The sequence below is a fragment of the Polaromonas sp. genome (assembly GCF_012927455.1).
Taxonomy (GTDB): Bacteria; Pseudomonadota; Gammaproteobacteria; order Burkholderiales; family Burkholderiaceae_C; genus Polaromonas.
Window position 1 is genome coordinate 1 of sequence record NZ_JABBPE010000020.1, and the last position, 49,235, is coordinate 49,235.

At 62.3% G+C, this 49,235-nt stretch carries 44 protein-coding genes and 2 pseudogenes; 16 read left to right on the forward strand and 30 right to left on the reverse strand.

Annotation, left to right across the window (positions count from 1 at the left end):
* From HHJ18_RS19320 to HHJ18_RS19360, 9 genes are all read right to left on the reverse strand, one after another.
* Window positions 1-154, reverse strand: a 154-nt coding sequence (locus HHJ18_RS19320; RefSeq protein WP_296912645.1) for a GTP-binding protein, incomplete at its 3' end; no start/stop codon positions are given.
* A 149-nt stretch (window positions 155-303) separates the two neighbouring features.
* Window positions 304-2,406, reverse strand: coding sequence for an elongation factor G (gene fusA / locus HHJ18_RS19325; protein WP_296917903.1), 2,103 nt, complete (start codon window positions 2,404-2,406; stop codon window positions 304-306).
* Window positions 2,407-2,623: 217 nt separating this feature from the next.
* Window positions 2,624-3,097, reverse strand: coding sequence for a 30S ribosomal protein S7 (gene rpsG / locus HHJ18_RS19330; protein ID WP_011481226.1), 474 nt, complete (start codon window positions 3,095-3,097; stop codon window positions 2,624-2,626).
* Window positions 3,098-3,327: 230 nt separating this feature from the next.
* Window positions 3,328-3,705, reverse strand: a complete 378-nt coding sequence (gene rpsL / locus HHJ18_RS19335; RefSeq protein ID WP_026778315.1) for a 30S ribosomal protein S12 — start codon at window positions 3,703-3,705, stop codon at window positions 3,328-3,330.
* Between the two features lie 146 nt (window positions 3,706-3,851).
* The gene (locus tag HHJ18_RS19340; RefSeq protein WP_296917979.1) at window positions 3,852-5,063 is read right to left on the reverse strand and encodes a D-alanyl-D-alanine carboxypeptidase family protein; all 1,212 of its coding nucleotides are present in this window, start codon (window positions 5,061-5,063) and stop codon (window positions 3,852-3,854) included.
* An 85-nt stretch (window positions 5,064-5,148) separates the two neighbouring features.
* On the reverse strand, window positions 5,149-5,805 hold the full coding sequence (locus HHJ18_RS19345; RefSeq protein ID WP_296917906.1) for an alpha/beta fold hydrolase: 657 nt from the start codon (window positions 5,803-5,805) through the stop codon (window positions 5,149-5,151).
* Between the two features lie 99 nt (window positions 5,806-5,904).
* Window positions 5,905-6,318, reverse strand: a complete 414-nt coding sequence (locus HHJ18_RS19350; RefSeq protein ID WP_296917908.1) for a (2Fe-2S) ferredoxin domain-containing protein — start codon at window positions 6,316-6,318, stop codon at window positions 5,905-5,907.
* A gap of 9 nt (window positions 6,319-6,327) precedes the next feature.
* Complete coding sequence (locus HHJ18_RS19355; RefSeq protein ID WP_296917981.1) at window positions 6,328-7,401, reverse strand: VanZ family protein; 1,074 nt, start codon at window positions 7,399-7,401, stop codon at window positions 6,328-6,330.
* A gap of 251 nt (window positions 7,402-7,652) precedes the next feature.
* Window positions 7,653-8,081, reverse strand: a complete 429-nt coding sequence (locus tag HHJ18_RS19360; RefSeq protein WP_296917910.1) for a CopD family protein — start codon at window positions 8,079-8,081, stop codon at window positions 7,653-7,655.
* Window positions 8,082-8,437: 356 nt separating this feature from the next.
* Here HHJ18_RS19360 and hemB point away from each other — a divergent pair, with 356 nt between their 5' ends.
* Window positions 8,438-9,454: a porphobilinogen synthase gene (gene hemB / locus HHJ18_RS19365; RefSeq protein WP_296917912.1), complete on the forward strand. Its 1,017-nt coding sequence runs from the start codon at window positions 8,438-8,440 to the stop codon at window positions 9,452-9,454.
* A gap of 113 nt (window positions 9,455-9,567) precedes the next feature.
* Window positions 9,568-10,692 carry a magnesium transporter CorA family protein gene (locus HHJ18_RS19370; RefSeq protein ID WP_296917915.1) on the forward strand — a complete coding sequence of 375 codons (1,125 nt, stop codon included), beginning with the start codon at window positions 9,568-9,570 and terminating at the stop codon, window positions 10,690-10,692.
* A 172-nt stretch (window positions 10,693-10,864) separates the two neighbouring features.
* Here the strand turns inward: HHJ18_RS19370 and HHJ18_RS19375 are convergent.
* The 7 genes and pseudogenes from HHJ18_RS19375 to HHJ18_RS19405 form a co-directional block, all read right to left on the reverse strand.
* Window positions 10,865-12,822: pseudogene (locus tag HHJ18_RS19375) on the reverse strand (Tn3 family transposase); the annotation flags it as partial.
* A 378-nt stretch (window positions 12,823-13,200) separates the two neighbouring features.
* Window positions 13,201-14,736: a carboxylesterase/lipase family protein gene (locus HHJ18_RS19380; protein WP_296917917.1), complete on the reverse strand. Its 1,536-nt coding sequence runs from the start codon at window positions 14,734-14,736 to the stop codon at window positions 13,201-13,203.
* A complete protein-coding gene (locus HHJ18_RS19385) occupies window positions 14,733-15,470 on the reverse strand; it encodes a YbaY family lipoprotein (protein WP_296917919.1) in 738 nt (245 codons plus the stop codon). The genes HHJ18_RS19380 and HHJ18_RS19385 overlap by 4 nt, the downstream gene beginning before the upstream one ends.
* Window positions 15,470-16,222 carry an aquaporin Z gene (aqpZ, locus tag HHJ18_RS19390; protein ID WP_296917983.1) on the reverse strand — a complete coding sequence of 251 codons (753 nt, stop codon included), beginning with the start codon at window positions 16,220-16,222 and terminating at the stop codon, window positions 15,470-15,472. The genes HHJ18_RS19385 and aqpZ overlap by 1 nt, the downstream gene beginning before the upstream one ends.
* A 422-nt stretch (window positions 16,223-16,644) precedes the next feature.
* Complete coding sequence (locus HHJ18_RS19395; protein ID WP_296917921.1) at window positions 16,645-17,181, reverse strand: hypothetical protein; 537 nt, start codon at window positions 17,179-17,181, stop codon at window positions 16,645-16,647.
* Between the two features lie 176 nt (window positions 17,182-17,357).
* Complete coding sequence (locus tag HHJ18_RS19400) at window positions 17,358-18,005, reverse strand: glutathione S-transferase family protein (protein ID WP_296917923.1); 648 nt, start codon at window positions 18,003-18,005, stop codon at window positions 17,358-17,360.
* Between the two features lie 104 nt (window positions 18,006-18,109).
* Window positions 18,110-21,136, reverse strand: coding sequence for an AAA family ATPase (locus HHJ18_RS19405; RefSeq protein ID WP_296917925.1), 3,027 nt, complete (start codon window positions 21,134-21,136; stop codon window positions 18,110-18,112).
* A 208-nt stretch (window positions 21,137-21,344) separates the two neighbouring features.
* Here HHJ18_RS19405 and HHJ18_RS19410 point away from each other — a divergent pair, with 208 nt between their 5' ends.
* The 3 genes from HHJ18_RS19410 to HHJ18_RS19420 all read left to right on the forward strand — a co-directional run bounded on the left by HHJ18_RS19410 (window position 21,345) and on the right by HHJ18_RS19420 (window position 23,146).
* Entirely contained in the window at window positions 21,345-21,707 is a 363-nt protein-coding gene (locus tag HHJ18_RS19410) for a group 1 truncated hemoglobin (protein WP_296917927.1), read from the forward strand.
* A gap of 115 nt (window positions 21,708-21,822) precedes the next feature.
* Complete coding sequence (locus HHJ18_RS19415; RefSeq protein WP_296917929.1) at window positions 21,823-22,296, forward strand: cupin domain-containing protein; 474 nt, start codon at window positions 21,823-21,825, stop codon at window positions 22,294-22,296.
* Complete coding sequence (locus HHJ18_RS19420) at window positions 22,274-23,146, forward strand: class I SAM-dependent methyltransferase (protein WP_296917985.1); 873 nt, start codon at window positions 22,274-22,276, stop codon at window positions 23,144-23,146. Before HHJ18_RS19415 ends, HHJ18_RS19420 begins: the two co-directional genes overlap by 23 nt.
* A gap of 178 nt (window positions 23,147-23,324) precedes the next feature.
* Here HHJ18_RS19420 and HHJ18_RS19425 read toward each other — a convergent pair whose 3' ends face one another.
* Both HHJ18_RS19425 and HHJ18_RS19430 read right to left on the reverse strand, forming a co-directional pair.
* The gene (locus tag HHJ18_RS19425; protein ID WP_296917931.1) at window positions 23,325-24,014 is read right to left on the reverse strand and encodes a dienelactone hydrolase family protein; all 690 of its coding nucleotides are present in this window, start codon (window positions 24,012-24,014) and stop codon (window positions 23,325-23,327) included.
* An 80-nt stretch (window positions 24,015-24,094) separates the two neighbouring features.
* The gene (locus HHJ18_RS19430) at window positions 24,095-24,703 is read right to left on the reverse strand and encodes a 2-hydroxychromene-2-carboxylate isomerase (RefSeq protein WP_296917933.1); all 609 of its coding nucleotides are present in this window, start codon (window positions 24,701-24,703) and stop codon (window positions 24,095-24,097) included.
* Window positions 24,704-24,843: 140 nt separating this feature from the next.
* Here HHJ18_RS19430 and HHJ18_RS19435 point away from each other — a divergent pair, with 140 nt between their 5' ends.
* Together HHJ18_RS19435 and HHJ18_RS19440 are read left to right on the forward strand one after the other, a co-directional pair.
* On the forward strand, window positions 24,844-25,590 hold the full coding sequence (locus HHJ18_RS19435; protein WP_296917935.1) for an SDR family oxidoreductase: 747 nt from the start codon (window positions 24,844-24,846) through the stop codon (window positions 25,588-25,590).
* 115 nt (window positions 25,591-25,705) lie between these two features.
* Window positions 25,706-26,338 (forward strand): MarC family protein, encoded by a 633-nt coding sequence (locus tag HHJ18_RS19440; RefSeq protein ID WP_296917937.1) that lies wholly within the window; start codon window positions 25,706-25,708, stop codon window positions 26,336-26,338.
* A 64-nt stretch (window positions 26,339-26,402) separates the two neighbouring features.
* Here the strand turns inward: HHJ18_RS19440 and HHJ18_RS19445 are convergent, their stop codons facing one another.
* From HHJ18_RS19445 to HHJ18_RS19465, 5 genes are all read right to left on the reverse strand, one after another.
* The gene (locus HHJ18_RS19445; RefSeq protein ID WP_296917939.1) at window positions 26,403-27,056 is read right to left on the reverse strand and encodes a Crp/Fnr family transcriptional regulator; all 654 of its coding nucleotides are present in this window, start codon (window positions 27,054-27,056) and stop codon (window positions 26,403-26,405) included.
* Window positions 27,057-27,084: 28 nt separating this feature from the next.
* The gene (locus HHJ18_RS19450; protein ID WP_366558865.1) at window positions 27,085-27,828 is read right to left on the reverse strand and encodes an ABC-type transport auxiliary lipoprotein family protein; all 744 of its coding nucleotides are present in this window, start codon (window positions 27,826-27,828) and stop codon (window positions 27,085-27,087) included.
* On the reverse strand, window positions 27,825-28,757 hold the full coding sequence (locus tag HHJ18_RS19455; protein ID WP_296917941.1) for an MlaD family protein: 933 nt from the start codon (window positions 28,755-28,757) through the stop codon (window positions 27,825-27,827). The genes HHJ18_RS19450 and HHJ18_RS19455 overlap by 4 nt, the downstream gene beginning before the upstream one ends.
* A gap of 38 nt (window positions 28,758-28,795) precedes the next feature.
* Window positions 28,796-29,584, reverse strand: a complete 789-nt coding sequence (locus tag HHJ18_RS19460) for an ATP-binding cassette domain-containing protein (RefSeq protein ID WP_296917943.1) — start codon at window positions 29,582-29,584, stop codon at window positions 28,796-28,798.
* A 286-nt stretch (window positions 29,585-29,870) separates the two neighbouring features.
* Window positions 29,871-31,013, reverse strand: a complete 1,143-nt coding sequence (locus tag HHJ18_RS19465) for an ABC transporter permease (protein ID WP_296917945.1) — start codon at window positions 31,011-31,013, stop codon at window positions 29,871-29,873.
* 211 nt (window positions 31,014-31,224) lie between these two features.
* On the opposite strand from HHJ18_RS19465, the gene HHJ18_RS19470 reads away from it, so the two are divergent.
* A complete protein-coding gene (locus HHJ18_RS19470) occupies window positions 31,225-32,976 on the forward strand; it encodes a GMC family oxidoreductase N-terminal domain-containing protein (RefSeq protein ID WP_296917947.1) in 1,752 nt (583 codons plus the stop codon).
* Window positions 32,977-33,399: 423 nt separating this feature from the next.
* Complete coding sequence (locus HHJ18_RS19475) at window positions 33,400-34,158, forward strand: TSUP family transporter (protein ID WP_296917949.1); 759 nt, start codon at window positions 33,400-33,402, stop codon at window positions 34,156-34,158.
* 44 nt (window positions 34,159-34,202) lie between these two features.
* On the opposite strand, the gene mrdA is transcribed toward HHJ18_RS19475, so the two are convergent.
* From mrdA to HHJ18_RS19495, 4 genes are read right to left on the reverse strand one after another with little or no spacing between them, the layout of a single operon-like run.
* Window positions 34,203-36,344 (reverse strand): penicillin-binding protein 2, encoded by a 2,142-nt coding sequence (gene mrdA, locus HHJ18_RS19480; protein ID WP_296917951.1) that lies wholly within the window; start codon window positions 36,342-36,344, stop codon window positions 34,203-34,205.
* Window positions 36,345-36,356: 12 nt separating this feature from the next.
* A complete protein-coding gene (gene mreD, locus HHJ18_RS19485; RefSeq protein WP_296917953.1) occupies window positions 36,357-36,875 on the reverse strand; it encodes a rod shape-determining protein MreD in 519 nt (172 codons plus the stop codon).
* The gene (gene mreC / locus HHJ18_RS19490; protein WP_296917955.1) at window positions 36,872-37,792 is read right to left on the reverse strand and encodes a rod shape-determining protein MreC; all 921 of its coding nucleotides are present in this window, start codon (window positions 37,790-37,792) and stop codon (window positions 36,872-36,874) included. The genes mreD and mreC overlap by 4 nt, the downstream gene beginning before the upstream one ends.
* Before the next feature lie 53 nt (window positions 37,793-37,845).
* Entirely contained in the window at window positions 37,846-38,889 is a 1,044-nt protein-coding gene (locus HHJ18_RS19495) for a rod shape-determining protein (protein WP_296917957.1), read from the reverse strand.
* Between the two features lie 320 nt (window positions 38,890-39,209).
* Here HHJ18_RS19495 and gatC point away from each other — a divergent pair, with 320 nt between their 5' ends.
* The 3 genes from gatC to gatB are packed head-to-tail and all read left to right on the forward strand — an operon-like array spanning window position 39,210 to window position 42,504.
* Window positions 39,210-39,509: an Asp-tRNA(Asn)/Glu-tRNA(Gln) amidotransferase subunit GatC gene (gene gatC, locus HHJ18_RS19500; protein ID WP_296917959.1), complete on the forward strand. Its 300-nt coding sequence runs from the start codon at window positions 39,210-39,212 to the stop codon at window positions 39,507-39,509.
* Window positions 39,506-41,038: an Asp-tRNA(Asn)/Glu-tRNA(Gln) amidotransferase subunit GatA gene (gene gatA, locus HHJ18_RS19505; protein WP_296917961.1), complete on the forward strand. Its 1,533-nt coding sequence runs from the start codon at window positions 39,506-39,508 to the stop codon at window positions 41,036-41,038. Before gatC ends, gatA begins: the two co-directional genes overlap by 4 nt.
* Window positions 41,035-42,504, forward strand: coding sequence for an Asp-tRNA(Asn)/Glu-tRNA(Gln) amidotransferase subunit GatB (gatB, locus tag HHJ18_RS19510; RefSeq protein WP_296917964.1), 1,470 nt, complete (start codon window positions 41,035-41,037; stop codon window positions 42,502-42,504). The genes gatA and gatB overlap by 4 nt, the downstream gene beginning before the upstream one ends.
* A 130-nt stretch (window positions 42,505-42,634) precedes the next feature.
* Here gatB and HHJ18_RS19515 read toward each other — a convergent pair whose 3' ends face one another.
* Entirely contained in the window at window positions 42,635-43,327 is a 693-nt protein-coding gene (locus tag HHJ18_RS19515; protein ID WP_296917966.1) for a DUF4124 domain-containing protein, read from the reverse strand.
* A 9-nt stretch (window positions 43,328-43,336) separates the two neighbouring features.
* Window positions 43,337-44,086: an orotate phosphoribosyltransferase gene (gene pyrE, locus HHJ18_RS19520; RefSeq protein ID WP_296917968.1), complete on the reverse strand. Its 750-nt coding sequence runs from the start codon at window positions 44,084-44,086 to the stop codon at window positions 43,337-43,339.
* Window positions 44,087-44,096: 10 nt separating this feature from the next.
* Here pyrE and HHJ18_RS19525 point away from each other — a divergent pair, with 10 nt between their 5' ends.
* Window positions 44,097-44,960 (forward strand): exodeoxyribonuclease III, encoded by an 864-nt coding sequence (locus tag HHJ18_RS19525; protein WP_296917970.1) that lies wholly within the window; start codon window positions 44,097-44,099, stop codon window positions 44,958-44,960.
* A 25-nt stretch (window positions 44,961-44,985) separates the two neighbouring features.
* Here the strand turns inward: HHJ18_RS19525 and HHJ18_RS19530 are convergent.
* A pseudogene (locus HHJ18_RS19530) lies at window positions 44,986-45,201 on the reverse strand (hypothetical protein); the annotation flags it as partial.
* 56 nt (window positions 45,202-45,257) lie between these two features.
* Between HHJ18_RS19530 and HHJ18_RS19535 the strand changes: the two are divergent.
* The 3 genes from HHJ18_RS19535 (at window position 45,258) to HHJ18_RS19545 (ending at window position 48,816) form a co-directional block, all read left to right on the forward strand.
* Entirely contained in the window at window positions 45,258-45,863 is a 606-nt protein-coding gene (locus tag HHJ18_RS19535) for a TetR/AcrR family transcriptional regulator (RefSeq protein ID WP_296917972.1), read from the forward strand.
* Window positions 45,864-46,080: 217 nt separating this feature from the next.
* Window positions 46,081-47,190 carry an alkene reductase gene (locus HHJ18_RS19540; RefSeq protein ID WP_296917975.1) on the forward strand — a complete coding sequence of 370 codons (1,110 nt, stop codon included), beginning with the start codon at window positions 46,081-46,083 and terminating at the stop codon, window positions 47,188-47,190.
* Window positions 47,191-47,445: 255 nt separating this feature from the next.
* The gene (locus tag HHJ18_RS19545) at window positions 47,446-48,816 is read left to right on the forward strand and encodes an NAD-dependent succinate-semialdehyde dehydrogenase (protein ID WP_296917977.1); all 1,371 of its coding nucleotides are present in this window, start codon (window positions 47,446-47,448) and stop codon (window positions 48,814-48,816) included.
* The last annotated feature ends 419 nt before the right edge of the window (window positions 48,817-49,235 follow it).

Genomic DNA, 49,235 nt, shown 5'->3' on the forward strand with positions numbered 1-49,235 from the left:
CATCGATCTGGTCGTAGCCTTTGGCTTCACCGCCGAATTTGGCGGCGAGCACGGTGGTGATGGCTGCTGTCAGGGTCGTCTTGCCGTGGTCGACGTGACCGATGGTGCCGACGTTGACGTGAGGCTTGGTCCGCGAAAATTTCTCTTTTCCCATTTTCAATCTCCAGATAAAGAACAAACCCGTGTGTGGTTTAACGTTTGCACTGTGTTGCTTGTTCACACCGCACGGGGACAGCGTGGCACACAATCGCAGACAGGAAAATGATGACGCCGGCCTCTTGCGAAACCGGCATCTGGCGTGGCTTATTTCGCGCGTGCCGCCATGATGGCTTCGGACACATTGCGCGGGGCTTCCGCGTAGTGCTTGAACTCCATGGAGTAGGTCGCACGACCCTGCGACATGGAACGCAGCGTGGTCGAGTAGCCGAACATCTCGGACAGCGGCACTTCGGCCTTGATGGCCTTGCCGCCACCGACCATGTCTTCCATGCCCTGCACCATGCCGCGGCGTGAGGCCAGATCGCCCATCACGTTGCCGGCGTAGTCTTCAGGCGTTTCAACTTCAACAGCCATCATCGGCTCAAGAATCACCGGATTGGCCTTGCGGCAGCCTTCCTTGAAGCCAAAGATGGCAGCCATCTTGAAGGCCATCTCGTTCGAGTCCACATCATGGTAGGAGCCGAAGTGCAGCGTCACCTTGACGTCGACAACCGGGTAGCCGGCCAGCACGCCCGAGGTCACGGCTTCGTGAATGCCTTTTTCAACCGCGGGGATGTACTCGCGGGGCACCGTGCCGCCCTTGATGGCGTCGACGAACTCAATACCCTTGCCCGGCTCATTCGGCTCGATCTTGAGCACCACGTGGCCGTACTGGCCCTTGCCGCCCGACTGACGCACGAACTTGCCTTCGGCATCCTCGATGGTCTTGCGGATGGTCTCGCGGTAAGCCACTTGCGGCTTGCCGACGTTGGCTTCCACACCGAACTCGCGCTTCATGCGGTCAACGATGATCTCCAGATGGAGCTCGCCCATGCCGGCGATGATGGTCTGACCCGATTCTTCGTCGGTCTTGACACGGAACGACGGATCTTCCTGAGCCAGGCGTTGCAACGCAATGCCCATTTTTTCCTGGTCAACCTTGGTCTTGGGTTCCACGGCCTGCGCAATCACGGGCTCGGGGAACACCATGCGCTCAAGCATGATGACGGCGTCCGGATCGCACAGGGTTTCGCCCGTGGTCACGTCTTTCAGACCAACGCAGGCGGCGATGTCACCGGCGCGAATTTCGCTAACTTCCTGACGGTTGTTGGCGTGCATCTGCACGATACGGCCGATACGCTCTTTCTTGCCCTTGATCGGGTTGAACACGCTGTCGCCTTTTTTCAGCACGCCGGAGTAGACGCGCACGAAGGTCAACTGGCCGACGAACGGGTCGGTCATCAGCTTGAACGCCAGCGCAGAGAATTTCTCTGAATCGTCGGCCTTGCGGGTGACGGGCGCTTCGTCTTCGTCCGTTCCCTTGACAGGTGGAATATCGACCGGCGAAGGCATGAATTCGATCACGGCGTCGAGCATGCGCTGCACGCCCTTGTTCTTGAAGGCAGAGCCGCAGTACATCGGCTGGATTTCACTGGCGATGGTGCGCGTGCGAATGCCGAACTTGATCTCTTCTTCGCTCAGGTCACCCTCTTCGAGGTATTTGGTCATGAGCTCTTCATTGGCTTCAGCAGCAGCCTCGACCATCTTCTCGCGCCATTCCTTGGCCAGAGCCAGCAGCTCGACCGGGATTTCGCGGTAGTCGAACTTCATGCCCTGCGAAGCTTCGTCCCAGATGATGGCTTTCATCTTGATCAGGTCAACCACGCCGGTGAAATGCTCTTCGGCGCCGATGGGGACCACCATCGGCACGGGGTTGGCCTTCAGGCGCAGTTTCATCTGCTCGACGACCTTGAAGAAGTTCGCGCCGGTGCGGTCCATCTTGTTGACGAAAGCCAGACGCGGCACCTTGTACTTGTTGGCCTGGCGCCAGACCGTCTCGGACTGGGGCTGCACGCCGCCGACCGCGCAGTAAACCATACAGGCGCCGTCGAGCACGCGCATGGAACGCTCGACTTCAATGGTGAAGTCGACGTGGCCCGGCGTGTCGATGATGTTGATGCGGTGCTCGCCCAGGGAGGCGTCCATGCCTTTCCAGAAGCAGGTGGTGGCGGCCGAGGTGATCGTGATGCCACGTTCCTGCTCCTGCTCCATCCAGTCCATGGTGGCCGCGCCGTCGTGCACTTCACCAATTTTGTGGTTCACGCCGGTGTAAAAAAGGATCCGCTCGGTGGTGGTGGTTTTGCCGGCGTCAATGTGCGCGGAAATACCAATGTTGCGGTAGTTTTGAATGGGGGTAGCGCGGGACATAAATTACTTTCAGTTCGGTGTTACGAACAAAGACTCGTTGCCAAGATACTTATCTTGTTTTTCTACGCGTCTGCCGGCTGGGCGCTTTTGGCACCGAGCCGGCAGAAGTTGGGGTTGAACCGCCAGCAATCAAGGTGCTTGACACCTGGAAAGGCCGGTCGGCAACCCGTCAAATCAGCGCAGAAAACTTTTCAGTCGAAATTGCAATCGAAAAAAATCAGAAGCGGAAATGGCTGAAGGCTTTGTTGGCTTCTGCCATGCGGTGAACTTCGTCACGTTTTTTCATGGCACCGCCACGGCCTTCGGTGGCTTCCATCAATTCGTTGGCCAGGCGCAGGGACATGGATTTTTCACCACGCTTTTTGGCGGCTTCCTTGAGCCAACGCATGGCCAGAGCCATGCGACGGACCGGACGCACTTCAACCGGCACCTGGTAGTTGGCACCGCCCACGCGGCGGGACTTCACCTCAACCATGGGCTTGATGTTGCCAATGGCCATGTGAAAAGCTTCCAGCGGGTCTTTGCCCGGGTTCTTTTTCTCGATAAAGTCGAGCGCGCCGTAAATGATGCGCTCTGCAACGGCTTTCTTGCCGCCTTGCATGATGACGTTCATGAATTTGGCAAGATCAACGTCGCCAAATTTTGGATCAGGGAGAATTTCACGTTTAGGGACTTCGCGACGACGTGGCATTTTTTCACCTCTTTGCTTCAGTTGGCACCGCTAAAAGAACATTGCTTTTTTGCAGCACCGCGAGAGTTATCACAACCCTCACTTACTCGACCGGCGCAAACAACTTGCACTTGGGTCACTTCGCTCAAAACACCTGCCAGGGTGAGTCAAGCACCTGTTTTTCGAAAATAGCCATGACAAGTCATGACAACATCTTCTGGCGCGAACAGCAAAGTCCGAGCCAATGCGGCTTATTTGGCCTTTGGACGCTTGGCGCCGTACTTGGAACGCGACTGCTTGCGGTCTTTCACGCCTTGCAGGTCGAGCGCGCCACGAACGATGTGGTAACGCACACCGGGCAAGTCCTTGACACGACCGCCACGAACCAGCACCACGCTGTGCTCCTGTAGGTTGTGGCCTTCGCCGCCGATGTAGGAAATGATTTCAAATCCGTTGGTCAGGCGCACTTTGGCGACTTTACGCAGAGCGGAATTGGGCTTTTTAGGCGTGGTGGTGTAGACACGGGTGCAAACACCGCGGCGCTGTGGAGAATTTTCCATCGCAGGGCTCTTGGACTTGATCTTTTCGACCTCGCGCCCCTGACGGACTAACTGATTGATGGTTGGCATTGGAAAAACGTCCCTAAACGTTCGAAAAACAATAAAACAGTCCCGCCGTGAAAGCGGAAAAGCCTTCTAGTATAAGCCGGAACCCGAAAACGCTCAAGTCCAGCTGGTAACACACATTGCACCCTTTGGTGCGTCGTCCTTGCTGCTTACTTGATCCAGAGGCGGATCGAATCCCAGGCGCGGCCAAGTATGCCGGCCTCTTCCACGGCTTCCAGCGCCACCAGCGGCACTTCGGCGAGGGGCATCGGGTTGTCGCCCAGCATGACCTTGAGTGTTCCAAGCGCCTGCCCCTTCACAAAGGGTGCCACCAGCGGATCTGGCCGCGCCACCTGGGTCTTGACCTTGGGCGCGCTGCCGGCGGCTACGGCCACCACGATGGCCTCGGTCCGGCCCAGCTTCACGGTGGCGGTTTTTCCTTTCCAGACCGAAGGCGCGACCACCGCCTGGCCGGCGTCAAACAACTTGACGGCCTCAAAGGCGGTGTAGCCCCAATTCAGAAGTTTTTGCGATTCATTGGCGCGCGCGCTGTCGCTGCTCGCCCCTAGCACGATGGCCAGCAAACGCCGGCCGCCGGGCGCGCCAGCGGCCCCCAGATTGGGAAAGTCGCGTTTGGCGGTGGCAATCATGCAGTAGCCGGCGGCGGCGGTATGACCGGTTTTCAGGCCGTCAACCGTCGGGTCGCGAAAAAGCAAGGTGTTGCGGTTGGTGTCGTTGGCGGCGGGCGTACCGGGCAGGCGGTATTTCTTGATGGCCGAATAGCCGATGTAGTCGGGAAAATCTTGCATCAGCCGCGTCGACAAAATGCTCAGGTCGCGCGCCGTGGTGGTGTGGCCCGACTCGGTCAGCCCCTCGGGATTCTTGTAGCTGGTGGATTTCATGCCAAGCGCTTTGGCCTGATCGTTCATTAGCTGGACAAAGTGTTCCACCGTGCCACCCACCCCCTCAGCCAGCGCCATAGTGGCGTCGTTGCCCGACTGCACCACCATGCCCTTGATCAGGTCTTCCACCGGCACCTTCATTTTGGGGTCTATGAACATGCGCGAGCCCGGCATTTTCCAGGCGCGCTCGCTGACGCCGAAAGTCTGCTTGAGGTCGATTTTTTTGGCCTTGAGCGCGTCAAACACCAGGTATTCGGTCATCAGTTTGGTCAGCGAGGCCGGCTCCACCGGCGCGTCGATGTCCTTGGCCGCCAATATCTGGTTGGCCGTGACATCGAGCAGCAAATAAGAGCGTGCGGCAATCTCGGGCGCCTGCGGGGCCTGGGCCTGGGCGGTGGGTGCCAGAACGGCCGAGAAAACCAGGAGGGTTGCGGCGGCGAAGCCGCGCAGGCCAATGCTGGCCTTGAGTGAACAGTGCATGTCGGGGGAGTCGGTGACTAAAGTGGAAGACAGAAAGAGCAGACGGAACAAGCGAAAAACTGGAAGGATTGGCAGCGTCGCGCCTTCAGACATAAGGCGAAGACAGGTGGCGGACCACCAGACTTTTCAGCAGGGGTAATTGTCCATGAAAGAAATGACCGACCCCCGGGATAACCGTAACAGGAAGTGCTTGCGAACGCGCCCAGTCAAGCACAGCACTGAGCGCCACCGTGTCGTCCTGCTCGCCATGCAGCACCAGCGTATTGAGGTGCGCGGCCGCGTCAATCGGCGCTGCGGCAGCGCGACTGACACTGGTGCCGACCAGCACGAGTTTTTCAATCCTGCGGCTCGCCTGCAGGCGCGCGAAGGCATGCGTGGTGACAAAGGCGCCAAACGAAAAGCCGGCCAGCGCCAAAGACATCGCGCCCGCACTTTCGCCCGCTTCGGGCGGCGCCGCATGCTGCACCACCGCCAGCAAGTCATCGAGCTCGCCGCGGCCCTCGTCGTGGTTGCCGGCGCTGCCGCCCACACCGCGAAAGTTAAAACGCACGGCGGTCCAGCCGCACTGCACGAAGGCGCGCGCCAGCGTCTGCACCACCTTGTTGTCCATGGTGCCGCCAAATAGCGGGTGCGGATGGGCAATCACCGCGACGCCGCGCGAAACACCAACCGGCCGGTCCGTAGCAATTTCCAGCGCACCGACCGGCCCTTGAAAGCTTGATTTGCGGGTTTGCGCGTTCACTTGCAGGCGCTCCAGGCCAACGTTTTGCTATAAAAGCAAGAGCTGCTTGCGCCCGTATCGATTGAGCTACAGCTATAAATCATGCCTATTTTCAAGGAATCAGCGGCCCAGATGCGGCGGGATCCGCAAGCGCTCTACCACCTGGCCGTTTTTCAGGTGCGACTCGACAATCTCATCGATGTCGCTGGCATCCAGATAGCTGTACCAGACCGCTTCCGGGTAGACCACGGCGACCGGGCCGGCGGCGCAGCGGTCCAGGCAACCGGCCTTGTTGACGCGCACCTGGCCGGGGCCGGACAGGCCGGCGGCCTTGACCTGCGATTTGCAGCGGTCATAACCCTCTTGCGCGCGGTGATCGGCGCAGCAGGCTTCGCCGTTGCTGCGCTGGTTCAGACAAAAGAAAATATGGCGTTCGTAATAAGAGTTCGAGGCATCCGAGGCGTTGGCGCAATTCGGGTCCGGGGCCAGCAGCGCGGTGACTTCGGAAGTATCTTGGGAAATGGAAGAGGTCATGGCTTGATTTTACGTTTTGATCATCGCCGCGCGCTCCCGCCCGGAAAGCCGCACCACCAGATAGGCCAATGCCGCGTAAGGCCAAAGCCAGCCCAGCCACTGCACCACGCCATGAAACCGGATAAAGCGGCCCTGCTCCCAGGTTTGCAGCGTCTGCGCAAAGTAGGGGTCGCTGGGGGCCTGGTTAAGCAGCGTCAGCTGAACGGCCAGCGCCAGCAGCGCCAAAGTGGCGGCGCCGCGGCGCGGCAGCAGCAGCAGCGGCACGGCCAGCAGCGCCGCCAGTTCCAGGCCGACCTGCACCGGCTCATCAAGCCAGGCCCAGGCATGCTCGGGCCCGTAGCTGAGGGCGGCAGACAAGGCCGATGCGGCAATGCCGGCGCTCAGCATGGCCGCGGCAAAAGCCGCACGTTGCCAGCGCAGGCGGATCACGCAATAGCCCAGCAGGCAGGGAATCAGCGCGCCCAACGCAACGCAAAGCAGCTGGGCCACCGGCACCAGCGGCTGCAGTTCCAGATCGCGCACCGGCAACCATTCCAGAAACGGGGTGTTGTCCAGCGCCTCGGCCAGCGCCGACTCCAGGCGCTCAAACACCTGGCCCAGGCCCAGCGGCACCGAGGCCGGAAACAGCAGCGCCAGCGGCCACAGCATCAGCAACACCAGCGCGCCGCGTGCATCCTGGGCAAACCAGCGCGCCCGAAAACGGCTCCAGCGATCAACCAGGCCGCTTTTTTCCAGCGCCCAGGCGCAACAGGCGCCCAGCCAGGCACCCAGCGTGTTGAGCGCCAGATCGACGTTGGAAGGAACGCGCGAGGGCAGGTAGCTTTGCAGTGTTTCCATGCCCAGCGACAGCAGCGCGCCAGCCACCACCGCCGCCGTGATGGCCCAGGACACACGCCGGCTGCGCAGCGCTGACAGCGCCAGCAAGAAACCCAGCGGCGCGTAGCCCAGCACATTGATGGCCACGTCAAAACCGGTCCAATACTGCGGCAGCGGCGCGCTCAGAAAGCGCAGCGGCGAAATGCCCTGGTCGCGCCATTCGTTAAACGGGTACAGGCTGGCGTACACCACCAGGCAGACCAGCATCAGCGCCAGCGGCCAGGAGGTAGTTTTCACAGAGTTTGGCGCACCCCCATCGTTCTCACTGCGCTGCGCTGCGTGTAGTGCCTTTCCCTCTTGAGAATTGGGCACACCCCTGACATCCTCACTACGCTCCGCTTCGTGTAGTTCTGCCTCTCCTTGCAGGGGACGACGCGAGGCATCCGGCAAAGCCGGCCTGCCCGCGTCTGCTGGCTTGTCGGATTTGTTCACGATGCCGATGGCTTTATGAACGCCCTCTAAAAGGGCTTGACGACCACCAGGATCACGGCCGCCAGCAGCAGCAGCACCGGTACTTCGTTGAACCAGCGGAACCAGACGTGGCTGCGCGTGTTGCGGTTGCCCACAAACTTGTCCAGCACACGGCCGCAGGCGTGGTGGTAGCCGATGGAAAGCAGCACGATGGCCAGCTTGGCGTGCATCCAGCCATTGCCCGGGCCGCGCCCAATGCCATAGCCCAGCCACAGCCAGAAGCCAAACACCAGCGCGGGAACGGCAATCAGCGTGGTGAATCGCAGCAGCTTGCGCGCCATCAGCAGCAAGCGCGCGCGCTCCGCCACGCTTTCGGGCGGCACCATCGCCAGGTTGACAAAAATCCGGGGAAGGTAAAAAAGCCCAGCGAACCAGCTGGCAATGAAAACGATGTGAAGTGATTTGATCCAGAGCATGGCTGGAGTGTAGCCGCCACACTTTTCACTTTAAGACATATGCGTGGCGCGACCCGCCGGTGTCATTCAGACAAAATCCACTTCCCGCCTGGAATAAAAAAAAGCCCGACGGCACCAATGCCTGCCGGGCTGTGAAGCCTTTTTGCTGTCACACGCAAAGGCCCCGCTCAGGGAGGAAAGCGGGATGCAGCCGCCCGGGAAAGGCGACAGCACGACTTATTCTACTCACCTCCCACACACGCTGGGGATGCGGCTCGTAGCCGGCAATTTCCAACCAGTTCGCATTTAACCAGCAGGAGCCGGCGCGCAGATTCAAATAATTCGAGACCCGCCCGCGGCTTTGGCACAATGGACCGATGACATTGCACGCCTCCAACTTCGCTCCCTTTCCGATGGGCCGCCCCCGTCGGCTGCGCCGTGACAGCTTCACGCGCAACCTGGTGCGTGAGCACGCCTTGACCGCCCACGACCTGATCTACCCGGTGTTTGTCACCGACGGCAGCCAGCAGCGTTTTGCCATCGCCTCCATGCCCGGCGTCGAGCGGCTCAGCCTGGACCTGCTGCTGCCGGTGGCCGAGGAGTGCGTGGCGCTGGGCATCCCGGTGATGGCGCTGTTTCCGGTGATCGACGCGTCCCTGAAAACGCCGGACGGCGAGGAAGCGCTGAATCCCGAGGGCCTGGTGCCGCGCGTCGTGCGCGAACTCAAAAAACGCTTTCCAGAGCTCGGCGTGATGACCGACGTGGCGCTCGACCCCTACACCAGCCACGGCCAGGACGGCCTGCCTGACGCCAGCGGCTACATCATGAATGACGAGACACTCGAAGTGCTGGTGCAGCAGGCACTGACACAGGCCGAGGCCGGCGTCGACATCGTCGCGCCCAGCGACATGATGGACGGCCGCATAGGCGCGATCCGCCAGGCGCTGGAAAGCCAGAGCTTCATCCACACCCGCATCATGGCCTACAGCGCCAAATACGCCAGCGCGTTTTACGGGCCGTTTCGCGATGCCGTGGGCTCGTCCGGCAACCTCGGCAAATCCGACAAAAAGGTCTACCAGATGGACCCGGGCAACACCGACGAGGCGCTGCGCGAAGTTGCCATGGACCTGGCCGAAGGCGCGGACATGGTGATGGTCAAGCCCGGCATGCCCTATCTGGACGTGGTGCGCCGCGTGAAAGACGAGTTTCAGGTGCCAACCTTTGCCTACCAGGTCAGCGGCGAGTACGCCATGCTCAAGGCCGCCGCGCAAAACGGCTGGCTTGACCACGATGCGGTGATGATGGAAAGCCTGCTGGCCTTCAAGCGCGCCGGCGCCGACGGCGTGCTGAGCTACTTCGCCATCGAAGCCGCCAAAAAGCTGCGCCAGGCCTGAGCCGGCAGCCCCCACTTAGACGGCCCTGATTGCTATTAATATAATAGCTACTCGCGCTCGTCCTGCCTTGGCTAGAAGCCTGTTTTGCACTTTAAAACGGAGCGAAAGCGTCCATGCGTGTTTTCAACATTACCTCCGGTGGCCCGGGCATCACCGAGACCGACAGCCTGCCGACGCAACTGCCGGCGCAAGGCTTTATCTGGCTCGCCTGTTCGCGCAGCGAGTTTGAGCAGTTGCAGGCGCAGATCCAGGCCATGCTGCTGGCCCTGTGCGGCACCCAGCTGGTGGACCTTCACGTCTCCGACCTGCTGAACAACCAGCTGCCCTCGCACTACGACTACACCTCGCAATACGACATGCTGGTGTTCCGCCGCCTGGCCACCGGCCCCAGGCAAGCCGACCCAGGCGCGCCCGCCGAGCCGGCGCCAGCGCAGCAGGCGCCCATGAAACGCGGCGGACCGCCGGTGCTCAGACGCATTGACACCAGCCCGGTGGGCTTTGCGATTTTTGACCACCTGCTGCTGACGGTGCACCCGAACGACTGCGCCGTGCGCGATGCCTATGCGCTCAAGCTGCTGAGCGCCACCTCGCCCGAGGCGCGCGCCAGCGGCGTCAAGCTGCCCGCCAGCCCGGCCGACCTGATGCTGCGTCTGGTCAACCAGATGGTTGATGGCTATTTGGCGCTGCGGCGCGAGCTGACGCGCCAACTCGACCACTGGCAGGTAGAACTGATCAATCCGCGTACCCGATTTAACAACTGGAATTCGGTACTCGAAGCCCGGCTTGCGCTGCACCAGCTTGACGAAATCTGCGAAGACCAGCGCTCGGCGGTGCAGGACTGGATCGATTCGATTGAAACCTGGCCCGACGGCGAGACGCCGGTCGCCAAGCGCGAACGCGAGCTGCTGAAAATCCGCTCGCGTGACGTGCTCGAGCACATCGAGCGCGTGGTCCACCATGTGCGGCGCATGGAGCAAAGCGCCGAGGCCGCCGTGCAAATGCATTTTTCGGCGCAAAGCCACCGCACCAACGACATCATGCGCACCCTGACCGCGCTCACCGCCATCTTCCTGCCGCTGAACCTGATCACCGGATTTTTCGGCATGAACTTCGAGTTCCTGCCGATCATTCACAGCGCCACCGGTTTCTGGTGGACGCTGGGCTTCATGATCGTGCTGGTGGCGGTGATCGTGCTGGTGTTCTGGCGCAAACGCTATCTGGCCAGAACCGGGCGCTAGGGGACGCGGCAGCCCGGCGGTTCTTGGCGGACTTGGTTGGCCCTGATTTTGCTATAAATTTAATAGCAGCTTGCGCCCGTATCTATTGGGCTGCAGCCTTATTTAATAGTAAAAACCGGGCCTGCGTTGCGCTCTGACGCTGCCCCCCGGTGTCAGAATAGTCGTCGCCTCCGATTTTCCGCAGCCAGTTGAAGAACTCGGCGCGGGCCAGCGCGTTGCGGACTTCGCCCTTGCTCAGCCCAGCATGCACACGGCGGCGCAGTTCTACGCTTTATAGCCAGTCCAGGATGAACAGCGCGCGCTCGATGGGGCCCAGCTCACGCAGGGCCACAGCGAGACCGTTTTGGCGTGGGTAGCTGCCGAGCTTCCTGAGCATCAGTGAGGCCGTCGCCGTGCCCTGCTTGATGGACGTGGCCAACCGCAGGATTTCATTCCAATGGGCGCGGATGTGCTTGATGTTGAGCGTGCCGCCGGTCATCGGCTTGAGCGAGTCATAGGTCGCATCGCCCTTCGGCGGTGATGATGGCGTCCGGCAGCTCGTTGGCTGCTGCCAGGCGGTTGACCGTGGCAAGCTGCGCCTCCAGCAGTGTTAGCCGGTCGTGCAGGTACTGGTCGCAGTCGGTCATCATGGCCAGCGGCAATTCGCTGGACTGCCTTGAGGCTGGCGAACTTTTCGGGCGGCACCAAGTAGTCCTCGAAGTCCTTGAACTGGCTCGAGCCCTGCACCCAGATGTCGCCCGAGCGCAGCGAGTTCTTCAGCTCCGACAGTGCGCACAGTTCATAGTAGCGCCGGTCGATTCCGGCATCGGTCATGACCAGCTTCTGCCAGCGCGGCTTGATGAAGCCGGTCGGCGCATCGGCGGACACCTTGCGGGCGTTTTTCATGCCGCGCAGCACCTCGACGGCCTCGAGCACATTCTTGGCGGCGGGCGCGGCGCGCAATTTGAGCACGTCGAGGAATGCCGGGGCGTAGCAACGCAAAGTGGCGTAGCTCTCGCCAATGCGGTGCAGAAAATCGAAGTCCTCGGGCTGGGCGAGCTTCTGCGCATCGGTGACGCTCTCGGCCAAAGCGTCTTAGGACATGACGGCCTCAATGGCGGCGAACGGGTCGCGTCCCGACTGCTTGGCGTCGATCAGCGCTTGGCCGATGCGCCCGTACAGGCGTACCTTGACGTTGATGGTTTTGCCGGATGCCTGGAACTGCTGGTGATACTTGTTCTTGGCAGCGTTGAACAGCTTGCCCAGAATGCGGTCGTGCAGGTCGATGATTTCGTCGATGACGGTGGCCAAACCCTCGATGGCCAGCGCCACGAGGGTGGCGTAGCGCCGTTGCGGCTCGAACTTGGCCAAGTCGGCGGGCGTCATCTGGCCGCCCTCGCGGGCAATCTTGAGCAGCCGAATCTGGTGAACCAGCCGCTCAATGCCGGTAGGCAAATCGAGTGCCTGCCAAGCTTTGAGACGCTCAATGTGTTCGCGCATGTGGCGGGCGTTCGGTTTGACAGGCGACTGGCGCAGCCAGGCGAGCCAAGTCGTCTTGCCGGTGTCGCGGCGTTTCAGCAGATCGTCGAGGCGATGCCGGTGCCCGTTCGACAGCGGCTCGGGCAAGGCTTCGAAGATGCGCCGGTTGGCGCGGGTGATGGCCTCGGCGCAGACGCGCTCGATGACATCCAGCGTCGGCAATATGGTGTGCCGTTGGCGCAGCGTGTCGAGGACGCTAACAGCCAGCACGATGCCCTTGGCCGTCTGCAAAGCCAATTCGGTGGTGGCATGGACGGCCTGCCGGTAATGCGACAGGCCGAATGGTTCCACGCCCATATATGCACGCAGCTCAAGGAGATGCTCACGCGGGATTTCCTCCCGCTCTGCATACTGCGGCCAGCACGATGAATCGATGCGCAGTTGTCGTCCGATCCATTGCAGCAGTGACATTAACATGGAGGCATTGGGCAACAAACCTTGACCGGGGAAGCGCAGCAAGAACAACTGCACTGCGACGCCCAGGCGATTGGCATCGCCGCGCCGCTGGCGAACCAGCGACAGGTCGTTCTCGCTGAAGGCGTAGTGCCGGATGAGTTCATCTTCGGTATCGGGTGGCAACAGCAGGTTTGCCCGCTCGGCGGCGGACAGGATCGAACGGCGTGGCTTGCAGTCTCCTTCTTTTTGAAATCAAAAGTTTTGAGTAGCTTTTGTGAGAATGAAGGCGTCTACAGGGCGAAATGTCCGCCTAATCTTCTCGAAAAGCATTCTTGAAACGGAGACTCAAGAAGCATGACTTTTAAGAATGCCGAACGGCTATAGAGGACCGACTTTATAGGCGGGGCACTTCGCTTACGTGCTTTGAATTCCGAATTCTGAAGCGACTTCAACTATGACGCTTCTAAGCGAGCTTGAACCGAGCTTCGCCGATAGCACCGATGCAGGTCACAAACATGTTCACCATCTGCTAGGCCGGATTGGGCGGCCATGAACCAATCCGCACTCGTTCAAATCCTTCTGGCGCCCAGACTCCTAGTAGTCCTTCTTGCTTCTGCGCCCTGCAAAATTGAGCGCAGCGATGAAGGCGTTTAGTCGGGGCGCCATAAAGCCGGGCCGCGCTGTTTCTTCGCCTCCAATTTTAAGGACCTGACCCCGTTGACGGTCATCAATGGGCCACTCGACCTCCCCGGCCGGCCTGTGATTGCGCACAAACGCGGCCCAACGATCGGCGGTCCTCCGCTCGACCGTTCGATCAAGCGGCGTGACAGCCCTGCCAATACACTGGCATCCATCCAAGGTTCCAAGAACAAACGGAACCTCGCCACCGTGAACCACGCCGGTACTTGCATTAGGGCCGACGTGATTAAAGTAGTAGCGCCAAGTCGGCGCCTTGGCGCTGTGCAGATAAGCAATGCGCCGCCCAAATGCCGTGAAAAGTGCATCGCGTGCCACTTCGCGGCCGAGCTGACTTTGGTCGGAGACGCCAGGGTACAACGATCGGACAAAAATGCGCGCCTTACCCATTTTCTGTACCAGAACGGCAGGATCGACGCCGAACGACTCCACCACGCTGGCGTCGTCACTGTTGTTGCCGATGATGAGCGGAACAGCATGCTCTCGCCCTTTTTGAAAGGCCTCGAGGAAGGGCATAGGGATGGCCTCGTCGCCAACAATGAAGCTGGGGGCGAGCGATATCTTTTTCCCACGCTCGGCCAGGCGATCTGCGGGAATGCTCCTCAACGATGCCGCGCTTGCCTGGGCACCCGGAAGCCCCATGGCAATAACAAGCGCTACGCCTGTTTCTTGGGCCTTGGCGCGTGAATGGCTCGGGATCCCGTAAGGGCTTTGGGCGATGGCGCCGCTGAACAGCCCTGCGGTTAAAGGCGAGGCCATCAGCGCAAGAACGCTCTGGGCCCCGGCGGACTGGCCTGCTATGGTTACCCTCGCGGGGTCGCCGCCGAAGGCATCGATATTCGATTGAACCCAGCGCAAGGCAGCAATCTGATCGAGTAGTCCGAAGTTGACCGGGCCACCCGGGGTCTCCTGGTCAAGTCCCTTGTGCGCGAAAAAACCAAACGCACCAAGGCGGTAGTTGATCGTCACCACCACGACATCGCGGCGAGCCAGCGCGCTTCCATCGTAGATGGGAAGTCCACCGCTGCCAAAAATGAGGGCGCCGCCGTGAATCCACACCATGACAGGGAGCCCGGCTGTCTGTTCGGCACGCGGGCTGAAGACGTTCAGATACAGACAGTCCTCGTCCAATCTGCCGGGATCACCGCCGTTTTCCAGTGACATGCCACGCGTCTGCATGCAGGACGGGCCGGCAGTGGTGGCCTGCCTGACCGCAGTCCATTTCTCGGTGGACTGCGGCGCGCGCCAACGCAGGGCGCCAACCGGCGGCGCCGCGAAGGGAATACCGCGAAAGATGTTGATGCCGTTGGCCTCCAGCCCTTGAACGGGTCCGGACGCTGTCACGGCCATGGGTGCTTGGGCCAAGCAAGCCATTGGCACAGCAATCAGGAGCGCCAGCACGAGGTTGGCGCTCGACCAAAGTCGTCGAATCATGGTGCCCTTTTCAGTCGCGGAACCGGACAGGCAATGTCACCTTCGGGGCACGCAGTCAGACGGAACAACTCTGCAGTGCGCTGCCTTGTCATCCTGTCGGAGCACTGCCACTGGACCATGGATCGGGCACTTCCGTTTCCCACGGCGCTCGCCTCGAATTGGCAAGTTTCGGTCCTGTAGGCCAGCCAAGATTTTTGCACCCGCCGCCACTGCGATCGCTGCGCCGATGTCAGCGCTGTTTCGATGAGGCGCAACTGCCGGCTCATCCCTGCCGACGCTTCGAGAAACCCTTCGTACGCACAGTCATTCATGCCCACTTGTGTGTCGGCGCCTGCGCATCGAGGCGCATTCGTTTTAACCATGCGCAGTTGCAAAACAGGGGCCGGTGTCGACGCAGGCACCACCGTGTCCGTCGACATCCACATCCCCTGAGGCGTATCTATTCGGGCTCGCAGCACAGTGCGACTCGTGGAAGTGACCAGGCGCTCGTCATAGTCGAGCCGCCAGCGATACGGCGGCCCGGCTACCAGTCGCATGCTGGACGACGCCAGTTCGGTCGCCGGCGCATCGGCTCGGGCGGTGTCCTCGAGGCTAACGACGAGGACGGCACCTGCAGGTGGCAGGATGCGTTCTAGATAGAGCGCTTCGCCTTCCACAGATGCGGCCCAAACAGGTACTGCCTGCAGGAGGCAAATCAGAGCTGCCCAGCGCCACCGAAGCTGAAGAATCGGCATCACTTGGCCTTGGCCAGTTGGCTTAAGTCTGCGGGTCCTTCGATCCCCGCGGCTTGACTGCATTCACCGCTGACAAAACGGTACGCGACGCCCGCCACGGCGGCGCCGAGCAATGGCGCGATCCAGAACAGCCACAGTTGCGACAGCGCCCAGCCGCCCACGATGAATGCCGGCCCGGTGCTGTGCGCTGGGTTTACCGAGGTGTTGGTGACCGGGATGCTGATCAGGTGAATCAGCGTCAGTGCTAAGCCGATAGCGATCGGCGCAAAGCCGGACGGCGCCCGCTCGTCGGTCGCACCTGGGATGATCATTAGCAAGAAAAACGTCATCACGAACCCGCAAACCAAGGCAGCCGTGAGCGAGTAGCCGCCCGGCGAATGCTCGCCGTAGCCGTTTGAGGAAAGGCCGCCTTGGAGGTCGAAACCGGCCTTGCCCGAGGCGATCAAATACGGCACCCTGGCTGCAACGACTGCGCCGGCAACTTGCGCCGCCACGTAGTGCAGCAGATCCTTGGCCTTGAAGCGGCCGCCGACCACCAGACCCAAGGAAACGGCAGGGTTCAGATGACAGCCGGATACGTGGCCGACAGCGTAGGCCATCGTGAGAACGGTCAGGCCGAAAGCGAGCGAAAAGCCAGCAAAACCTATCCCCGGTCCCGGAAAGGCAGCGGCAAGTACGGCACTGACGCAACCTCCTAGCACTAGCCACATGGTGCTAAAGATTTCAGCGGCTAGACGATTGCTTAAGGGCATTTTCCACTCCACTTCATGTTTATGTTTATGTTTATGAAAGTGGTTTTTGGTGGCGCATTCACACCTCAAAATTATGCTACCGCCCTCAGCAAAGAGAGTCCACGCTTCAAACGTAATAAAGCGTGCGCAAACTACTTTTTCCCGTGGATGACCATTGGACTTCCCGGAATCGGGTATTCGTAGCAGTCGGCTTCCGCTGCTCATGAGTCATTTGCGCTACCTCCAGACTGGCCTTTTCAAATTTCGCCTGTAGCGCCGGCGGGCCTGGCTTTTCAAGATAACAACCATTGATAAAAACCGTTGAACTAAACCGCTATGCGGTGGCAGGTGTGCGAAGGTCGACAGTGCGTTTTCGTCCTGCGCGGTGCTTGCCTTAAACGGCATTGAGGTGAACCCTCGGAGGTGGGGAACGGTCCTCGCTTTCAAAGAGATTTGTCATGACACCTCTTCGCCAACGCATGATCGATGCGATGGTGCTGCGCGGCTTTGCCCGGCGCACCTAATGGACCTATGTGACGGCCGTCAAGCAGCTGGCGCGCTACCACGGCTGCAGCCCGGCGTTGCTGAACGATCAGTAGATACAGGCGTACCTGCTGCATCTGCTCCAGGAGCGCCACCGCTGACGCTCGACCGTCAACACATCCTCTTGCGCCATCCGGTTTCTGGTCCGCGACATGCTGGGCCAAACCAAGCGCCGCGTCAAGATCCCGCTGGGGCGAATCCCGCAGCGCCTGCCCGAGTTGCTCTCGCGCGCCGAAGTGGCCGCCTTGCTGGACGCGCCAATGCCCATCAAGGCGCGCACCTTCCTGATGACCGCCTATGCCAGCGGCCTGCGCCTCAATGAGTTGTGTCACCTGCGCGGCTGCGCCATCGGCTTCGTGACAACGGCACAGCGTCATGCCGGCCTGGACAGGACATTGCTTGAGGAGCGCGCACTCGTCTATGAACGGGCACGCCAAGAAAAATCCTCAGCGCTGGTCAGGGCAGCCTCGCCAGTGGGCGCGTGTCGACGTCGTTCACCGCAACCCCGACACACCGCAAATCAAGGAGCCTTAGCACATTCAAAAAGCAGCCTGACTCACTTCACTTCAGGCGACAACTTCCTTGACAGCCACCGCTGCCGCCAGCCGCCGTTTCAAACCCAGGGCTGCGCCAGTCCTTCGGCGTTGAACGCCCGGACGACCGCCGGGCGCGCCAGCACGCGTTGCAAATACGGTCCAAGCTGCGCGCGGTTGCGCGCGGGCCTGCCGAAGCTACGGGTCCAGCGGCACAGCATCATGGCGTAGGCGTCGAGTGCCGTGTACTGGTTCCCCAGCAGCCACGGGCCTTTGTTAAACGCCAGCTCGCTGTCCAGTTGGTCAAGCAGCACGTTCACCCTGGCTTCGGCATGGCTTCGCAGCTCGGCGGCGCCCGCCGGGTTGCTGGCATTCATCCAGCGCTCCGGGTAAAAGCAGATGCTCAGCGTGGCCTGCAGCGTGTTGGTGAGCCACATCAGCCACTTGTAGAAATGCGCGCGTTCAGGGCTGCCGAGGGCTGGCGCCAGCGCGGCCTCGGGGTGGCTGTCGCACAGGTACAGGCAGATCGCAGCCGACTCGTAGAGCACCAGATCGCCCTCGGTCAGCACCGGAATCAGCCCGTTCGGGTTGAGTTGAAGGTATTGCTGCGTCTTGTGCACGCCTTGCGTGCGGTCCACCAGCACCAGTTGGAAGGGCGCGCCTATCTCTTCAAGCAGGACATGCGGCGCCATGCTGGCGGTGCTGGGGAAGTAGTGGAGCTGGATCATGGAACTTTTTCGCTTTTCAAGGAAGGCCGCTTGGGCGTTGCCAGTGTTTCTAATCAGTGTGGTGGGAAAGGCGCGCCGTAAGTAGCCAGGCAGGAGAGGTTACATCATGGACCCGCCGCCCAATTGGCAGTCAACCCCGATCCACTCAGGCTCACCACGATTTGAGCCGCAAGCTCGCTTGCGCGCGCCTGGTTGCTGCGTTCACTACTTGCATCACCGAACGCAGCGGCGGACCGGGCGAGCGCACGGTGGCACTCGCACGCGAGCCGGACGTGCCCGATCTGTTCGGCCAGCGTCACTGCCAGTGTCAACTCCTCGCGCGCAGATTCATACGCATTGACGGCCAGCCACGCCAGACCGCGCAAGCGATGAGCTTGTCCGATCATCTCCCGCATGTCGCCGCGCGCTGCCAGCGCCAGCAACTGGTCCGCACGCGTGATGCAACCATCGGCTTCGCCAGCCAGCAGCGCCACCTCGGCGAGCGCCTCCAGGCAGCGCAGCGTCAGCCAGGCTTCGCTGTGATCTTGCGAATACTGTAAAGCCGCTTGCATTGCGGCCTGATCAATCGGACGACCAAGACGCAGTTGTGCAATCACCCCGTTGGCTTGCAAGCGGGGCCGCCAGTACATGATCCCGGCGTCGCGCGCGAGGCCCAGGCCGCGTTCAAAGTGCTGCAACGCCGGCTCGGGCCGGTTCAGATCGAGCAACAGACAGCCTAGCGCGTCATGCGCCATGATCTGGTAGCGATGCAGCCTCAGGGTCTCCAGGCGGGGCAGCGCTTCGTTCAAATCCGCCCAGGCCGAGCCAAACTTGCCGAGCGCCAACTGCACATGGGCGCGTCCTATCAGTGTCGGACCCAGATGCCACTGCAGGTCGGCGGCGCGCGCGATGACCAGCGCGCCATCGAAGTGCGTCAAGGCGCGCCGATAGTCAGCCAGCCCCATATGACCGGTGCAAGCCCAGCCTATCATCATCAGGTTCTCCGATTCATAGCTCTTGTCCCCGATGCCGCGCGCCAGGTCAAGGGAACGCGAGAAAGAGACGATCGCCGCGGCCGGTTCAGCGTTGGCGAAATACGCTTCCCCCCGACCATGAAACGCCTGCACGGCGACCAGATCCGTCAGGCGCAAACTCTCGCAAATATCCACCGCCTGCTGGTGATACGTGATCGCCAGGTCGTTACGGCCATTGCTCCAGGCCACCGTCCCCAGGTGATACAAGGTATCGGCCGCATGGCGTTCATCACCCATGGCACGCGACGCCTTGAGCGCCTCGTCCAGACAGACAACAGCCTGCTCGTAGGCGTCGGCGCGTCGATAGGCCATGCCGAGTTGAATCAACACGTCGCGTGCATGTTCGTGCTCGCCCAGCGCGCGCGCCGCCTTAATTACGTGCTGAAAGTCGGTCACCGCACCCTCGATCTGGCCGGCCTGCACGCGCGCCACGCCACGCCGCTCGTACAGGGCGAGTTGCTGCGCTGGCGTTGCCGCGTCCGGGTGGGATTGCAGCAGCGCCACGGCGCGATCAAACCACTGCAGCGATTCGCGCATCGCAAACAGCTGCTGTGTGTGCTCGGCGGCCAAACCCAGGTAAAGCAGCGCCTTGGGCCACACGTTGCCGCGCTCATAGTGCTCGGCCAGGCGGGCGTCGTGCTCATGCGCTGCGCTTTCAGGGTGTTGCTCCAGCCGTTCTGCCAGCGCCCGGTGCAGCAGCACGCGCCGGGCCATGCCGATATCCCGGTACACCACCTCTCGCACCTTGTCGTGACTGAAATCATAAAAGCCGCTTTCCTGATCCTCACGCAAAAGCCGACGCTTGACCAGCGACTCCATGGCGTGCAGAAAGCGCTCCTCGGGTATCCGGGTCAGCGCCAGCAAAGTCTCGAAGTCGAAGCGCCGCCCGAGCACCGCCGCCACGTCGAGCAGCGGCCGATCTTCATGCGGCACACGGGCCAGGCGTCCGCGCACCGAGTCACGCAGGGCGTCCGGCAGCGGCAGGCTGCCCGCATCCCTGACCGCGCATTCGCCTTCGCTCAGCGAGTGCAGGATAGACCAGAGGAAGAACGGATTGCCGTCGGTTTCACGGTGCAGTCGGGCGGCGAGATCGGGCGCACTTAGTTTTGGGTCGTTCAGCCGTTCGAGCAGCATGTCGGTATCGCCTGGCCCGAGGCGCGCCAGCGCCATGTGCCGCGTATGCGGTTCACGGCGCAGGCTCTCCACCAGGCTGGCGAGACGTTCGTTGTTGCCCAGCTCGTCGTCCCGATAGGCACAGGCGAGGAGCACCGGCCGGTTCGCAATCTGGCGCGCCAGAAAATGCAGGAAGCGCAGGCTGGCGTCGTCGGCCCATTGAATGTCGTCGATCATGACAATCAACTGCCGGTCTTGTCCCAGCGCTTCGAAGAGCTGCACCAGCGCATGGAACAGGCGCGCCTGGCGCGCCTCGGGAAAGTCCGCCGCCAGCGGCAGCAAGTCAAGGAGGCGGGCGGCCACGGCTGGCACCAGCGTGGCGATCTCGGCCAGCAGGATCGGTGTGATCTTGCGCAGCCGGGCCTCGGCAGCGGCCGCGCACGCCTGCGTGGCGAGATCGATGACCGGCTGGTACGCTATCGCGCGCTCGATCTCGTAGCAGTTCGAGACCAGCACCGGCAAGGCTCGCTGGCGCGCATAACAGGCCACCTCAAACATCAGCCGGCTCTTGCCGATGCCGGCCTCGCCTTCGATCAGTACCACCTGACCGCGGCCCCCCGTGAGCCTGGCGATCAGGCCGAGAAACTGTCCGTATTCGTTGTTGCGCCCGACGAAGGGGGACTTCAGATCACATGCAGGCGCGACTCCATCGCTGGCGCCTGCGATGCTCATGACCTCGACCGGCAACGAATCAAGCGGCAGGCGGTTGGCAGTTTGCAGGGAGCGGGCGGCTTGCAAAAACGCCGCCCGCTCATGCGCGGGTATAGCGAGCTGCTCAGCTAGGCGTTGCGCCAGGCCCCGGGACGGCCGGCGTTCCTCGGCTTCGATCTTTTTGATGGCGGCCTGCGAACAACTGACTTTCTGCGCCAACGCGTCCTGCGTCAGATCGAGCGCTTTGCGCCGGCGCCGCAACCAGTAGCCGAAAGAGTTGCCCTGCTCAATCATGTTCGGTGCCTGTCCTTGTAGCCCGTATCGCCATATCTTATGCCTGCGGCCTGCAACTGTCCCCCTTTTTGTCTCCCTGTCTGTCTATTTTGGGGTGACCTTGCGGCGATGCCGATGGGGTGCAATGCATGTACGTGTTCCAGAACCGCGAATGCGTTCGATGACAGTGAAATCAACGAAAGACCGAAAACATCAAAAGGAGTTTTCTATGACAACGACACTTTATCAACGACTCGGCGGAGCTGAAGGAATGACACAGCTTGTCAATGATGTGATTGGCGCACATTTGGCCAACCCCCTCGTCAAGACCCGCTTCGAGAACGTCAAGGACCTGAACCATCTCAAGCTGATGGCATGCCAGTTTTTCAGCGCCGGCTCAGGCTGCACCGACCCCTACACCGGCAAGGACATGCTTGCAGCACACAAGGGCATGAACATCAGCGAGCAGGAGTACCTGGCAGCAACAGATGACATCGTGGGGGCGATGAACAAGAACGGCATAGACGAGGATTCGAAGAAGGATGTCATCGCCATCCTTTACTCGCTCAAGAACCAGATCATCCGCGTATGAACAAGCGAGAGGTGGTGGCAGGATTCAATTAGTGGCAAATAGGCCTGATCCCACGCCGTCCACCGACGCGGCAGCATTCAATCACAACCCTTTTTCCATCGACAGGAGAAGCAACATGACACCCCAATTCGAATTACGTCATTACGCAGCCGCTGCGGTATTGGCATTTTCTGCGCCCTTGAGCTGGGCGCAAGCCAGCCATCACATGATGGGCGATCCCGACAAGCTCAACTGGGGGGCGGTACCGTCCTTGCCCAAGGGAGCGCAGCTTGTGGTGATCGAGGGGCCCATGAACGAAGCCGTGCCATTTACAGTGCGGCTGAAGTTCCCTGCCAACTACCGGATTCCACCGCACTGGCACCCGGCGGTGGAGCGCGTGACGGTGCTCTCGGGAACCTTCAACATGGGTACCGGCGACAGCTTCGACAGCAGCAAGACGCAGGCGCTCAATCCCGGCGGCATTGCGATCATGCCCGCCCAGAGCCGCCACTTCGCGTGGACCGCAAGTGAAACCGTGGTGCAGTTGCACGGTACCGGTCCTTGGGGCGTCACCTACGTCAACCCCGCTGACGACCCCAGAACAAAGTAAAGCCCTAACCAGGAGAGCCTTCATGGAAACCGTATTCCCCCAACCCGTGGCCGATTTGGCTGCGCTCAAGCTCAAGCAGCAGGCCGCCTGGTCTGCAGGCGACTATGCCGTTATTGGAACAACGCTGCAGATCGTCGGCGAGACGCTGTGCGAAGCGCTCGATTTGCGGGCTGGCGAACGTGTGCTGGATGTCGCCGCCGGCAATGGCAACGCCACGCTGGCGGCGGCGCGGCGCTGGTGCGACGTTGTCTCGACCGACTATGTCGGCGCTTTGCTCGAACGTGGCAAGGCGCGGGCGAGCGCCGAAGGGCTGGCTGTGCAGTTCGAAGAAGCCGACGCCGAAAACCTCCCTTACGCGGACGCCTCGTTTGACGTCGTGCTGTCCACTTTCGGCGTGATGTTTACGCCCAACCAGCAGCGGGCGGCGAGTGAACTCGCGCGTGTGTGCAAATCAGGCGGCTCGATCGGCCTGGCGAACTGGACACCGCCCGGCTTCATCGGCGAGTTGTTCAAGCTGATCGGCCGCTACATTCCCCCGCCCACCGGCGTCAAGTCACCGTCGCTGTGGGGTACTGAAGAACGTCTGCGCGAGTTGTTCGGCGAGCGCATCGCCACGCTCAAAACCGAGCGAAAAAACTTCGTCTTTCGCTACCGCGCACCGCAGCATTGGCTTGACACCTTTCGCACCTACTACGGTCCGGTGCAAAAAGCGTTCCTTGCGGTGGGGGCCGCTCGGGAGGAGGCGCTGGCTGCCGATTTGATCCGACTCGTGCAACAGTTCAATCACGCAACCGACGGAGCCATGGTCGTGCCGAGCGAGTACCTTGAAGTCGTGATCAGGAAACGATGACTGCGCGCAAGATCTGCGGCGCGGGGCCGCCGATCCCGCCATCCGCCAGGCCACTTACAGGAGGCGTGCGCCACGCGGCTGGGGATGCGCGCCATCCGCTATTTAATTAATAGCGCTTTGCGCCCGTCCTGTATGGGCTACAGGCCAAAATGACCTTGGAAACGAGGCAAAACGCAGTTCAGGCGAGCTGGTTGGCAAAGAAGGCCAGCGAGCGCGTCCGCGCCAGATTGGCCGCCGCTTCGTTGTAGGAGCCGCGCTGGTCGCAGTTAAAGCCGTGGTTGGCCGGGTACACATGTACCTCGACTTCCGGGTGCGCCTTGGTAAACGCCTGAATGCCTTCCATGGGAATCCAGTGGTCCTGGTCGCCGAAGTGCGCCAGCACCGGGCACTGCGGCTGGCGCGCGATTTCGTCTTCGGCCGTGATGCCGCCGCCGTAGTAAACCACGGCAGCGGACAGCCCCTTGAGCAGACAGGCGGCTTTCCAGGTGAGCAGGCCGCCCCAGCAAAAGCCAACAATCCCGACCTTGCCGCCGCCGGCCTGGCCCGCATGGTCGATGGCGGCCTGAATGTCCTGCAGCACGCCGGCGCCGGGCAAGGCATCAACGGCGGTTTTCAATTCAAAGCCGGCGCCCATGTCGGCCTCGGAATAGCTCAGGTCCACGCCCGGTTTAACGCGCTCGAACGTCGCCGGCGCAATCGCCAGATAGCCTTCTGCGGCAAAGCGGTCGGCCACCGAGCGGATGTGCGAATTGACGCCAAAGATTTCCTGCACGACGACAATGGCGCCGCGCGGCTTGCCCTGGGGCTCGGCCACGTAAGCGGGCAGGCTGAAGCCGTCGGCGGCCTTGAGGGTGATGAATTGACCCATGATGAAATACTCCTTTGAATGTTTGCGTTGAGATTGGTGAATGTTTTATTGCCGCAGAATTGACTGATTCGCGGCCCGTTTCACGCCGCCGCCTGCAGCTTGCGCTCGACAAAATCAAGCCGATCCTGGCCCCAGAACAGCTCGCCGCCCGCCACATAGCTGGGCGCGCCAAACACGCCGGCATCTATCGCGCGCTGGGTATTGGCTTCGTAGCGCTGCTGCACCGCCGGCTCGCGCGATTGCGCCAGCCGCTGAGCGCTCAGGCCGCATTCGGCCAGCAGCTCGGCCAGCACCTGCGCATCGGCAATGTTGCGCTCGCGCACCCACACGGCACTGAAAATGGCGCCGCCGATCTGCAGGGCCGCGTCGGCGCCGTCGTGCAATTCCACGGCGACGATCAGGCGCGATGCGTCGTCGCCGGCCACCGGGAAATATTTGGGATGAAGATTGAGCGGCGCATGCAGCTGGTCGGAATAGCGCTGCAGCTCAAGCAGCCGGTAGGCCTGGCGCTGCGGTGCGCGCTGGCCCAGCGGCAGGCCGCCGGAAATTGGGAAGATTTTGCCGCCCAGATCAATCGGCAGCACCCGCACGCTGGCGCCGGCGGCGCGCGCGATCTGCGCAAAGCGCTCGTGGCCGAGGTAAGTCCAGGGGCTTTGCGGCGTGAAGTAATAGTCCACAGTAGTGCTCAAAATCGTCTCCGCAATGGGGGAATTGGGTGAATCGGGTTTGCGGAATAATTTCCGGTCCGGCGCGCTGCCGGTTTTACAGTACATTGATTTGCCTTGATCCCGTTTTTAACCGGGATTGGCATTGTCTGCAGGAGTCTGATTTGTCCAAACTTGTCTTGATCACGGGCGCATCGCGCGGTATTGGCGCTGCCACGGCGTTGCTGGCGGCGCGCCAGGGCTACACGGTCGCCGTCAACTACAGCAGCAACGCGCAGGCGGCCGATGCCGTGGTGCGCCAGATCGGGCAGGCGGGCGGTCAGGCCATCGCGCTGCAGGCCGATGTGGCCGAAGAGGCGCAGGTGCTGGCGATGTTTGAACAGCTCGACGCGCGCTTCGGCCGCTTGAGTGCACTCGTCAACAACGCCGGCGTGGTAGACCAGACCAGCCGCGTCGATGGCATGTCGCTGGCGCGGCTGCAGCGCATGTTTGCGGTCAATGTGTTCGGCTCGTTTGTCTGCGCGCGTGAGGCCGTCAAGCGCATGAGCAGGCGCTACGGCGGCAGCGGCGGCGCGATTGTCAATGTGTCGAGCGCCGCGTCGCGGCTGGGCTCGCCCGGCCAGTATGTGGACTACGCGGCGGCCAAGGGCGCGATTGACACCTTCACCATCGGCCTGGCCAAGGAAGTGGCGCTAGAGGGCATTCGCGTCAACGCGGTGCGCCCCGGCATCATAGACACCGAGATCCACGCTTCGGGCGGCCTGCCCACGCGCGCGCGCGACGTTGCGCCGCAAGTGCCGATGCAGCGCGCCGGCAGCGCCGAAGAGGTGGCCGAGGCGATTGTCTGGCTGCTTGGCGACCAAGCGAGCTACAGCACCGGCTCTTTTATAGACGTGGCGGGCGGACGCTAATGGATATGGCCCCCACGCTTTTCACTTCGTGTAATGCGCTGCCCCCCCGAGGGGGCTGGCCTTGCTTGGGGCGGCCCGGCGCGGCGGCCGTTACGCCACAGAAGACCAAGGATTTATGGACTTTAAACCGCTGATCACACTGCTGGCCATCGTCAATCCGCTGGCCATCGTGCCGTTTTTCATTCACTACACGCAGGGCTTTTCCAAAGAGCAGCGCCAGCGCACCATTGCCACCGCGTCGTTCAGCGCCTTTGTCGTGATTGCCGTCAGCGCCTTGCTGGGTTTGCAGATTCTTGACTTCTTCAACATCTCGCTGGCGAGCTTTCAGGTGGGCGGCGGCATGCTGCTGCTGATCAGCTCGATGAACATGCTGAACGCGCAGCCGGCCGAGGCCAAATCCAATACCAATGAACTCGAAGACGGCGCACAAAAGGCAGCCATGGGCGCCAGCATTGCCGTGGTGCCGCTGACGATTCCGCTGCTGACCGGGCCGGCCACCATGTCCACGGTGGTGATTTATGCGGAAAAGGCCAAGACCTTCTCCCAGCTGGCCACGCTGGTCGGCTACGGCGTGGTGATAGGCCTGGCGACGGCGCTGTGCTTTTCGCTGGCGCAACCGATTGCCCGCGTGCTCGGCAAAACCGGCATCAACGTGATGACGCGCTTGATGGGTTTGATCCTGGCGGCGCTTGCGGTGGAAGTCATGGCCGATGGTCTGGGCAAGCTGTTTCCGCTCCTGCGAGGCTGACGGTTTTACCTACCCGCACCTGAGGACAAAAGGATTGCAGCCTATGTGCACCTGTCGTTTCTTGCTATTTTTTATGTAGTAATTTAATTAGCTGGTTGCTGGTATTGCGCAGGCGCTGCGCCATCAGCTGGGTGATGTTGACCAGCAGCTTGGCGGCCACGGCGGGGTGGTCGCGAATCAGCAGGCCAATCTCGTGGCGCCCCAGCACGGCCGCCTCAACCTCTTCAATCGCGGTGCAGCTGGCAAAGCGCGGCTCGCCGTCGAGCAGCGACATTTCACCGAGCGCCGTGCCGCGCCTGACCACGCCGACACGCGTGACTTCCGGGGAGGCAGGCGGCGAAGCAGCGTCAGAAGCGCCGATAGCGCCGTTAGCGTCGTTAGCTGCATTGAAACCGGCGGGTATACCGATGGCGGCCGCCTCTGGCGCTATGCCGCCAGGCGGCGCTTCACCGTCGCGCCAGACGCGCTTGGTCACGTCGACAGTGCCTTTGAGTACCAGCATCATCCACTCGCCGGCCTCACCTTCGCGCATCATGAGTTGACCGGGCTCGGCCCGCACCAGCCGCAGCGAGGCGCCCAGCACGTCGGCCTCGGTCGGGCTGAAGTCTTGCAGCAGCGGCGCGTGTTGCAGCAGGTCGGGACCGTAGGCGCTGATCTTTTCGCAGCAGCCGAAGACGCGCAGACCGGCGGCGTCGAGTTGTTGTTCCAGCGTTTTCATGGCGGGTTCAGGGTGCGCGGCCGGGGCGTTAGCGCGCCGGCGTTTGTTGCAGCCATTGGTCGAGCTCTTCAATGGCGGCGTCGGTGGCCGCAGTGAGCGCGCGCACGCCGCCGGGCGCATCGGCCGACGCGGCGGGCCGCTGCACTACGACGAGGCGCTGGCCCAGCAGTTTTTCTCCGGCAGGCGTGAGCTCCAGCAAGGTGGCGCGCAGCCGGATCAGCCCAACGCTGGCCTCGGGGGCGCTGAACAGCTGGCTGAACTCCTGCAGCTCCAGCCGCAGCTGCAGCGGCAGCACGGCGTTCTGGCTGCGGTTCAGGGCGGCGCCCTCGCCGATGCGAAATACCGTGCGGCGCTGGCCCAGCTGCTCGCGCAGGCGCTGCTGCACCAGTTGCGCCGCCGGCTTGCTCCAGCGCGCCTGCGCGTAAGGCCGCAGCTGCTGCACGTCGGTGTAGCCCAGGCGGTACAACACCGCCAGGTTATCGATCGCGCCGCCGGTCGTGCTGATGTCGTCGATCGCCAGCGGTAATAGTGGCAATGGCGACGGCAGCGGCGCCTGACGCGTGGCCGATGGCGTGAAGGCTTGTGCCGTCAGCGCACCGGGGCCAAAGTCGTACATGCTGGGACGCGTTGGCTTGTCGGGCAGCGCCGAGCAGCCGGCCAGCGCCACAGCCCCAAAAAAAGTGACAAATTGGCCTCTAGCCCAATGAACACGGGCGCAAGCAGATATTAATTTAATAGCATGTCGAGGCAGGATGAAAAATCGGATGTTCATTTTTTGCCTCCGTTGGCGGAAAAGCCGGGCTCGCCCGGACCGGGCAGCGGCGGGCCGTTGCCGAAAATCAGCGCCTGCGGGTTGTCATCGACGGCGTTCACGGTGCGGCGCAACTGGCGCATGGTGCGCGCGGTTTCATCGGCCACTTCGCCAAGCTTGGGCAGTGTGGCGGCGCTGAAGGTTTCGACGCCGTTGGCCAGCGCGGTGCCGCCATCGCTGAGCTTGTCGAGCGCGCCGCCTTTGGCGTTGAGGCGCCGCGAGGTGGCGCCGACATCGTCGCTGGCGGCTTTCAGTGACTGCATGGTGGAGCGCGCGTCGCGCGACAGCGCCGGCAGCGTCGCCACGGTGGGCTCCAGCCCCTGGGCGATGCGGTTAATGCTGCCGGCCGCTTCGCTCAGCTGCTTGACGGCAGTGGTAATGGCCTGCCGGTTTTCATCGGACAGCAGTTTGTTCAGTCGGACACTGGCCTGCTCGACCTGGTCGAAAATCACGTCGCCCTGTTTGAGCAGTTTGTCGATGCCGCCCGGCTTGAGCGGAATGCGCGGCGGGTCGCTGTCGTTGGGCTGCAGGCGCTCGGTCGAGCCGCCGTCGTCATCGAGCTGGATGTAACCCAACCCAGTCACGCCCTGCGACGCCACGGTGGCAAAGGTTGACCGGGTGACTGGCGCGGCGCGGTCTACCGAGATGCCAACCAGCACGTTGCCCTTGACCTTGGCATCGAAACCGATGGACTCGACCTTGCCGACCGGCACGCCGCGAAAGCGCACGGCCGACTGCGTCTGCAAGCCCGAAATGGTTTCGCCGGTGCTCATTTCATACAGGTCGCGCTTGGTGTTGTCGCGCGTCAGCCAGACGGCCAGCAGCGCCAGCAGTGCGCTGACCACCAGCACAAAGACGCCGGCGGCCAGGGCATGGGCTTTGTTTTCCATTTCAACCACCTTCCAATAGGTTAAACAGGCTCACTAAACTAAACCGTGAACGGGTATTCGCGCAGTAGCGCCATCGCGCGCTGGCCCCGCTCACCGAGGAAAAATTCGTGGATGAAGGGGTGCGCGAAAGCCACCACTTCACGCGGCACGTCGTTGACGATGACCTTCTGCTCGGCCAGCACGGCAATGCGCGTGCTCAGCTCGAACAGCGTGTCCAGATCGTGCGTCACCATCACCACCGTCAGCTCCATGCCCTTGTGCAGGGCCCGCAGCAGCGTGCAAAAGCCGTCGGCGCTCTCCGGGTCCAGCCCGGCCGTCGGCTCGTCGAGCAGCAGCAGCGGCGGGTCCATGATGAGGGCGCGCGCCAGCGCCACCCGCTTGACCATGCCGCCCGACAGGTCGCTGGGCATGCGTTCGGCCACCTCCGGGCCCAGGCCCACCATTTGCAGCTTGACCATGGCAGCATCCAGGATCAGCGCGTCCGGCAGGGTCTTGAGCTCGCGCAGCGGAAAGGCGATGTTTTCCAGCACGGTGAAGGCCGAAAACAGCGCGCCATGCTGAAACAGCATGCCGACGCGGCTGGCCGCACCGCGCTTGCCCAGCTCGGCGGCCGGTTTGCCGAGCACCGTGATCTCGCCCTGGGTCGGCGTTTCAAGCCCCAGCATCTGGCGCAGCAGCACGGTCTTGCCGGTGCCCGAGCCGCCCACCAGCGACAGCACCTCGCCGCGTTCTACCGTCAGGTCCAGGTCCTTGTGCACCACGGTCTGCTTGTCGCCGTTGGGGAAGACGGTCCAGAGTTTTTTGATCTCGACGACAGCCTCACTCATTGTGGGCAGCCAGTGGCACCGCGCCAGCAAGGCGTAGCAGCAGCATGGAAAAAAGCCAACGGGCGAGCATGGGGGGTCATCGGCCACCGCCCCTCGCCATCCCCGCATTCCCAAGCAGGGGCCGCGGAACCGGCTTCGCCGGGCCGCAGGCGCAGGCCTTGCAGGCCGCACGACTGCGGGACGCAGCCGCTCTTCATGCCGTCCAAGCCTGCGCCGGCAGGCTCGGAGCCGCGGCACTCAGCCCCCTCGGGGGGCAGCGCAGTACGCGAAGCGACAAGCGTGGGGGTCATATACCAATACTTCTGAACAATACAGCGAACAGTGCATCGACCAGAATCACCACGGTGATGGAGGTCACCACCGAGGCGGTCGTGCCCTGCCCCAAGCTTTCGGTATTGGGCTTGACGCGCAAGCCGAAATGACAGCCAACCAGCGCAATCAGCAGGCCAAAGACGACGGACTTGGCGCTGGCCAAGGTGAGATTAGAGGCTTGCACCGCCGCCGGCAGCGAGTTGATGAAAAACGACGGCGACACGCCCATCGCAATGTAAGAGGCCAGCATGCCGCCGAGCAAGGCCGCCAGGGTGGTCCAGACGCTGATCAGCGGCATCACCACGGCCAGCGCCAACGCGCGCGGCATCACCAGCCGAAAGCCGCGCGAAATGCCCATGACGCGCATGGCATCGATCTCTTCGGTGACCCGCATCACGCCAATCTGCGCGGTGATGGCCGAGCCGGAGCGCCCGGCGATCAGGATGGCGGCCAGCACGGGCCCGAGCTCGCGGATCAGCGAGATGCCCAGAATATTGACGATGAAGGCGTCTGCGCCAAACTGGCGCAGCTGCTGCGAGATCAGGTAGGCCAGCACCACGCCAATCAGAAAGCCGACCAGCGCGGTGATGGGCAGCGCGGTGGCGCCAATATGGTAGAGATGGCCGGACAGATCGCGCCAGGGGCCTTGCTGCGGCCGCCTGATGAGGCGAATGATGTCGAACAGCAGCTGGCCGACCAAGCGCACCAGGCCTTTGCAGTGGTCGGCCAAACTAAACGCCCGCATGCCCCAGACGATCAAGGGCTCGGTCCAGTTGGCCTTGGCGGCTTGCGGCGGGCTGCAGGTGAACTGGGCCACGGTTTCGAGCAGCGCGCGCTGGCTGGGCTCCAGCTGCAGTTGCGCTGGCCAACTGCGGCCCCAGTGGTTCCACAGCACCTGGGCGCCCAGGTGGTCGAGCTTTTCCATTTGGCCTAGATCCCATCGCCGGGCGCCATTTTCATCGTCGGCCCCGCGCAGGCTGCCAAGCTGCGCCGTCAGCGCAGCCCAAACCTGCTTGCGCGTGAGGCCAGCCGCCGTCCATTCGCCCAGCACCAGCAGCAAAGGGCCTTCGGGCGAGTCCTGCTGTTCAATGCGGGGGGTGGAATTTTCGGCAGGCATGGGGGAATAAATTGGTCGGCAACTTTCTGGCGCAAACACAAAATTACATGGTAACTGCGGAAAATGGCCAGCAGGCAAGCATCGGCGCTCTTTCGTTCTTATCCTACAGTCGGCCTGACGCGTCGCCGTTTGTCACAATCCGGGGTGAAGCTTCGCGCTGCGACTGGCTAGCCGCCACAATACAGCGAACCAAAAGACAAGAAAAACAGCCATGCAAGACGAGACCCAGGTTTTTGACTACATCATCATCGGCGCCGGCACAGCCGGCTGCCTGCTGGCCAACCGCCTGAGCGCGGACGCCTCCAAGCGCGTGCTGCTGCTGGAGGCCGGCCGCAAGGACGATTACCACTGGATCCACATTCCGGTGGGTTACCTGCACTGCATCGGCAACCCACGTACCGACTGGCTGTACAACACCGAACCCGACGCCGGGCTGAATGGCCGGGCGCTGCGCTACCCGCGCGGCAAGACGCTGGGCGGCTGCTCCAGCATCAACGGCATGATTTACATGCGCGGCCAGGCCCGCGATTACGACGGCTGGGCACAGCTGAGCGGCGACAGCGCCTGGCGCTGGGACAACGTGCTGCCGCATTTCAAGCTGCATGAAGACCATTACAAGGGCGCGAACGCTGTGCATGGCGCGGCCGGCGTAGTGCCCAGGCTGTTGCAGGACGAGCGCAACCCCTACCAGCAGGCACTGCGCCACCGCAAGGCGGGCGGCGAGTGGCGCATTGAAAAGCAGCGGCTGCGCTGGGACATTCTGGACGCCTTTGCCGAGGCCGCGCAGCAGGCGGGCATTCCGGCGACGGACGACTTCAACTGCGGCAACAACGAGGGCGTCGGCTACTTTGAGGTGAACCAGAAAAACGGCTGGCGCTGGAATACCGCCAAGGCGTTTTTGCGGCCGACCTGCTATGCCCGGCCAAATTTTGAACTGTGGACCAGCGCCCAGGTGTGCAAGCTGCTGATCGGGCCCCAGCCCGACGGCAGCCAGCGCTGCACCGGCGCCGAGGTCTGGACCGGACACGAACGCGTGACGGTGCTGGCGACGCGCGACTCGGGGACCATGGGCGAAGTGATTCTGTGCGCCGGCAGCATCGGTTCGCCGCAGATTTTGCAGCTCTCGGGCATAGGCCCGGGCGCCTTGCTGCAGCAGCACGGCATTGCGGTCAAGCAAGACCTGCCCGGCGTCGGCGCGAATCTGCAGGACCACCTGCAGATCCGCTCGGTCTACAAAGTGCAGGCCAAGGCGGGCAGCCCGCACAGCGAGCGCTGGGGCCTGTCGCTCAACACCATGGCCAGCACACTCTGGGGCAAGGCGCGCATCGGGCTGGAATATGCACTGCACCGCACCGGGCCCATGAGCATGGCGCCGTCGCAGCTGGGTGCCTTCACGCGCAGTTCGCCCGATCAGCCTTACCCGAACATTGAATACCACGTCCAGCCGCTGTCGCTGGAGGCCTTCGGCGAGCCACTGCACGGCTTTAACGCGTTTACCGCCAGTGTCTGCAATCTGAATCCGACCAGCCGCGGCAGCGTACAGATTAAAACCGCGCACTTTGAAGACGCGCCAGCGATTGCGCCCAACTACCTGAGCACGGCCGAAGACCGCCAGGTGGCGGCCGACTCGCTGCGCGTGACGCGCCACATCGTCAGCCAGCACGCGCTGGCCAGCTACCAGCCCGAAGAATTCAAGCCCGGCGTGCAGTTTCAAAGCGACGAAGAACTGGCGCGGCTGGCCGGCGACATCGCCACCACCATCTTTCACCCAGTGGGCACGACCAGAATGGGACGTGATGATGACCCGATGGCGGTGGTCGATTCGCACCTGCGGGTGCGCGGCATACGCGGCCTGCGCGTGGTCGATGCCGGCGTGATGCCGCTGATCACCAGCGGCAACACCAACTCGCCGACCTTGATGATTGCCGAGAAGGCGGCGCAGTGGATACGCGACGGAGTCTGACGGCTGCGGCGCTGCAGCAACAGCCCTGATTGCGTTTTCTGATCATTCGTGAACGCGAGGGCGACAAAGTGCCCGGATGATCTGGAAATTGAATGAGCAGGTGGGGCGCCTGCGGGGGCGGGAAAGCACCAATGCCTGGGCGGCTGCGAGCAGACTACAGTGGACTCCTTGCCGACGAGCGCTGCCGCTCGTAACGCGAGGAGTCGAGGAGACACGAGAGAGCCATTACAAAGACAAGTCAAGCCAATAAACATTCCACGAGATGTTTTTTTGACCCAAGCGCTGGTGACCCCAGCGCTTTTTTTATGCCCGCCAGTTTTTCAATATTTTAAACAAATAAGGCTATAGCCCTTATTCTACGGGCGCTAGTAGCTATTAATAACATAGCAAATACAGTCCACTTGCAGTGCGACAATCGGCGCCATGGAATTACTGATTGTTTCGTTTGCATCCTTGCTGGCCGGTTTTATCGACTCCATCGTCGGCGGCGGCGGGCTGATTTTGGTGCCTACGCTGTTTGCCGTCTTTCCCACGACGCACCCGGCGACGCTGTTTGGCGTGAACAAGGCGGCATCGGTGCTGGGCACTGCGGCGGCTGGCGTGCAATATGCGCGCCGCGTGGATTTGCGCTGGTCGGCGCTGCTGCCGGCCGCCGCCACAGGCTTTGCCGGCGCGCTGGCGGGTGCCTGGCTGGTCACCGTCATTTCGCCGAATTTCTTGCGCAAGGCCTTGCCCATCGTGCTGGTGGCCGTGCTGCTCTACACGCTGGTGAAAAAAAACCTGGGCCGGCACCACACGCCGCGCTTTAGCGGCCGCACCGAAACCTTTGTTGCCTGCAGCATTGGCCTGGCGCTGGGTTTTTACGACGGCTTTTTCGGCCCTGGCACAGGCAGCTTTCTGGTCTTTTTGTTTGTGCGCTGGCTGGGTTACGATTTTCTGCACGCCTCGGCGTCGGCCAAGTTGCTCAACACTGCCAGCAATCTGGCGGCACTTGCGCTGTTCGCCTGGAAAGGCCATGTCTGGTGGCATTTCGCCCTGGCCATGGCGCTAGCCAATGTGCTGGGCAGCTTGCTGGGCACGCGCATGGCGCTGAAGCACGGCGCAGGGTTTGTCCGGCTGGTGTTTATCGGCGTGGTCAGCGTGCTGATACTCAAGACCGGCTTCGACGCCTTCCTGAAGTAAGCGGCCTTGCGGCGCCCCGCGCTGCGCCAAATCAGCCGGTCAACTCAATCCGCGTTGGCATCCAGCGCGGACGCCGGCGGCACCACGATAGGCGGCTTACTGGCGGCGGGCGCAACTCCGGCGGCCTTGGCTTTACCCGATTTCTTGGCCGTCTTGAGCTCTTTGCTGGTCTTGATCGTCGTGCCGGCGGTGGCGGCGGACGCTGCTGCTGCCTTGGGCGCAGGCGCTACCGCGCTGCCGCCCGCTGCCAGCAACCCGGCCATGTCGGCGGCCAGTCGCGGTTTGCCGATGGGCGCGCCGGCCAGGCCTTTTTGCACGGCGACCATGTCTTCTTCGCTGGGATATTGACCCAGCAGCGCGTAGTCGAACACGCGCCGCGCGATGGGCGCGGCGACGCCGGCGCCCCAACCGGCGTTTTCCACAATCACCGCCAGCGCGATCTGCGGGTTGTCGGCCGGGGCGAAGGCCATGTAGACGGCGTGGTCGCGCTGGCGCTCCTCCATCTTGGCGCTGTTGTACTTGTCTTTCTGGCCTATCGACACAGCCTGCGCCGTACCGGTTTTGCCGCCGCTCAGGTAGCCGGCGCCGGCAAACACCCGGGCCGAGGTGCCTTCCTGCGTCACGCCCACCAGGGCCCTGCGCACGATCGCCACGTTCTCGGGCTTGTAGCCCAGGTCTTGGGGCGGATCGGCGGGCAGCGGATGCATGGCGCGCGTTTCCGGGTCCTGCGTGCCAATGACCAGCCGCGGCTTGTGCTTGATGCCATTGTTGGCCAGCACCGCGGTGGCTTGCGCCAGCTGCAGCATGGTAAAGGTGTTGTAGCCCTGCCCGATGCCAAGCGAAATGGTCTCGCCCGGATACCATTTTTGCTGTTCCCGGGTTTTGTAGGCTTTGCGCTTCCAGTCCTGGCTGGGCAGCACGCCGCGCACTTCACCGTTGATGTCGATGCCGGTGATCTGGCCAAAGCCCAGCGGCTTCATGAAATCGTGCATGGCATCGACGCCCAGCTCGTTGGCCAGCGAGTAGTAGTAGACGTTGCTGGACTTGACAATGGACTTGTACATGTCGACGGCGCCCAGCGCGATGTCGCCGTGGCTGCGAAAGGTGTGGCCGCCAAAGGTGTAGGAGGCGTTATCTTGGACGATTAGGCCCGCCGAGCGCTTGCCGGTTTGCAGCGCGGCCATGGCCATAAAGGGCTTGTAGGTGGAACCGGGCGGGTAGGTGCCGCGCAGCGCGCGATTGAGTAGCGGCTTGTCAATCGACCCGTTGAGCGCCTGCCAGCTTTCCAGGTCAATGCCGTCAACAAACAAGTTGGGGTCAAAGGTCGGCTTGCTGACAAAGGCCAGCACATCGCCGGTCTTCGGGTCCAGCGCCACCAGCGCACCGCGACGCTCGCCGAACATATCCTCGACCAGTTTTTGCAGGCGGATATCGAGCGACAGCATCACCGTGTTTCCGGGCGTGGCCGGGTTGCTGTTGAGCTTGCGCATGGCGCGGCCGCCGGCCGAGGTTTCCATATGCTCGACGCCGGTGGTGCCATGCAGCTGCTTTTCGAAACTCTGCTCGACGCCAAGCTTGCCGATGTAGTCGGTGCCGCGGTAATTGCCTTGCTCGTCGCCCTCGTCAATGTCTTCTTTTTCGGCCTGGTTGATGCGGCCTATATAGCCCACTACATGGCTGCCCAATTCGCCGTGCGGGTAGCTGCGAAACAGCCGGGCCCGGATGTCAACGCCGGGAAAGCGGTAGCGCTGCGCCGCAAAACGCGCCACTTCCTCGTCGCTCAGGCGGGTGCGTATCGGCAGCGACTCAAAACTTTTCGACTCTTCGCGCAGCTTCTTGAAACGCCGCTTGTCGCGCGGCTGGATCTCGACCACCAGCTCCAGCGCGGCAATGGTGTCGTCCAGATTACCGACCCGGGACGGCGTGATCTCCAGCGTGTAGGCCGAGTAGTTGGAGGCCAGCACGACGCCGTTGCGGTCCAGAATCAGGCCGCGTTGCGGCACGATGGGAACCACCGCGGTACGGTTGTTTTCGGCCTGCTCACTCAGGTCGGCATGGCGGTACACCTGCAGGTACACCAGCCGCGCCACCAGCAAGGCAAAAGCGCACAGCACCACCAGGCTGGCCACCAGCACACGCGCGCGAAAGCGCGACAGATCGGCTTCGATGTTGCGCAGTTCAGTCATGCCAAGGCCAGCTCAGAGTGGTCGGTTTTCATCGCGGTCGGGGGCGCGCCGCTGCGGCACCAACAGCAACACGCTGGCGACGGGCCATAGCAGCGCTTCGGCCAGCGGTGCCAGCAAGATGATCCAGCCCGGGAAAATACCGCCGCCCAACATGCGGATCAGCAGTTGCAGGCCATGGGCAAGTGCAAACAGCGGCAACACCTGCAGCGCCTGCGACGGCACCGAGAACCAGAGCAGGCGGCGGTGAATCATGGCGGCAGAAAAGCTCAGCGCGGTGTAAGACAGCGCGTGCTGGCCCAGCAGGGCGGACTGGTGCACATCCATGCCCAGGCCAAACATGAAGGCCAGGCCAATGCCGACACGCAGCGGCTGGTGCACGTTCCAGAACACCAGCACCAGTGCCAGAAAATCAGGCATCCAGGGCACACGGCCGAGCGGCAGCATGTCCAGCAGCAGCGCGGCAATCAGGCTGGCCCAGATAAACACCGGGTTGGCGGGCAACAGGATCTGCTGGCCGGTGCGCATGATCATTTGGCCACCCCTTTCTTGCCGACCACTGCCGGCACAGCGGCAGCCGGCCGCGCCGGTATCTGGCTGCCCACCGGCTTGACGATGATCACATGGCGTGCGCCGTTGACCAGCGCCTGCGGCGTGCAGTAAATCTTGGAGAAGGTCGATTCGGCGCGCCGCTCGATCCGGCTGATTTTGGCGACCGGCAGGCCAGGCGGATAGACGCCGTCGACACCGCTGGTGGTCAGCAAGTCGCCGGGCTGCAGGTCCGAATTGCTGCCCATGAAACGCAGCTCCAGCCCGCTGCCCGACGCCGACGGGTCGCCAAAAGCGACGCTGCGCGCGCCGGTGCGCAGATTGAGCACCGGAATGGCGAGGTCACGGTCGACCACCAGCGTGACTTCACTGACCAGCGGATGCACCCGGGTGACCTGTCCCAGCACCCCGGCCTCATCGAGCACGGGCGAGCCCAGTTCGACGCCTTGGGCCAGGCCCTTGTCGATGATGACCTTGCGGCTATACGGGTCGGCCGCGTCATACAGCACCTCGGCCGCCATGACCGAGGTGGCGAGCTGTTCGCGCAGCCCCAGCAGCCGGCGCAGCCGGGTGTTCTCCTGGGCCAGCTGTTCGACCTGACCGGCGCGCAATGATTGCAGCGCCAGTTTTTTGGCGGCGTCCTCGCTGCTGGATTTGGCCTGGTTCAGGCCGCTGACGTACTGTCCGCCGTTTTGCACGGCGCGCACCGGCTGCAAAGCCAGCCACTGCACCGGGTAGAGTGCGGTGGCGAACGCCGCGCGCAGCGGCTGGGTGACGCGAAAGCGGGCGTCAGCCACCATCAGCAGCAGCGCCAGTGCGCTGAAGAACATTAGTTTGGACAGTGCCGACGGACCCTGGTTGAAAAAGGGCGGCGGGGTTCTGTCGAGGGTTCCTAAGGTCATGGTTCACTGTCAGGCTGGCCCCGCGTCACGCGGCATGGAGTTGGAAAGCCGGCCTATTCCGTGGTGAAGATCGAACCCATGCGGTCCATGCGCTCCAGCGCCATGCCGCAGCCGCGCACCACGCAGGTCAGCGGGTCTTCGGCCACCAGCACCGGCAGGCCGGTTTCTTCGGCCAGCAGGCGGTCCAGGTCGCGCAGCAAGGCGCCGCCGCCGGTCAGCATCATGCCGCGCTCGGCAATATCGGCGCCCAGCTCGGGCGGGGTCTGCTCCAGCGCGTTTTTCACGGCGCTGACGATGTTGTTGAGCGGATCGGTCAGGGCCTCGAGAATTTCGTTGCTCGAAATCGTGAAGCTGCGCGGCACGCCCTCGGACAGGTTGCGGCCCTTGACTTCCATTTCGCGCACTTCGGAGCCGGGAAAGGCCGACCCGATGCTTTTCTTGATGGCTTCGGCCGTCGGCTCGCCAATCAGCATGCCGTAATTGCGCCGGATGTAGTTGATGATGGCCTCGTCAAAGCGGTCGCCGCCCACGCGCACACTGCCCTTGTAGACCATGCCGCCCAGCGATATCACGCCGACCTCAGTGGTGCCGCCACCAATGTCAACCACCATGGAGCCGCTGGCTTCGGACACCGGCAGGCCGGCACCAATGGCCGCGGCCATAGGTTCTTCGATCAGGTAGACATCGCTGGCGCCGGCGCCCAGGGCGCTTTCGCGGATGGCGCGGCGCTCGACCTGGGTGGAGCCGCAGGGCACGCAGATGATGATCCGCGGGCTGGGCTTGAAGAAGCTGCGCGGATGCACCATCTTGATGAACTGCTTGAGCATCTGCTCGGTCACAGTGAAGTCGGCAATCACGCCATCTTTCATCGGACGGATCGCTTCGATGTTTCCCGGCACCTTGCCGAGCATGGCCTTGGCCTCGCGGCCGACCGCCTGAATGCTTTTCTTGCCCTGCGGGCCGCCTTCATGGCGAATCGCCACGACCGAAGGCTCATCGAGCACAATGCCGTGGTCACGGACGTAAATCAGCGTGTTGGCGGTACCGAGGTCAATCGCCAGGTCGGTGGAAAAGTACCGACGGAATGCTTCAAACATAAACAGGAATCCGGTTGGGGCATGAGCAAACTTCGTTGCTCTATCGCCCTTTTTTGACTGGCTAAAGACTGGGGAAAGAGCGGGCGACTTCTCGGGGGGAATGTTTCCAGCGCTTAAAAAACGCCTAAAGAGTGCAACCAGCCCGGATTTCACACCAAAGGCGGGATAATAACGCATCCCCTGTGAGTCGCCGGTTACATAGGAACGGATTTTTCAGCTTTAGCGCTGGTTCCAGCCGTTCTTTTGTCGGCACTTCTTCCCTGTTTCTGCCGAATTTTCTGCTGCGAAGCGCTTCCCCTGCACTCCACCACCCTCACCCCATGGCTCTGACCTCCCAAGACATCGCACGCGTGGCCAACCTGGCCCGGCTGGAATTGCATCCAGACGAAACCGAACACACCCTGCGCCAGCTCAACGGCTTTTTCGCCCTGGTCGAGCAGATGCAAGCCGTCAACACCGACGGTGTGGCGCCACTGGCGCATCCCGCCGCCCTGCTTGGCGAGGTGGCCCTGCGCCTGCGCGAGGACATCGCCAGCGAAATGAACCAACGCGAGGCCAGCCAGCGCAGCGCGCCCGCCGTCGAGCGCGGCCTGTTTCTCGTGCCCAAGGTGATCGAATGAGCAGCGCCATGAACAACCTCGATTTGCACGACCTGGGCGTGGCGCAACTCGCCGCCAAGCTGGCAGCGCGCGAAGTTTCCAGCGTCGAAGTGACGCAGCATTTTCTTGCGCGCATCCGCCAGCACGACCACCTCGGGGCTTTTCTGGCCACCGATGCGACCGTGTCGCTGGCGCAGGCCGGCGCCGCCGACGCGCGGCTGGCGCTTGGTGAACGCACGCCGCTGCTGGGCGTGCCGCTGGCGCACAAGGACGTGTTTGTGACGCGCGACTTCCCGACGACGGCCGGCTCGAAGATGCTGGAAAACTACCGCAGCCCGTTCGATGCGACCGTGGTCAGCCGGCTCGGCGTGGCGGCTGGCGGCGCCGGCATGGTGACGCTGGGCAAGCTCAATTGCGACGAGTTCGCCATGGGCTCGGGCAACGACAACAGTGCCTACCAGCCGGTGCACAACCCCTGGGACTTGAGCCGCGTGCCCGGCGGCTCGTCAGGCGGCTCGGCAGCGGCGGTGGCGGCACGGCTGCTGCCCGCGGCCACCGGCACCGACACCGGCGGCTCGATCCGCCAGCCGGCGGCTCTTACCGGCATCACCGGCATCAAGCCCACCTATGGCCGCTGCTCGCGCTACGGCATGGTGGCTTTTGCCTCCAGCCTGGACCAGGCCGGTCCGCTGGCGCGCAGCGCCCTCGACTGCGCGCTGCTGCTTTCCGCCATGGCCGGCCCTGATCCAGACCGCGATTCGACCTCGCTGGATTTGCCGGCTGTCGATTACGCTACTGATTTGATAGCTGCCAGCGCCCGTGGTACGGGGGCTACAGCCCTAAAAGGCTTGCAAGGTTTACGAATAGGTCTGCCCACGCAGTTTTTCGGCGCGGGCTGCGCGCCTGATGTGCTGGCCGCTGTGCGCGGCGCGCTGGCCGAATTTGAAAAGCTGGGCGCGACGCTGGTCGATGTCAGCCTGCCGCTGACCGAGCTGTCGATTCCGGTGTACTACGTGATCGCCCCGGCCGAGGCCAGCAGCAACCTGAGCCGCTTTGACGGCGTGCGGTATGGCCACCGTGCGGCGCATTACGGCGACCTGACCGACATGTACAAAAAGTCGCGCAGCGAAGGCTTTGGCCTGGAAGCGACGCGCCGCATCATGATAGGCACCTATGTGCTGTCGCACGGCTACTACGACGCCTACTACCTGAAGGCGCAAAAAATCCGCCGCCTGATCGCGCAGGACTTCCAGACCGCTTTTGCGCAGTGCGACGTGATTGCCGGCCCGGTCTCTCCCACGGTGGCCTGGAAGATCGGCGAAAAGTCCGACGACCCGGTCGCCAACTACCTGGCAGACATCTACACCTTGTCCAGCAGCCTGGCCGGCCTGCCCGGCATGAGCGTTCCGGCAGGCTTTGGCGCGCACGGCATGCCGGTCGGCCTGCAGCTGATTGGCAACTACTTCAAGGAAGCGCAACTGCTGGGCGCGGCGCACCAGTTTCAGCTGGCAACCGACTGGCATCAACGCAAACCCGGTAGCGCAACATGAACTCGACCACGACCCCCATCGCGAAATCCCTGCTCGTGCAGGGTTACGAAGTCGTCATCGGCTTTGAAACCCACACACAGCTGACGACGCAGTCGAAAATCTTCAGCCGCGCCTCGACCGCGTTTGGCGCCGAGCCCAACACCCAGGCCTCTAGCGTGGACTTTGCATTGCCCGGTGCGCTGCCGGTGATGAACAAGGGCGCGGTGCAGCGCGCCATCGAATTTGGCCTGGCCGTCAATGCGCACATTGCCGAAAGCAGTGTGTTTGCGCGCAAAAACTACTTTTACCCCGACCTGCCCAAGGGCTACCAGATCAGCCAGTTCGAGATTCCGGTGGTGCAGGGCGGCGTGGTCGAGTTCTTCCTTGACGGCGAGAAAAAGTCGGTTCGGCTGGTGCGCGCCCACCTGGAAGAAGACGCCGGCAAATCGCTGCACGAAGACTTCATCGGCCAAAGCGGCATAGACCTGAACCGCGCCGGCACGCCGCTGCTGGAAATCGTCACCGAGCCCGACATGCGATCAAGCGCCGAGGCCGTGGCCTACGCCAAGGAACTGCACAAGATCGTCACCTGGATTGGCATTTGCGACGGCAACATGCAGGAGGGGAGCTTTCGCTGCGACGCCAACGTGTCGGTGCGCAAACCCGGCGCCGACCTGGGCACGCGGCGCGAGATCAAGAACCTGAACAGCTTCAAGTTCATGCAGCAGGCGATGGATTACGAAATCCGCTGGCAGATCGGTGAAATCGAGGAAGGCCGTGCGATCCAGCAGGCGACCGTGCTGTTTGACCCGGACACGGGCGAGACGCGGTCGATGCGCAGCAAGGAAGATGCAGCGGACTACCGTTACTTCCCGGACCCGGATTTGCCGCCGCTGGTGATAGGGCGGGACTGGGTCGAACGCGTGCGTTCTGAGATGACGGAGCTGCCGCGCGTGATGGCGCAGCGCTTTGTGACCGACTACGGCTTGAGCGAGTACGACGCTGGACAGCTTACGCAGAGCAAGGCCATGGCAGGCTATTTCGAGGCCGTCGCCACGGCCAGCAAGCAGCCCAAGCTGGCCAGCAACTGGGTCATGGGCGAGCTGTCACGACACCTTAACGCCGAAGAAAAATTGATTGAAGCGGCCAGCGTCAGCGCGCACCAGCTGGGCCAGCTGATTGCTCGCATTGCCGATGGCACCTTGTCAAACAACGCAGCGCGCCAGGTCTTTGACGCTCTGTGGAACGGCGACGGCAGCGATGTGGACGCCATCATCGAAGCCAAGGGCCTTAAGCAAATGAGCGACTCCACCGAACTCGAAAAAATCATCGACGAAGTTTTGGCCGCCAACGCCAAGAACGTCGAGGAAGTGCGCGCCGGCAATGCCAAGGCCTTCAACGCGCTGGTCGGTCAGGCCATGAAAGCCAGCAAAGGCAAGGCGAATCCGGCGCAGGTCAACGACTTGCTCAGGAAAAAGCTGGCTTGATGGCGGTGCGTGGGGTGAACAGCGCCGTGTCAAGGATTTGACTGGCGCCCTTAAACGCTATCAAAAAAATAGCTGCTAGCGCCCGTATTCATTGGGCTGGAAGCCAATTTTACCGGTAAAACCCGAGAAATCAGGGTTTCGCACCGGCCTTGGTACCCTTCAGCCCGCCCGTGGTGCTGACACTTGCATTGGCAGGCGCGCCGCCAGCGAGCACCCACAGCCCCTTCAGCTTGACCAGTTCTTCGTCAAAACGCATGTTGACGCGCTTTTTCTCCTGATCCTGTTCCAGCACAAATTTCTTTTGCACCCCCACGCTGGCGTCGTTTTCCTCCAGCTTGCGCTGAAGTGACAGCGGCGCTTTGGCCGGATCTTTGACGTAAAACTCAAATTCGCTGTTCATGGCCTTGCGCTGCTCGGCCAGTTCCAGCGTTCTCTTGCTAGACGCCTTGATGACTTCCTCGATCTGCGCCAGCGCCGTGGCGCGCTCTTGCTGGTGCACTGCCGGGCTGGGATAGCGCAGCAGCAGGGCCCGGTCGCGCCGCTTGTCTTCAGCTTCGCGGGCCAGCGCCTCGGCGGCCAGCTTGTCTTTTTCTTCCTGCGCGGCGCGTTCCTGCGCCGTCAGGGACGGGCCGATCTGGCGCCGGACCGAGCCGCTGCCCATCAACTCCTGCTGCGTGCGGTCGGTGCATTCGGCAATCGGGCGGTCCGCCGTGATCTTGCGGCCTTTCGCATCGACACAGCTGTAGATGCTCTGCGCCGAAGCGGCGCCGCACAGGCAGGCAAGCACCAAAAAGTTGAGCGACAGCGTTTTTTTCGACAGCAATTTGATTCCTCAATCCACGCCGTAGCGTTCGCGGTAAGCCAGAACCGCCTGGTAATGGGCTTTGAAAGACAGCGCGCACTGAACATCCGCTGCAGCCGCGCTGCTTTGTCTGTTCAGATACTGCAGCAGGTCGGTCAGCCGCGCAATCGCGCAAACCTGCAGCCCTAGCTGTTTCGTCACGAACTGCACGGCGCTGTAGTCAACATCCACCCCATTTTCGGTGGCTTTCTCCTGGCGGTCCAGCGCTATCACCACGGCGTGCGGTACCGCACCGGCCGCCTCAATGATGGCAATCGACTCGCGCACCGCCATGCCGGCCGACATCACGTCATCCACAATCAGTACCCGGCCCTGCACCGTCGCGCCAACCAGCAAGCCGCCTTCGCCGTGGTCCTTGGCCTCCTTTCGGTTGTAGGCAAAGGGCCGGTTGCGGCCCAGTCGCGCCAGCTCGATGGCGACGGCGGCGGCCAGTGGAATGCCCTTGTAGGCAGGGCCAAAAATCATGTCGAATGCCAGCGCGCTGCGCTGCTCTTCGGCCAGCAGGCAGCGCGCATAGAATTGCGCCAGTCGGCCTAGCTTGGCACCATCGTCAAACAGGCCGGCGTTGAAAAAGTAGGGGCTGATGCGCCCGGCCTTGGTCTTGAATTGCCCAAAGCGCAGCACGCCCGATTCGACGGCAAACTGCACGAATTCCTGTGCCAGCGCGTTGTCCGCCTCCGCCGCCCCGCCCCGCTTGTCTGTTTGCCCTGCCATGCTCATTAAAAGTCCCATGTTTAAATTAACCAGCCTCAACCTCAACGGCATCCGCTCTGCCGCCAACAAAGGCCTGCATGACTGGGTGGCCCAGTCCATGCCGGATTGTATTTGCGTGCAGGAGTTGAAGGCGCAGGCGCTGGACCTGACCGGGCGCTTCGATGAAATCGCCGGCCTCAAGGGCTACTTTCATTTTGCCGAAAAAAAAGGCTATTCCGGCGTCGGCATCTACACGCGCCACGAGCCGAGCGACGTGATCGTCGGCTACGGCTCGCCGGAGTTCGACGCCGAAGGCCGCTACATCGAACTGCGCTTTGACCGGCCCGGCCGCCCGCAAAGCCCCAAACTGTCCATCATCAGCGCCTATTTTCCCAGCGGTTCGTCGGGCGAGGAGCGGCAAGCCGCCAAGTTCCGCTTCCTGGCCGAGTTTTACCCGCGGCTGGCGGCTTTGAAGGAAGAGCGCGACTTTGTGCTGTGCGGCGACATCAACATCGCGCACCAGGAAATCGATCTGAAAAACTTCAAGAGCAATCAAAAGAACAGCGGCTTTCTGCCCGAGGAACGTGCCTGGATGAGCGAGTTGCTGCGCGATGCCGCCCGGGTCCGGGAAGCGGCAGAAGATCTGATTCAGGGATCGGAAGCTGGCAGGGGCGGCGGCATGATCGACGTGTACCGCCAACTGCATCCCAAAACCATGGGCGAGGCTTACACCTGGTGGAGCAACCGGGGCCAGGCGTATGCCAAAAACGTGGGCTGGCGGTTGGACTACCACCTGGCAACGCCAGCCATCGGCCTGACGGCCCGTTCAGCGGCGATCCACAAGACCCAGCGTTTCAGCGACCACGCGCCTTTGACGATTGACTACGACTGGATGCTTTGATCAGCCTCATTTTGATCTGTGGGTTCTTGCGGTTTTCCGTGTCATCGACTGCCTGCCGGAAGCTGCGCTGGCTCGCTTCCTTGTAGACCTTGGCGCGGCGAGTTTCGTCGCCACAACACACGACATTCGCCATCGCTTCCTTGCCGCTCATCAGCTGGCGGACCCCGGTATCGATGAGGCCTGCTTCGATCGGGGCTGCAGTCTTTGGGGGTTTTTCATGAAAACTGTTGTTTTCTGCCAGGCCAGTTACCCAGTCGATTACTAGACGACTGGTCTAATATCGTGTAGACTTGCGGTATGGGTCATGATTTCACCGACGTTAAACAGCACATCCTGGACACCGGACGCGCCATCATCGTGGGCAAAGGGTTCTCGGCGGTTGGCCTGAATGAAATTTTGGCCACGGCCGATGTGCCCAAGGGCTCGTTCTACCATTACTTTAAGTCCAAGGAATCGTTCGGCGAAGCGCTGGTGGAAAGTTATGTTGCAGATTACCTGGCGCAGGTCGATGCCTTGCTCAAGCCCGATGGGCCGTCAGCCGCCGAGCGCCTGCTGCGTTACTGGAACAGCTGGATGACGACCGGCGACGACCAGAGCGCGCAATGCAATTGCCTGGTGGTCAAGCTGAGCGCCGAGGTTTCGGACATGTCTGAAAGCATGCGTCTGGCCTTGCTACGCGGCACCAATCTGATCATCGACCGGCTGACCGACTGTATATTGCAAGGCCGGGCCGATGGTTCGATCTGCGGAAATTTCGATGCGCATCGCACTGCGGTCGCGCTTTACGAGCTGTGGCTGGGGGCTGCCCTGCTGACCAAGCTAAGGCGCGAACGAAGCGCAATGGATGCGGCCCTGGCAGCAACTTTGGGCCTGCTGAATTTGCCGCGTCCGGTGGCTGGCTGATGCCATTTTTATTTCGTACTGTTTCCTCGTTTCCGTGTTCCCGGGAAGTTGTCGACTTGCGCTCTGCCGACAAAATTTTTACCCATTCGTTAGTCGACCGGTCTATTCAAAAAAAACATCTGCGGAATTCGGGTTTGACCAGCCCACCTCCCTTGTTGTCTCCTCCACAGCCGGTTTTTAAAAACGACCGGTCCTTTTTGTTCCATGAAAGAAGCACATGCTGAAAAAACTCCTTACACCTTTTCAAATCGGCCCTCTAACCTTGCCTAACCGCGTCTTGATGGCGCCCCTGACCCGCTCGCGCGCCAGCCAGCCGGGTGACATTCCCGGTCCGCTCAATGTTGAGTATTACGCGCAGCGCGCCAGCGCCGGCCTGATCGTCAGCGAAGCCACGCAAATCTCCCGGCAGGGCCAGGGCTACGCGCTGACACCCGGCATCTACACCGATGCCCAGGAAGCCGGCTGGAAAAACGTGGTGCAGGCGGTTCACGCCAAACACGGCCATATCGCGCTGCAGCTCTGGCACGTCGGCCGCGTCTCGCATTCGCTGCTGCAGGAAAACGGCGGCGCCCCGGTCGCGCCCTCGGCACTGATCGCCAAGAACACGCAATGCTTTGTGATCCAGCCTGACGGCAAAGCGGAAAACGTTGCCACCGAAACACCACGCGCCCTGGCGCTGGAAGAAATGCCCGGCATTGTGGCGCAATACCGCCAGGCAGCCGTGCGCGGCAAGCGGGCCGGCTTCGATTTTCTGGAACTGCATGCGGCCAACGGCTACCTGCTGCACCAGTTCCTGTCGACCAACACCAACCAGCGCACCGACGCTTACGGCGGCAGCCTGGAAAACCGCGCCCGCTTGACGCTCGAAGCGTTGGACGCGGTGATCAGCGTGATTGGTGCCGGGCAGGTGGGCGTGCGGCTGGCGCCGCATTTCGCGGGATTCGACATGGCCGACACCGAAGCCGAGGCCAGCGCCCTGTACCTGGCCAAGGAGTTCAGCGAGCGCGGCGTGGCCTACCTGCACATCGCCGAACCCGACTGGGCCGGCGGCCCGGACCTGACCGAAAAATTCCGTGCGCAACTGCGTGCCGCCTTCCAGGGCACCCTGATCTTTTGCGGCAACTACCACGCGGCCGATGCGGACGCGCTGGTGGCGCAGGGAACCGCTGACGCAGTGGCTTTCGGCCGGCTTTTCATCGCCAATCCCGATCTGGTCGAGCGTTTTCGCCAGGATGCCGAGCTTAATACCCCTGACAGTACGACGTTTTATGGCGGCGGCGCACACGGCTACACCGATTACCCCACACTGGACCTGCAGTCGGCCTGAAACGCAGGATTTCTCGGTGTGCTATTAAAAGCATAGCTGCTTGCGCCTATGGTTATTAGGCAAAGGCAATTTTTCCTGCCGATCAGCAGCGGCTCCAGCGCTCAGCACTTGCGCTGGTGAACAGCCAGGAAACCGGCATCACCGGATGCCTGCCGTGCTGCGTCAGCCGAAAGTCGACTGATTGTTTGAAGGCCTGCGGTGTGCAACCCGCAGGTCGATCGCCGCTAGTTCATCAACCAATTCAACGAGGAAACCATGTCCTATCAAAGCACCAACCCTTACGACGGTAAAGTCCTTCAGACCTTTGAGCAGATTGACGCTGCGCAGCTCGAGCAAAAGCTCAAGCAGGCCTCCGATTGTTTTGAGAACGTCTGGCGCCAGAAAACATTTGCCGAACGCTCTGCGGTCCTGGCGCGCGCCGCCGCCATCCTGCGTGAACGCCCCCAGGAGTTTGCCGAACTGATCACGCTGGAGATGGGCAAGCTGCTGCCGCAAAGCCTGGGCGAAGTCGCCCTGAGCGCCGCCATCCTCGACTATTACGCCGAACATGCCGAGCGCTTCCTGGCGCCCGAAAAACTGACCCCCCGTCGCGGCGAGGCGATGGTCGAAAGCAGCCCCATCGGCGTGCTGTTCGGCGTGGAGCCATGGAATTATCCGTACTACCAGATCGTTCGTTTTGCCGCGCCCAACTTGATGGCCGGTAACGTGGTGATGGTGAAACACGCCTCCAACGTGCCGCAGTGCGCGCTGGCGTTCGAGCGGCTGATGCAGGAAGCGGGCGCGCCAGCGGGTGCTTATACCAACCTGTTCATCTCCAAGGACCAGGTTTCGCAGGTCATTGACGATGCGCGCATCCGGGCCGTGGCGCTGACCGGTAGCGAAGCGGCCGGCGCCGTGGTCGCCGCGCGGGCCGGGCAGAACCTGAAAAAAACCACCCTGGAGCTCGGTGGCAGCGACGCCTTCATCGTGCTCGAGGACGCCGACCTCGACAAGGCGGTCAAACACGCCATCAGCGGGCGCATGAGCAATTCGGGCCAGGCCTGCACCGCCTCCAAGCGCTTCATCGTGGTCGATGCGATGGCCGACCGGTTCCTGGAAAAATTCCAGGCGGCGCTGGAAAAATTCCAGCCGGGCGACCCGATGGACAAACAGACTACGCTGGCGCCGCTGTCTTCTAAGGAGGCGCTCAAAAATCTGCTGGGCCAGGTCGATGGCGCGGTGGCCGGCGGCGCGCGCGTCCTCATCGGCGGCAAGCGCATAGACGGTCAGGCCGGTCCCTTCATGCAGCCGACGATCCTGACCGACATCGACAAAAACAATCCAGCTTACAAGCAAGAATTCTTCGGCCCGGTCGCGCTGTTCTTCCGGGTCGCTGACGAGGATGCAGCCGTCGCGCTGGCCAACGATTCACCCTTCGGCCTGGGCGGCTCGGTGTTCACGCAGGACATTGAACGCGGCAAGCGACTGGCGCGCCGGATCGACACCGGCATGGTGTTCATCAATTCGGACCTCACGTCGTCGCCAGAACTGCCCTTCGGCGGCGTCAAGAATTCCGGCTACGGCCGCGAGCTGTCCGGTGCCGGCATTCAGGAATTCGTCAACAAAAAGCTGATTCGTGTGAGTTGAGTCATTGCGGGGCTTCAATCCGCGTAAAAATCGGCAGCAGCTCACCTTCTTCGATACGCTGCTTCGTAGTTCGTGGCGGATAAACGTGAAAGTCGCCGCCTGATTTGAGTAGCCACGCCGCGAGGCCTAATTTGCGTCGTGGCTACCCCCGCATGGCATTGGGCCAGCCGGCTTTCCATCCGGAGCGCATAAGCGCAGCCGAATGTGGAGCCAAGATTACTATAAATATCATAGCTACTCGCGCCCGCCCCATATGGGCTAAAGGCACTTTTAGCCCCTGAAATGGGCTGGACGGCTTAAGCTTGCGCGGCCCAGATCTTCTGAATCTGCGCGGCCAGCGTCATCGGGTCGAAAGGCTTGGCAATCACTTCGAGCGCGCCGAGCGCCTTGTACATCGCCACCTCGGTGGCCTGCACCTT

Coding starts and splice junctions, on each gene's coding strand:
- HHJ18_RS19410 (WP_296917927.1), top strand. CDS start 21,345: ATGACAACGACACTTTATCAACGACTCGGCGGAGCTGAAGGAATGACA.
- gatA (WP_296917961.1), top strand. CDS start 39,506: ATGAGCAGCGCCATGAACAACCTCGATTTGCACGACCTGGGCGTGGCG.
- HHJ18_RS19385 (WP_296917919.1), bottom strand. CDS start 15,470: ATGCCGATTCTTCAGCTTCGGTGGCGCTGGGCAGCTCTGATTTGCCTC.
- HHJ18_RS19380 (WP_296917917.1), bottom strand. CDS start 14,736: ATGATTCGACGACTTTGGTCGAGCGCCAACCTCGTGCTGGCGCTCCTG.
- HHJ18_RS19535 (WP_296917972.1), top strand. CDS start 45,258: ATGGGTCATGATTTCACCGACGTTAAACAGCACATCCTGGACACCGGA.
- HHJ18_RS19350 (WP_296917908.1), bottom strand. CDS start 6,318: ATGACCTCTTCCATTTCCCAAGATACTTCCGAAGTCACCGCGCTGCTG.
- hemB (WP_296917912.1), top strand. CDS start 8,438: ATGACATTGCACGCCTCCAACTTCGCTCCCTTTCCGATGGGCCGCCCC.
- HHJ18_RS19360 (WP_296917910.1), bottom strand. CDS start 8,081: ATGCTCTGGATCAAATCACTTCACATCGTTTTCATTGCCAGCTGGTTC.
- HHJ18_RS19405 (WP_296917925.1), bottom strand. CDS start 21,136: ATGATTGAGCAGGGCAACTCTTTCGGCTACTGGTTGCGGCGCCGGCGC.
- HHJ18_RS19355 (WP_296917981.1), bottom strand. CDS start 7,401: ATGCTGGTCTGCCTGGTGGTGTACGCCAGCCTGTACCCGTTTAACGAA.
- HHJ18_RS19540 (WP_296917975.1), top strand. CDS start 46,081: ATGCTGAAAAAACTCCTTACACCTTTTCAAATCGGCCCTCTAACCTTG.
- HHJ18_RS19445 (WP_296917939.1), bottom strand. CDS start 27,056: ATGAAAACGCTGGAACAACAACTCGACGCCGCCGGTCTGCGCGTCTTC.
- HHJ18_RS19455 (WP_296917941.1), bottom strand. CDS start 28,757: ATGGAAAACAAAGCCCATGCCCTGGCCGCCGGCGTCTTTGTGCTGGTG.
- fusA (WP_296917903.1), bottom strand. CDS start 2,406: ATGTCCCGCGCTACCCCCATTCAAAACTACCGCAACATTGGTATTTCC.
- gatB (WP_296917964.1), top strand. CDS start 41,035: ATGAACTCGACCACGACCCCCATCGCGAAATCCCTGCTCGTGCAGGGT.
- mreD (WP_296917953.1), bottom strand. CDS start 36,875: ATGATCATGCGCACCGGCCAGCAGATCCTGTTGCCCGCCAACCCGGTG.
- gatC (WP_296917959.1), top strand. CDS start 39,210: ATGGCTCTGACCTCCCAAGACATCGCACGCGTGGCCAACCTGGCCCGG.
- HHJ18_RS19400 (WP_296917923.1), bottom strand. CDS start 18,005: ATGATCCAGCTCCACTACTTCCCCAGCACCGCCAGCATGGCGCCGCAT.
- HHJ18_RS19545 (WP_296917977.1), top strand. CDS start 47,446: ATGTCCTATCAAAGCACCAACCCTTACGACGGTAAAGTCCTTCAGACC.
- rpsL (WP_026778315.1), bottom strand. CDS start 3,705: ATGCCAACCATCAATCAGTTAGTCCGTCAGGGGCGCGAGGTCGAAAAG.
- HHJ18_RS19495 (WP_296917957.1), bottom strand. CDS start 38,889: ATGTTTGAAGCATTCCGTCGGTACTTTTCCACCGACCTGGCGATTGAC.
- HHJ18_RS19525 (WP_296917970.1), top strand. CDS start 44,097: ATGTTTAAATTAACCAGCCTCAACCTCAACGGCATCCGCTCTGCCGCC.
- mrdA (WP_296917951.1), bottom strand. CDS start 36,344: ATGACTGAACTGCGCAACATCGAAGCCGATCTGTCGCGCTTTCGCGCG.
- HHJ18_RS19475 (WP_296917949.1), top strand. CDS start 33,400: ATGGAATTACTGATTGTTTCGTTTGCATCCTTGCTGGCCGGTTTTATC.
- rpsG (WP_011481226.1), bottom strand. CDS start 3,097: ATGCCACGTCGTCGCGAAGTCCCTAAACGTGAAATTCTCCCTGATCCA.
- mreC (WP_296917955.1), bottom strand. CDS start 37,792: ATGACCTTAGGAACCCTCGACAGAACCCCGCCGCCCTTTTTCAACCAG.
- HHJ18_RS19440 (WP_296917937.1), top strand. CDS start 25,706: ATGGACTTTAAACCGCTGATCACACTGCTGGCCATCGTCAATCCGCTG.
- HHJ18_RS19370 (WP_296917915.1), top strand. CDS start 9,568: ATGCGTGTTTTCAACATTACCTCCGGTGGCCCGGGCATCACCGAGACC.
- HHJ18_RS19450 (WP_366558865.1), bottom strand. CDS start 27,828: ATGAACATCCGATTTTTCATCCTGCCTCGACATGCTATTAAATTAATA.
- HHJ18_RS19415 (WP_296917929.1), top strand. CDS start 21,823: ATGACACCCCAATTCGAATTACGTCATTACGCAGCCGCTGCGGTATTG.
- aqpZ (WP_296917983.1), bottom strand. CDS start 16,222: ATGCCCTTAAGCAATCGTCTAGCCGCTGAAATCTTTAGCACCATGTGG.
- pyrE (WP_296917968.1), bottom strand. CDS start 44,086: ATGAGCATGGCAGGGCAAACAGACAAGCGGGGCGGGGCGGCGGAGGCG.
- HHJ18_RS19340 (WP_296917979.1), bottom strand. CDS start 5,063: ATGCACTGTTCACTCAAGGCCAGCATTGGCCTGCGCGGCTTCGCCGCC.
- HHJ18_RS19460 (WP_296917943.1), bottom strand. CDS start 29,584: ATGAGTGAGGCTGTCGTCGAGATCAAAAAACTCTGGACCGTCTTCCCC.
- HHJ18_RS19465 (WP_296917945.1), bottom strand. CDS start 31,013: ATGCCTGCCGAAAATTCCACCCCCCGCATTGAACAGCAGGACTCGCCC.
- HHJ18_RS19470 (WP_296917947.1), top strand. CDS start 31,225: ATGCAAGACGAGACCCAGGTTTTTGACTACATCATCATCGGCGCCGGC.
- HHJ18_RS19425 (WP_296917931.1), bottom strand. CDS start 24,014: ATGGGTCAATTCATCACCCTCAAGGCCGCCGACGGCTTCAGCCTGCCC.